We start from the raw sequence: 40,421 nt of genomic DNA, 5'->3' as shown, positions 1-40,421 counted from the left end.
GCCCTTCCGGAGTGTCTTTCGGACTGCTGATCTCCGGCGGGCGCCGCTTTCGCCCCGGGTGAACGCGGGCGGACAGCGGTGCCCGCGCGACCTACCGTGGTCGGCGCGCACGTTCCGGCGTGTCGCGCCACCGAGGATGTGGCGATCCGGGCCCTATCGGCGTGCTGAATAGGATTGCCAGCAAGATGCCGCATCGCTCGAACACCGCGAGCAGGAGGCGAGCGATGACCGTCCCCGACCCCGGCCACCCCGACGCACGGCCCGGCGGACGCCCGGCGAGCGGGCTCGACCCCATGCCGTCGTCGACGCCGCCCCCGCCCCTGGGCGACCGGCCCGAGCCCGGCGAGCCCCGCCGCCCGACCCCTGGCGACCCGTCCCCGGACGGCACGCTCGTGCTCGTCGCCGCGGGCCGTGACGACCGGCGCCGCCACATCGTCGACATCACCGCCGGCGAGCTCGGCGACCCGGCGGGCTTGCGGGCCCGGTGCGGCGCCGCCGTGGAGCAGGTCGTGCCCGGTCTGCGCGCGGAGCAGGCGGACTGCCCCGGATGCCGGATGTCCGTGCACCGCTGAGCCGGATTGTTCGTTAGCTTGCGCAACGATCTGGGCATCCGGTGGGCATGCGCACCGAGAACGACCAGTGGGGCATCACCGAGAGCGTGGGCGTCACCGCCCTGGGCGTCGCCGGCGGCCGGGCGATGGAGACCCATCGCCCCGACGGCCTCGTCCGCGACCCGTACGCGGAGGCGTTCGTCGACGCCGCCGCCGGCGAGATCCGGTTGCCGGCGCGGCCGTCGGACGTCGAGGACGAGACCGCCGCCGACTGGCGGGAGCAGTCGGCGTACATCGGCGTGCGCTCGCGCTTCTTCGACAGCGTGCTGACCGCGGCGGCCGCGGACGGGGTCCGGCAGGTCGTGCTCCTCGCGGCCGGGCTCGACACCCGCGCGCAGCGCCTCGACTGGCCCGCCCGCACGGCGGTCTACGAGGTCGACCAGACCGGGGTGCTCGACTTCAAGGACGACGTCCTCGCCGAGCACCGCGCGACGGCCGCGGGCGGCGGCGCCGAGCGCGTCGAGGTCCGCGTCGACCTGCGCGACGACTGGCCCGCCGCCCTGCGCGACGCCGGCTTCGACCCGTCCGCCCCGACCGCCTGGCTCGCGGAGGGCCTGCTGCCCTACCTGCCCGCGCAGGCCGAGGTGGACCTGTTCGACCGGGTCACCGAGCTCTCGGCGCCGGGCAGCCAGCTGGCCGTCGAGCACTTCGGCGACGTCGTGGACCCCGACGGCGACGCCCTCGCCTCCCTCTCCCGGCGCTTCGGGCTCGACGTGCGGGAGCTGTTCTTCGCCGACGACCGCCCGGACGCCGAGGAGCGGCTCGCGAGCCTGGGCTGGGCGGTCACGGGAGCGAGCGCGGCGGAGCTCGCCGCCTCCTACGGCCGCGAGCTCGACCCGGGCCTGGGCGGTCTGCACGGCGCCGTGCGCCTGCTCGACGCCCGCCGCTAGGGAAGCGACGGAGCGGCGCTACGGACCTCGACGTCAGCGGAGCCACTCCGCTGACACCGGCGAGCGCGTGGCGTTGCAGACGTTGAGTGTCTGCGACGCCACGTCGCTGACACCGCGAGCGTGTGGCATCGCGGACGTTCGGCGTCAGCGGGGGCCCACCGCTGACACCGGGAAGTCACTCGTCGTCGGGGCCGGCGCGGCGGACGCAGAGGAGGCGGTCGCCGCGTTCGAGCGCGTCGACCTCCGGGGCGTCGATGGCGTGCACGTGCCCGTCGCGCACGACGCCGAGGACGATGTCGCGCAGGTGGCGCGGGGAGCCGCCGACCTCCGCCTCGGTGACCGTGCGCTCCCCGATGCTCATGCCCGCCTCGGGCGAGATGAGGTCCTCGACGACCGAGACGACCGCCGGCGTCGTGGTCGCCATGCCGAGCAGGCGGCCCGCCGTCTCCGCGGACACGACGACGGAGTCGGCGCCCGACTGCCGCAGAAGGTGCACGTTCTCCGCCTCGCGCACGGCCGCCGTGATCCGGATCTTCGGCGCCATCTCGCGGGCGGTGAGCGTGACCATCACCGCGGTGTCGTCGCGGTTGGTCGCGACGACCAGCGCGGTCGCGTGCGGCAGGCCGGCGGTCCGCAGCACCGAGGACTGGGTGGCGTCGCCGCGCACGGTCACCAGCCCCAGCGCGGACGCGGCGTCGAGGCGCCCGCGGTCGGTGTCGACGACGACGATGTGGTCGACGTCGTGGCCGTCCCCGCGCAGCGTGGTCACCGCGGCCTGGCCCTTCGTCCCGTAGCCCACGACCACCACGTGGTTGCGCACGCGCGACCTCCACCGTCGGATGCGGAACGCCTGGCGCGAGCGTTCGGTGAGCAGCTCCACCGTGGTGCCGACCAGGACGATGAGGAACAGCAGGCGCAGCGGCGTGATGACGAGGATCGTCCACAGGCGCGCCGACTCGGTCACCGGCACGACGTCGCCGTAGCCGGTGGTCGAGAGCGAGACCGTCGCGTAGTAGAACGCGTCGATCAGGCCGATGCCGTCGTCGTTGTTGTTGTCGATGTACCCGTCGCGCTGGAAGTAGACGATCAGCGCGGCCGCGGTCAGCGCCCCGAGCGCCAGGAACAGCCGGCGCAGCAGCGCCACGACCGGGCCGACGCGGCCCTCCGGCATGAGGACCGAGGCCCCGGCCGCGGGCCCTCCGGGGGCGTCACGCGACACCCGGCTTCGCAGGACCATGCCCGGGCCCTCCCGACCGACGCGCACCCGACTCGGCGGGCCGCCTGCCGCGCCGGGAGGACACTACCCGGCAGGTCGCTCAGGTCGCGGGGTAGCGGTGGTACCCCGGGAAGTTGCCGAAGATGTTCTCCCCGGGCGGGCCCTCGGTGACGGCCTGCACGAGGTACTCGCCGCCGACGAACGCGCCCTTCCACGACTCGCCGCGCCCGCCGAACGCCTCGTCCTTGTCGCCGCGCGAGCGCAGCTTGTTGATCCCGACCTTGAACGCCTGCACCTGCTCGGCGAGCCGCTCGGCGTGGGTGGTGTCGTCGGACGCGATGCTCGCGACGAGCGCGCCGTTGGACGCGTTCATCTGGGCGAGCAGCTCGGCCTCGGTGTCGACGACGACGATCGAGTCGACGGGCCCGAACGGCTCCTCGTGCATGAGCCGCGACGCGCCCGGCGGCGCGAGCATCGACACCGGCGCGTGGTACGCCGAGGTGTCCTGACCGGCCAGGAAGCGGCCGTGCTCGAGGTTGCCGCGGTAGAGCGGCACGGCCCCGTGGCGCAGGGCCTCCTCGACGCTGTCGTCGAGCTCCTGGGCCTTGCCCGCCGAGATCAGCGGCCCGAAGTCGAGGGCGGGCAGGTCGTCGGTGGACCCGGACGAGCCCTGCTCCACCGCCAGCGGGTGCCCGAACCGCACCCCGTCGAGCACGGGCAGGTAGGTCGCGAGGAACTGGTCGACGAGCTTGCGCTGCACGACGAAGCGCGGGTACGCGGTGCAGCGCTGCTTGGCGTACTCGAAGCCCTTCTTGAGGATCTCGGAGAACGACTCCCAGTCGGTGAACTCCCAGATGCCCCAGGTGTTGAGGCCCTCCTGCTCGAGCATGTGCCGCTTGCCGGTGTCGGCGAGCTGCGCGGCGACCTTGCCGCCGTTGGAGCGCCCGCCGACGAACGCCAGCGCGCCGATCTCGGGCGAGCGGATCAGCGCGTCGGAGAGCTCGGAGCCGTCGCCGGAGAGCAGCGTGACCGGCAGGCCCTCGCGCGCCATGAGGGCGTGGGCGACGGTCAGCGTCATCCAGCCGCCCTGGGTGGGGGTCTTGGCGACGACGCCGTTGCCGGCGAGCAGCTGCACGAGCTCGGCGTGCACCTGCACGCTCATCGGGTAGTTCCAGCTCGCGATGTTCGAGACGGGGCCCTCGAGCGGCACCCGCTTGGCCGGCGCGCCCTCGACGTCGCGGGCGAGCATCCCCTCGATCTCGTCGACGTACCAGCGCACGCCGGAGATGGCGCGGTCCACGTCGGAGCACGCCGCCTTCCACGGCTTGCCGATCTCCCACGCCAGCAGCAGGGCGAGGTCGTCGCGCACGCCCTCGATGGCGTCGAGGGACGCCGACACCCGGCGACGGCGCTCGTCGAGCTCGGTGCCCGCCCACCCGCGGTGGGTCTGCGCCGCGCGCTGCACCGCGTCGGTGGCCGTGGCGGCGTCCAGCTTGAGCATGGTGCCCAGCGAGGACCCGTCGTTGGGGCTGGTCTGCTCGGACGGCGTGCCGACGGCCCGCCACTCGCCGTCGATGAGGTTCGCGGGCCCGTCGTCGGTGAAGGCCTCGCCGACCAGATCGCGCACCCGGCCGGTCACGGCGGACCAGGTGAGGCTCTCGGGGACGTGCAGGGTGGTGCTCGCGTCGGTGGGGTCGCTCATGGCCGTCCTTCCGTGGCGGTCGTGGGCGTCGAACGACACTAGGCACCGCGACGGCCCTCGGGAACCGCCGGACCGGACGGGTCCGGTCGCGGATCGGGCAGGGATCGGTACAGCCCGTGACGTGATCCGGACCAACCGGACGCCGGTCAGCGCTCCGCGGTGACGAACGACGACTGGCCGTTGAGGCGCGCGGTCAGCGGGTCGAACGCGCGACCCCAGCCCTCGGCGACCGCGGTGGCGTGGTCGCGGCGGACCCGCCAGCCGTGCCCGGCGAGGCGGTCGGCGGGGTCCTCGCGGTCGTCGGTGTGGATCAGTGCGGTCATGTCGACGCCGAGGCCGGCCGCGACCCGGCGGAACGCGGGGTCGGCGAGCTGGTCGCCGAGGTTCGTGAAGTCCTCGACCGCGATCCGCGAGCCGGGCGCCGAGCGCTCCTCGACGGCGTCGAGCAGGGCGTCCTGCGCGTCGGCGGGCAGGTAGGGCAGCAGGCCCTCGGCGAGCCAGGCCGTCGGTGCGGACGGGTCGAAGCCCGCGTCGTCGAGGGCGCCGGTCCAGTCGTCGCGCAGGTCGACGGCGACGGCCCGGCGGTCGCAGCGCGCCGGGTCGTGCTCGAGCACGTCGTCCTTGAACGTCAGCACCGCCGGCTGGTCGACCTCGAAGAGCGTGGTGCCGTCGGCCCAGGCGAGCCGCTGCGCCCGCGCGTCGAGCCCCGCCGCGAGGATCACCGCCTGGCGCACGCCGGCGTCGCCCGCGGCGTCGAAGAACTGGTCGAAGAAGCGGGTCCGCACGCCCATGTAGCCCGACATCATCTGCCAGAGCTCGTCCTCGGAGTCGTCCTTCGGCGGCACCGGACGGGTCGGCAGCGGCGTCGGGGGTGCCGCGGCGTCGACGAAGCGCTCGGCGTACGGGTCGGCGATGAGGGCGTCGTCGCGATGGGTGTCGACCGACCGCCCGGCCGCGACGACCAGGGCGGTCAGACCCACGCTCGACACGATGTCCCACTGTTCGTACCGGCTCACGGAAACCCCTCCGAAGACGTTAGTTCGCCTAACGATGTATCAGCGCGACGCCGGAGTGCAACGGGGAGTGAGCGGTCCGACACGGGTCGTGGCACTCGGCAGCGCGCCGTGATGTGGGTCGCCGAGCGGTCCACCCGCACGGGTGAATAGTTGAAATCTTGAGTCAGAGTTTGGGCATCCTCGCGTCACCACTCGTGACAGCGACACGCGACGACGCCCTACCGTCCCCCGACGGTGTCCGCCTCGGCGCGAGCGACCGGGACGGCGCGCGGTATCCCAGCGCCGAGCGTGGAGGAGGAACCGATGGACCCCGATCCCCGGTGCTGCGCCCGTATCGACCCCAGCGAGACCGACCCCACCGACACCGACCCGACCCGGGCCGACCCGCTGACCGACGCCCCCGGTGTGGCACCGACCGCGCTCCCGGGCGACATGGGCCTCACCGCCGAGGAGGCCGAGCGGATCGACTGGGTCGAGGCGCAGACCGAGCTCGACCGGTGCGACGGCTACGTCGTGCTCGCCGTCGACCCGCAGACCGGCGAGGTCGACGCGCACGGCCCGTTCCCCGGCATGGACGCGATCGAGATCGCCGACGACATGCGCGAGACGCTCGACCGCGAGGGCCTCGACGACGTCGCCGTCCGCGTCGTGCGCTGGCACCAGGACCGCACGGGCGACTCCGCCGCCTGAGCTCACCGCCCCAGCGTCGCCAGGACGCCGGCCGCGATCCCCTCGGCGTAGCGCTGCCGCCCGGCCGGGTCGGCGACGACGCTCGCCTCGTCCGGGTTCGCCATGTTCGCGCACTCCACCAGCGCCGACGGCACCCGCGCGAGGCTCAGCCCCGCGAGGTCGGCGCGCCGGTCCAGGCCCTCGCGGCCCCGGTACGTGGACGGCGTGAACCCCTGGCCCTCCAGCCCCGCGACCAGCGCCCGGCCCAGCACCGCCGACGGCTCGCCCTGCGACGCGGCGAGCGGCGGGTCGGAGAGCGCGACGTGGAACCCGCGCCCGTCCCGCGCGGCGCCGTCGGCGTGGATCGAGACGGTCAGCACTGTTCGACCCGCCGCGCCGGCCTCGTTCGCGATCGCCGCGCGCCGGTCCACGCACGGCCCCACGCCCGTGTCGTCGGGGCGCGTGGAGCGCACATCGACCCCCCGCGCCGCGAGCAGCCGCGTCACCCGCGCCGTGACGTCCCACGTGAACGCGTGCTCGGCGTAGCCGCCGGCGGTCGCGGTGCCGGTGGTGTTGCACGGCTTCGTCCCGCCCCGCCCGTCGGGGACCTCCCGCGCGATCTCGTCGGTCGCGTCGGCGTTGCCGCCGTTGTGGCCGGGGTCGAGGACGACGACGGGGGCGGGTGCCGGAGCGGGCGCGGGAGCAGGTGCCGGGGCGGCCGCGCGGGCGACGGGCACGGGGTCCGGTGGCGGGGGCGGCGGTGCCCCGCACCCGGCGAGCACGAGCAGCGTCCCGACGAGCAGCACGCGGTGGAGCACCGGATCAGTGTGCGCGCCACTGCCGCGCCGACGCCCCGCGGGCGACGAGCACCGGGTCGTAGCGTCCCGGCGTCACGGACATCGCGACCTGGTCGGTGACGCCCTGGTAGGCGCCGAGCGGGGTGTCCGCGGTGAACGTCGCGGGGTCGAGGTAGCGGTGCTCCTCGGTCGTGTCCGCCGTCGCGTGCGCCCACTCCCGGTCGAACAGCCCCAGCGACAGGATCCACAGCGCGACGCGGGTCAGCGACACGTGCACGTGGTACGAGCCGCCCTCGACCGCCCGGCGCCGCAGCGCCGCGACGACGCCGGCCTGCGCGAGCCACGGGACGATGTAGTCGTTGACGACGAGGATCGGGGGCAGGCGCGGGGTCTCCCCGCCGCCCTCGAGCAGCATCATCCCGCTCACCGAGCCGGCGGTCTGGTCGAAGCCCGGCCGCCCGGCCCACGGGCCCTCGAGGCCGTGCAGCGACACCGTCACCGACACGATCCCCGGGCGCTCGGCCGCGAGCTGCTCGGGGCGCATCCCGATCTCGTCGAGGAACGCCAGGCGCCGGTTGTGGAAGAACACGTCGGCGCCGGCGAGCAGGTGGGAGAGCTCGGCGCGGTCGCGGCGCGGGTCGAGCCACGACGAGCGCATGCCGACGTTCGCCGACGCGTAGGTCGTCTCGTGCTCGGTCTCGCCGAGGCGCCAGAGGTTGAGCACGTCGGCGCCGTGCAGCGCGAACGCCCGCCCGAACCCGGCGCCGGCGATCACGTGCCCCATCCCGAGCGCCCGCAGCCCGGAGAACGGCTGCTCGCCGGCCGGGGGCAGGGGCTCGGGGTCGCTGTCGCCGATCCTCGTGACCTCGACCAGCGGCAGGTCCGCGAGCGTCTCGGTGTACTGCGGCTCGGCGAGCATCTCCGGCAGCGAGCGCACCTTCGGCATCACCACGCCCGCGGCGGCCGACGCCTCCTCGAGCTCGTCGGCCTTCCAGGTCCCGATGGCCGCGGCGACCGCCTTCTTCGTCAGCGGCACCCCCAGCAGCTCCTGCGCCCGCTCGCGCAGGTTCGGGTACATGTTCTGCGGCATCACGAAGCGCCCGTCGGCGCAGCGGAAGAACGAGAAGCCCATCGCGTTGCCCTGCTCCACGCTCGACGCGACGGGGTAGCCGCCGAGGCGCTCCCAGGTCCGGTCGTAGAACGGGCAGAGCCGGTGCGGGGCGGCGCGCAGGTCGACGTGGACGTCCTGGCCGGGCCCGCCGCGGTCGCGGTGCAGGGCCGCCGCGGCCACCGACTTCGCCAGCAGCCCGATGCTCGCCGCCGCCCCGACCCGCACGGGGCTGGGCACGACGGGGTCGCGGCCGGTGAGCGTCACGGCACCCCCGGCGTCCGCCGCGGACAGGCCCAGCGGCGCGAGGACGTCGCCGAGCTCGACCAGGGGGTCGAAGGCGTCGTCGCCGGTGACCGGGCCACTGAACGGCGCCGCCCAGGCCTCCTCGAGCCGGCTGGTCAGATCAGACACTCGGGGACCTCCACATGACGCGCCCGCAGGAACTCGGCGACGGCCTTGCCGGCGATGTCGGGCCGCCCGTTGGACGACGCGCCCTTGCCGAGCACGTCGTGGACGACGAAGTGCACGGCGCGCAGGCCGGGGAACTCGTGACGCTCGATCACCACGTCGGCGGCGTCGGGGAACAGCGCGCGCAGCCGGTCGGTCGACAACGTGCCGCGCAGCCAGTCCCACGACTCCGCACGCGCCCAGAAACCGACGTTGGAGTTGCCGCCCTTGTCCCCGCAGCGCCCGTGCGCGACCAGCCCGAGCGGCGCGCGGCGGGTCAGGCCGAGGTCCGGCACCGGCGGCGCGTCGTCCGACGGCCGCTGGCCCGCCGCGGCGACCCGGACCGGGGTGTCCTTCACCGTGGTGCGCGTCCCGTCGGCGCCGACGACGACGTGGTCGAGCACGTCGACCGGGACGAGCGCGGGCCAGTACTCGACCACCGGCGCGCACACTTTGAGCGGGTTGACGTAGAGCCCGGGGTAGCCGGGCAGGAACAGGCCCGTCATCGGCGCGACGAACCGCCGGGCGTCCACCTGGTCCTTCGTGCGCGCCTGGGCCGTGACGAGGATCTGCTGGGCGGCGGCCCACTGGTCGGGCGGGTCCTCGACGGGCGTGCCGATGCGGTCGACGCGCAGCAGGCTCAGGTCGAGCCCGGCGGTGATCCGCTCGACGTGCGTGCGCAGCAGCGCGACCTTGGCCTCGAGGTCCAGCCCGGTGGCGTAGAAGGCGACGCTCGACTCGTAGCCGCCGGGGGCGGTCATGGCGAGCTTGGTGGTGGCCGGCGGCGGGGAGCCGGTGACACCGGTGATCTCGACGCGGTCCGGGCCCACCTCGGTGAGCACGACGTCGTCGAGGTGCACGGTGACGTCGGGGTTGAGGTAGGTCGGGCCCTGGATCTCGTAGAGCAGCTGGGCGGTGACCGTGTCGGTGGTGACGGTGCCGCCCGCGCTGACGTGCTTGGTGATGACGGCCGTGCCGTCGGCGGCGATCTCGGCGATCGGGTACCCGAGGTCGTCGACGCGCGGCACCGCGGTGAAGCCGGAGAAGTTGCCGCCGGTGGCCTGGGGCCCGCACTCGATGACGTGCGCGGCGGCGACGGCCCCGGCGAGAGGACCCCAGTCCTCGGTGCCCCAGCGGTGCCACCACGCCGCGGCCCCCACCGTCAGCGAGGCGTCGGTGACCCGCGGGCAGATGACGACGTCCGCGCCGTCCGCGAGCGCCGCGGCGATGCCCCAGCCGCCGAGGTAGGCGTTGGCGGTGGTCGGGGCGAGGCCCGCGTCGCCGAGCGGGACGCCGGTGTCGAGGTGCTCGAGCGCGCCGAGGGAGTCCAGGCGCGCGGACAGGTCGTCGCCCTCGACGTGCGCGACGACGAGGTCGAGCCCGGCGTCGGCGACCACCCGGCGCACCTCGGCGGCCAGCCCCGCGGGGTTCAGCCCACCCGCGTCCACGACGAGCCGCGCCCCGCGCTCGGCGAGCAGCCCGACGGCGTCGGTGAACTGGGCGAGGAAGCTCTGCGCGTAGCCGAGCGACGGGTCCTTCGCGCGCTCCAGGGCGAGCTGGCGCAGGGTCGGTTCGGCGAGGTAGTCGCCGGTGACGACGTCGACCGGCCCGGCGAGCGCGTCGCGGAGCCCGGAGAAGCGGTCCCACAACCAGCCGGCGCAGTTCGCGATGCGGACCGGGCGATCACTCATGGGACGGGGCCTCCCGGGCTCGGGGTCGGCGGGACGGTCAGGCCTGACCGTTAACGGAGTGTGCCTGTACGGCGGCGATCCCGGCGAGTGGCCTGGATCACAGATCTCTGAGAGCAACCTGAGCGCTCGTCACCCGTTCAGCTCAGTGTTTCCCATGATCATCCGTCTACCGTTCAGGAGCGCCGGCCACTGGTCGGTCCGGATGATCGACCTCGACTCCGGTCGGGGCAGGGGGGAATGGCATGAAGACGCTCGCGCTCGCCCTCGGCGGCCTCGCCGCGGCGTGGATGGCCGCGCCGACGGTGGCCATGGCCGCCCACGGCACGGTTGACGACCGCACCCGCGCCGGCTGGCGCACCGCGCCCGTACGGGAGCGTCTCGCCGTCGTCCCGACGCAGCGCCGGGCCCCCGTCTCGGAGCGCATCCCGGCCTGACGATGCCGTCACCGCCGTCCGGTATACCCACGGCATGCGCACCCTCGAGGTCACGAAGCTCCGGGACCTGACCGGGCCCGGGCACACCGACGACTACGGGATCGGCGGCACCGACCTGGGCGCCGCGGCGCTGGCGCCGGACGGGCGGCTCGTCGCCGTCTTCGGCGACACGTTCGAGAGCAAGGAGGCGGGCGGCCGGGGCTGGCGCTCGCCGGTGATCCTCTTCGGCGACCCGGCGACGGTGCGGGACGACGGCGGCGTGCGGTGGACGGGGTCGGCGGGCGGCAGCCGCGGCTACGCCGAGCAGGTCGTCTCCTACCGGCACAACGCCCGGATCGGCGGGCGCCTCGGCGGGCTGATCGGCGGCACGCGGATCACCACGCAGCTGCCGACGGACCTCATCACCGTCGGCGACCAGATGTACCTGCACGTCATGGCCTGCGAGGGCCTGGGCAACGTGCACTGGACGGAGATCCACCGCTCGCGCGACAACGGTGAGACCTGGGAGTCGACGGGCCTGAGCTGGCCCGGCGGGCACCTCGGCGGGCTCTTCCAGATGCTGACCTGGGAGCTCGGTCCCGACGGCCACGTCTACGCGCTGACCACCGGCTTCCAGCGCGACAAGGGCCTGCTGCTGCACCGCGTGCCCGCCGACCGGCTGCTCGACGCCGCGTCCTGGGAGGGCTGGGGCTTCGCCGACGGCGCGTGGGCCTGGGGGAACGCGCCGACGCCCGTGCTGCCCGGCGCGTTCGGCGAGCTCTCGCTGCGCCGCGTCGGCGAGGGGTGGTGGCTCTCGGCGTTCGACGCCGGGAACTACCGCATCGATCTCGTCCCGATGCCCGACGGGCCGACGACCGACCTGACCACCGCCGAGCGCCTCACCGTGGTCGGCGGCTGCGGCTGGGGCGACGAGGACCACGGCTGCGGCCGCGTGGCCCAGCTCTACGGCGGCTACATCCTGCCCGGCTCGACGCCCGACGAGATGCACCTCGTCGTCAGCCAGTGGCACACGAACGACAACTGGCCCTACCGCGCCATGCACTTCCGGGCGCGGATCGGCGCCTAGACCTCGCGGGCGAACACGACGGTGTTGTCGCGGTAGGAGCCCGCGCCGCGGTCGAAGCTGCCGCCGCAGGTGATCAGGCGCAGCTCCGGGCCCGCGGTCGGGCCGTAGACGCGGTCGGTCGGGAAGGCGTCCTTGGGGTAGACGGCGACCTCGGTGACCTCGAAGGTCACCGTCGCCCCGTCGGCGCGCACGACCTGCGCGCGGTCACCGGGCCGCAGCCGCCCGAGCTCGTAGAACACCGACGGCCCCGAGGCCGCCGAGTCGACGTGCCCGATGATCACCGACGGGCCCTGCCGGCCCGGCGTGACGGAGTAGCGGAACCAGGCGGCGTGGTCGTAGCCCGGCGATCCCTCGGCGGGGACCTCCATCGTGCGGTCGGGGTTGAGGCCGACCTGGCCGACCGGCGAGTCCACCCGGATCGCGGGGACGCGCAGCGTCGCCGGGGGTGACGACGTGCCGAGCGGGGCACCGGTCTCCAGCTCCCGGCCCGGCGGCCCGGCGACCAGCGACGACGGGGGCGGCGGGCCGGCCTGCGCCGGCGCGGCGGGCGCCGGCGGCGGGCCGGACTGGTGCGTCACCGCCCAGCCGAGGAGCGCCACACCGACCACCGCGAGGAGCACGGCGCCCGCGACCAGCACCTGGCGCGTGCGATCGGGGCGGGGCGGTGGTGGCGGTGGCGGCTGTGGCGGCTGCGGCGGCTGCGGCGGCGGCGGCGCCTCGGGTGGTGGAGCGAGGGACTCCTCCGCTGCGTCGGAGGCAGCCGGGGCGTCCCTCGCTCCGTCGGGCTCGCCGCTCACCCCGTGCTCCCTCCGGCTGTCGACGCCTCTCCGATCCCCGCCACTACAGCACCCGCACACACGACGACCCCGCACACCGGGCGGGTGTGCGGGGTCGCCGGGGACGATCAGCTGTCGGCGCGGCGACGGCGCGCGGCCGTTGCGCCCAGCGCGCCGGCACCGGCCAGCGCGAGTGCGCCGGCACCGATGAGGCCGGCGTGCTCGACACCCGAGGTCGAGCCGCCGCCGGTCTCCACGCCGCCCGACGGCGTCTGGCTCGCGCCGCCACCGGAGCCGGAGCCGGAGCCCGAACCGCTGCCCGAACCCGAACCGCTGCCCGTGCCGCCCTCGCTGCCCGAACCGTCGGCGTTGCCGCCGCCCGCGCCGGTGCCGCCGGCACCCCCGCCGCCGGGCTGGGTGCCGGCCTCGCCGCCGGGCGCCTGCTCGGCCGACGTGCCCGGCGCACCCGGAGCACCCGGAGCACCCGGAGCACCCGGAGCACCCGGAGCACCCGGCGCGCCCTGACCGGCCGCCGCGCTCGGCGCGCCGGCCGCGCCCGGAGGCGGCGCCGGGGCCTGGTTCTGGGCGCAGCCGCCCAGGACGCCGAGGCCGAGCGCGCCGGCCAGCATCGGCGCCGCGAGCAGACGTGCCCTGTTGGTCGAGATCACGATGGTTCCCCTCCCGATCGTCACGACGCGCGGCCCCCGTGGCGCGCGGCGCGGTCGCCGGAACCCTTCCCTCCTCACTCACCGCGCACACACCGGCACGAGGCGAGATTGCGACGAACGGCGGTGCACAACCGGACGAACGGCGGACGTGATCGACAGCGTTGATCACTACATTCCTGCCGGTGCTCGGCATCGTGCGGCCCTGCCGCCATCACCTCTCCCCCACGCTGCACCGACGGTGGATGGCGCACCTCTGCGGGACCTGCCTGACGCTGCGCGACGGGCACGGTCAGCTCGCCCGGACGGCGACCAACGTCGACGCGCTGCTGGTCTCGGTGCTCACCGCGGCCCAGTCGGGGGCTCGCGACGGCGACCGCCGCGCCGGGCCCTGCCCCGCGCGCGGCATGCGCACGGCGACGGTCGTCTCCGGCGAGGGCGCCCAGCTCGCCGCGCACGCGGCGCTGCTCCTGGCCGCCGGGCACCTCACCGACCACGTCGACGACGGCCAGGGCGTCCTGCGCCACCGCCCCGCGGCCGCGCTGACCAGGAGGGTCGCCGACCGCTGGAGCGCCCGGGCGCGCGCGACCGCCCCGCACGGCTTCGACCCGTCGGCCCTGCTCGCGGTGCCCGCGCGCCAGCACGCCGTCGAGCACGCGGCGGGCACGGTGACCCTGGAGGCGGCGACCGCCCCCACCGCCGACGCCGTGTCCGCGACGTTCGCGCACACCGCCGTCCTCGCCGGCCGTCCGGCCAACGCGGCCCCGCTCGCCACCGCCGGGGCCGCGTTCGGCCGGCTGGCCCACCTGCTCGACGCGCTCGACGACCTCGCCGACGACCGGCGCGCGAACCGGTGGAACCCGATCGACGCGACCGGGGCGGGCGTCGAGGCGACACAGGAGCTCGCGCGCCGGCAGGTCGCGGTCCTCGGCGCGACGCTGCCCGTCGTCGAGCTGCCGTCGCCGCACGCCCTCGACGCCCGGCTCGCCCACCGCCTGCTGGTGCACGAAACGGACCGCGCGGTCGCCCGCACGTGCGACCGATCGGAGCAGCCGTCCACCGACCAGCCGCCGCATCCTGGCGACGGCGGTCCGGGCCGCGACCCCCGCGGATTCTTCGCCGGGTGCGCCGCGGCGGCGGGCCTGTGCTGTACCGGTCAGCTCTGCTGCGCCGACCCGATCACCGGCCCGTGGAGCGGGCAGCCGCGGTCCAACCCCTGCGCGAGCTGCGTCGACTGCACGTCGTGCGGCTGCGACGGCTGCGACACCTGCTGCGGTGACGGGTGCTGTTGCGACGGGTGCTGCTGCGGCGACTGACCGCAACCGACCCGACGAACGGGCGAACTCGCGCGCCGAAACGGCGACCCGCCGTTGCCGACCCGCTCCCGCGCCGTTGGACCCGTCCGGGTGATGCTGGGCGATGCCGAATCGGGACCCGGGCGAGACCGAGCAGTGAGCGGAGGCACGAGGAGCGCATGTCGCAGGCGACGCTGGTGGCCGGGCGGTACCAGCTCGGCCCGAGCCTGGGCCGTGGCGGCATGGCCGACGTGCACGCCGGGCTCGACGTGCGCCTGGGCCGCGAGGTCGCGGTCAAGGTGCTGCGCTCCGACCTCGCCCGCGACCCCTCGTTCCGGCTGCGCTTCGAGCGCGAGGCCCAGAACGTCGCCGGGCTCAACCACCCCGGCATCGTCGCCGTCTACGACACCGGCGAGGTGGCCGCCGAGGGCGTCGGGCTGCCGTTCATCGTCATGGAGTACGTCAGCGGGTCGACGCTGCGCGACCTGCTGCGCGTCCACGGGCCGATGCCGCCGGAGCGCGCCTGCGCGGTGATGGCCGACGTCTGCGCGGCGCTGGGCTACAGCCACGAGAACGGCGTCGTGCACCGCGACGTCAAGCCGGCCAACATCATGATCACGCCGGGCGACGTCGTGAAGGTCATGGACTTCGGCATCGCCCGGGCCCTCACCGAGACCGGCCCGGCGCTGACCGGCGACATGGTCATCGGCACCGCCCAGTACCTCTCGCCCGAGCAGGGGCTCGGCCAGGAGGTCGACGCGCGCGCCGACGTCTACGCGGCGGGCTGCGTGCTCTTCGAGCTGCTCACCGGCGAGCCGCCGTTCACCGCGGACAGCCCGGTCGCGATCGTCTACCAGCACGTGCGGGAGGACCCGCCGCTGATCGCCACGCTCGCCCCGCCCGGCGTCGCGGTGTCCTCCGAGCTCGAGGCCGTCGTGCGCCGCGCGATGGCCAAGAACCCCGACAACCGCTACGAGACCGCCGGCGACATGCGCGCCGACCTGCTCCGCGTGCTCGCGGGCGAGCGGCCCGACGCGCCGGCGGTCCTCGGCGAGCACGAGCCGATCACCGAGCACGACCACGGCCGCGGCTGGGACACCGGGCGCTGGACCGACCCGGGCCGCCGGCGGCGCCGCGGGGACACCGGGGACGTCGGCGACACCGCCGAGACGCTCGTGACCCCGGAGCTCGCCCGGACCGGCCGGCGGGCCACCGTCGACGGCGGGCGCACCGGGGCGCACGCGGCCGCCCGGCCGACCCGGTCGCGGCGCAAGCTCGCGGTGGTCGCGGCCGCGCTCGCGATCCTGCTCGGCGGCGGGTGGTGGGCGCTGGGCCCGTCCGACAGCGAGGTGCCGCGCCTCGTGGGGCTCACCCGCGACGAGGCCGTCCGGGCGCTCGCCGACGCCGGCCTCGCGCCGATCGTGGTGCCGACCCCGTCCCCGCCCGACCAGGTCGACCGCGTCGTCGGCGCGTCGCCGGACGTCGGCCAGCGGGTCGACGAGGAGTCGGCGGTGACCCTGCGGATCGGGCGCGGGCCGGGGCTCGTGCAGGTCCCGCTGCTCGTCGGGCGCAGCCCCGAGGCGGCGCGCGTGGCGGCCGAGGGCGCGGGGCTGGTCCTCACCCCGGTGCCGCGCACCCGCGAGACGAGCGATCCGACCGAGGTCGGCCAGGTCATCGGGCAGGACCCGGTGCCCGGCTCGCTGCGCGCCCCCGGCGAGGCGATCGAGCTGGTCATCGGCCAGCGGCGGGCCACGCTGCAGGTGCCCGACGTCGTCGGCCGGACCCGCGCGTCCGCGGAGGCCACGCTCGAGGGCGTCGGCCTGGAGGTCTCGGTCCGCGAGGTGGACAGCGGTGGCGCGCCCGGCACCGTGGCCACGCTGCAGCCCGGCGTCGGCACCGCGGTGCCCCGCGGCAGCACCGTGACCCTGGACGTCGTGCGGGAGGGGTCGTCGCCCTCGTCGGGCGCGCCGTCCGGGGGCTCCGGCGACACCGGCTCCGGGTCGGGTGGCGACGCCGAGACCGGCGACGGGTCGACCCCCGTGCCGGGTGACGGCGGCGGCGACACCGGGGACACCAACGACGGCTCCGGGGACGACGGGTTCTTCGACGGCCTGTTCTGACACGTCCCCGCGAGGTGACGCGTCTCTTCGGCTGACGGGCGCCGGAACTGGAGTCCTCCGGACGGCCGATCAAGAACCGCCGCCTGCCGCTCGATGCAGAGGGTGACCGACCACCGGCCCGTCGCACCGAGGGACGTGATCCACGATGTTCCGCCGCCCGACCACCACCGCCCGCTCCGCCCGCTCCGCCGCCCTCCTCGCGGCGCCCCCCGCCGACGAGGCCCCCGACGGTGACGACGGCGCATCGGCCACCGCCGGTCCCCGGCACACCCGCCGCGCCCGGCAGCGCCAGGCCGACGACGCGGCCGCGCTGCGCGCCCGTCTCGACCGGGTGCACCGGCGCCTCGCGGAGGTCGGATCGGTGCAGGTCACCGGGCACGTGCACGCGATCGACAACGCCACCGCCCGCCGCGACCCGCTGACGCGCCCGTTCGCCGCCGCGTTCCCCGACGCGGTGGGCGAGCAGCGTCCGGCGCGCCGTTCGGTCACGGCCCCGCTCCCCCGACCGGCGTGAGCGGGACCACCCGCTCGGACGCCGTCGATCACCAGGAGTGACAGATCGGCGCGATTATCGCAAACCCTCTGGATGAGCACCCCCTCGTGAACACAGACTGTCACCGTCTCGGACGTGCGCTCCGAGGGAGGTGACGTCGCCGGGCCGCGGGGCCCGGCCGCGAGGGAGGAACCCGGTGCATCCCGTGGAGCCCGTGCCCCGGCCCGCCGCCGGCCGTCGTCCGGCGCGCGGACGGCCCCTGACGGCGCCGCAGCTCGAGCTGACCCACGGCGACCGCCGCCTCGTGGTGCCGCCCGGACAGCCGGTCACGATCGGGCGGGACGAGGCCGCCGGGTTCCAGATCATCCATCCCCTCGTGTCCCGCGTGCACGCCGAGCTGCGGCCGCTGCCCACCGGGTGGGAGCTGCTCGACCGCAGCCAGAACGGGGTGTTCGTCGCGGGCGAGCGGCTCCAGCAGCTGCGGCTGTCCCCGGGCGCCACGCCCCGGTTGACCCTCACGCTCGGTGTCGGCGGGCCCGAGGTGACGGTGTCCCTGCGGGCCGTCGGCGCCGACCCGGGCGCGCCGCCGGTGCCGATGGCCGCCCCGCTGGTCCCGCCCGCCGCCCGGCCCGCGCGCCCGTCGCGGCCGGCCCGGGAGGAGTCCACCCCGCCGTCCGGGTCCGAGTCGACCGGCCCGAGCCGGCAGGGTCGGCTCTCCGCGGTCCACCGGCTGCCCGCCGCGCAGGCCCCCGAGGCCCCCGAGGCCTCCGGGGCCCCCGGCCCGGCACGCCGCATCCGCATCGGCCGCGAGACCGACAACGACGTCGTCGTGCACGACCTGCTCGTCTCCCGTCACCACGCCGAGCTGGTCGCCGACGGCGCCGGCGGCTGGGAGCTGATCGACCTCGGCAGCCCCAACGGGACCTACGTCGACGGGCGACGCATCCGCCGCGTCCCGTTGCGGCCCGGGATGCTCGTCGGCATCGGGCACGCGCTGTTCCACCTCGACGGCGGCCAGGACGGGTCGATCCGGCTCGTCGAGCGCGAGGACGCCGGCGCGATCGCGTTCCGCGCGCAGGACCTGGTGGTGCGCGCGGCGAAGGACCGGGTGCTGCTCGACCGGGTCGGCTTCGCCCTCGAGGAGAACAGCCTGCTCGCCATGGTCGGGCCGTCGGGCGCCGGGAAGTCGACGCTGCTGCGTGCGCTCACCGGCTTCCGCCCCGCGGACGAGGGCACGGTCACCTACGCCGACCGCGACCTCTACGCCGACTACGACGAGCTGCGCCAGCGCATCGGGCTCGTCCCGCAGGACGACATCCTGCACCCGCAGCTCACCGTCCGGCGCGCGCTCGCGTACGCCGCCCGCCTGCGGTTCCCGTCGGACACCACCGAGGCCGAGCGCGACCGGCGGATCGCCGAGGTGATCGGCGAGCTCGGTCTGGACGGCCAAGCCGACCAGCGCATCGACTCGCTGTCCGGCGGCCAGCGCAAACGCACCTCGGTCGCCCTGGAACTGCTCACCCGCCCCTCGCTGCTCTTCCTCGACGAACCCACCTCCGGACTCGACCCCGGCCTCGACAAGAGCGTCATGCGCACCCTGCGCGGACTCGCCGACGACGGCCGCACCGTCGTCGTCGTCACCCACAACGTCGCCAACCTCGACGTCTGCGACCGCCTGCTGCTCCTCGCGCCCGGCGGGACCGTGGCCTACTTCGGGCCGCCCCGGGAGGCGCTGTCCTACTTCGGCGTCACCGATTTCGCCGACCTCTTCCTCCTGCTCGAGCGGCAGTCGGGCGCCGAGTGGGCGGAACGGTTCCGCCGCTCCCCGCTGGGCGAGCGCTACATCGGCACGCCGCCCCCGTCACGTCCCGCGGACCGCGCGCCCACCCCCGTCGCGACCACCCCGCCGCCGCGCCAGCAGTCCGCGCTCGCGCAGTTCGGCGTGCTGTGCCGGCGCTACCTCGCGGTGATCGCCGCGGACCGCCAGTACACGGTCTTCATGGTGGTGCTGCCGCTGCTGCTGGCGGCGCTGTCGCACGCGCTGCCGGTGGACACCGGCCTGTCGCTCGCCGAGCAGATGCGCGGGGTGCCCGGGGCGCCGCAGAGCCTGCTCATGGTGTTCGTGGTCGGCGCCGCGCTCATGGGGTCGGCGGCCTCGATCCGCGAGCTGGTCAAGGAACGCGAGATCTACCGCCGGGAACGCGCGATCGGCCTCTCCCGCACCGCCTACCTGCTCTCCAAGGTCGTCGTCCTCGGGGTGGTCACCGGGCTGCAGGGCGTCGTGCTCGGCGTCCTCGGCCAGCTCGGGCGGCCGGGACCCGACGCGGCCGTGGTGCTGGGCGACCCGCGCCTGGAGATCCTCGTCGCGATCGCGGGCGTCACGGTCGCGAGCATGGCGGTCGGCCTCGCGGTGTCGGCCTGGATCGACAACGCCGACCGCGGCATGCCGCTGCTCGTGCTGCTCGCGATGCTGCAGTTCATCCTGTCCAGCGCCCTGCTGCAGATCCAGGACAGCCCGGTGCTCGCGCAGCTGTCGTGGTTCGTGCCGGCGCGCTGGGGCTTCGCGATGGGCGCCTCGACGATCGGCGTGCGCAGCGGGCCCGGGGTGCCGCCGCCCTACACCGACGCCGAGCCGCTGTGGGAGCACACGGCCGGCACCTGGCTGTTCGACCTCGGCGCCCTCGCGGGCGTCACCGTCCTGTTCGTCGTCGCCACCGCGCTCCTGCTGCGGCGCCTCGACCCGCGAGCCGGGAGGACACGATGACCATCACCTCGACCGGCCGGCACCGCAGCGCCGACACCGGTCCGCGCACCGGGGGCGACACGGGCCCGACGCGCTACGTCCGGATCCCCGAGCGCGCCGGGCACGCCGTCGACCAGTCCTTCGTGCCCACCGCCGTCCCCTCCCAGCGACCGGCGGCGTCGCCGATCACGGCGCCGTGGGGCCCGGCGCGGTCCCGGCCCGCGACGGGCCCGCACACGGTCGCCCCGGCGCCGGCGCCCGCACCCGCACCCGCGCGCTCGTGGACCCTGACCCTGTGGGCCGCGGGCGGGCTCGTGGTCGGGCTGCTCGGCGTGCTCGCGATGCTCCTCGTCATCGGCTGGCCGTCCGGGCCCGCGTCGGACCAGCTGCCGGGACACTCCACCTCCGCCGTCGCCGCGGAGGGCTCCCGGCCGGCCGCGTCGCCGGGCACGCTCGCCGCCGCGTTCCCCGACGTCACCGCCCTCGGCGACCGCTGCACGCCGTACCGGGTCGGAGCCGCCGAGTACGTCACCTCCACCGGCGCGCACCCCGTCGCGGTGGTCCTGTGCGACTACGGCGCGGCGGTGCCGGGCGGGTTCGTCTACTACACGGAGTGGTCGACCGCCGCGGACGCCCAGCAGTGGCACGACGACCAGCGCAGCTGGGGCCCGAGCCTCGACGGCATGCCGGTGTGGGGCCACGGCGTCGACCAGCGGCAGGGCCCACTGCACCGCCGCGCGGCGCCCGACGGCACCGTCTACGCCACCGGCGCGTACTCCGGACGGCCGTACACGTTCGACATCGTCACCCGTTCGCTGGAGGACTCCAACCGGATGTTCCCGGCGATGAACCTCCAGCCCGGCGACCGGCTCCCCGCCGGCCGCTGACCGTCCGGACACCGACGAGCATTACGTGGAGTAAGGAAACTCTGCGAAATGTGTGAGGGCTATGGCCTGCCCTCCGGTGATCGCACATACTCTCGGTGACTTTCATCCGGGCCCCGTCACCCCCGGAGAGCCACGATCCAGGAGAGCGCCGCATGAGCACCGAGGCCCCGGGCCAGACGCCGCCGTCGTCGGGGGAGCCCGCGGAGACGTTCGGGCCGTACCGCCTCGAGGAGCGCATCGGGCGCGGCGGGATGGGCGAGGTCTTCCGCGCGTTCGACACCTCCCGGCAGCGCACCGTCGCGGTCAAGCGCCTCCACGGCGGCCTCGCCGACGACGGCGACTACCAGGAGCGCTTCCGCCGCGAGTCCCGCACCGCCGCGCGCCTCTCGTCGCCGCACGTCATCCCGATCCACGACTTCGGCACCATCGACGGCCGCCTCTACATCGACATGCGCCTGGTCTCGGGGGTCGACCTCGCCGAGGAGATCGAGCGCCACGGCCGGCTCGACCCGCGGCGCGCCGCCGAGATCGTGCGCCAGACCGCCGACGCGCTCGACGCCGCCCACGACGACGGGCTGATCCACCGCGACGTCAAGCCGTCCAACGTGCTGATCACCCAGCACCGCGGCCGCGACTTCGTCTACCTCGTCGACTTCGGCATCGTCCGCGCGATGGGCGGCGACACCAAGAGCTCGCTCACGGGCACCGGCTCCGCGATCGGCACGCTCGCCTACATGGCCCCCGAGCTGTTCGTGGGCCGCGAGATGGACCGCCGCGTCGACGTCTACGCGCTGGGCTGCCTGCTCTTCGAGGCCATCGCCGGGCGCCCGCCCTTCGTGTCCGAGGGCCCGGGCCTCATGTACGACCACCTCAACGAGACCCCGCCGCGCCTCTCGGAGGTCGCGCCGGGGTCGCCGCCCGCCCTCGACGCGGTGCTCGCCCGGGCGATGGCCAAGGACCCGGCGCAGCGCTACGCCACGGCGGGCGACTTCGCCGACGCGGCCGTGCGCGCGGTCGGCGGCGAGGCCTCCCCGTCCGGTGCGGCGCCGGTCGGCGGCCCGGACGACGCGACCGCCCGCAACACCGCCGCGGGCGCCGGCGCTCTCGGGGCCGGCGCGGTCGCGGGGGCGGCCGCCGGTGCCGCGACCGGCGCGTCCGGCCCGCAGAGCGCAACCCCGACCCAGGTCCCCGGCCCGCGCCAGACCTCCGGGCCGCAGGCGGCGCCGTGGACGCCGCAAGGCCCGCAGGCCCCGCAGGGCCCCTCGCCGTTCGGCGCGCCGCAGTCGTCCGGCCCGCAGCCCGCGCCGGCCGCGTGGGGGCCGACGCAGCCGGGCGGCACCCAGGGCTACGGCCAGCCGGGCTACCCGGCCGGCACGGCGCCGCAGGGCTACGGGCCCGGGCCCGGGTACGGCACCGGGCAGTACCCGCCGCCTCCGGGCGCCAGCGGCCCGCAGGGCTGGTACGGCCAGCCGCCGCAGCCGCCGAAGAGCAACAAGGGCAAGGTCATCGGGATCATCGCCGGTGTCGCCGCCCTGCTGCTGGTCGTCGTGGTCGGCGCCGTCGTGATCCTCAACCAGGGCTCCGCCCCGACGCCGACCCCGGGGCCGGTCACCACCAACGCGCAGCCGCCGGACACCGGCGGGGGCGGCGGCGGGGGCACCACCCCGGGCGGCAACGGCACCAGCGCCCCTCCCGGCCAGGCCACGATGGCGCAGGTCTTCCCGGACGTGACGGCCTCCACCTGCCGGCCGACCACGGCGCAGGACCGGCTCACCACCACCACCGGCGCCAACCCGACCGAGGCCTACATCTGCGACTTCTCCACCGTCGCCCCGGGCGCCCGCGTGATCTTCGCCCGCTGGCCCGACGCGGCCGGGGCGCGGTCGTTCTACGACGACACCAGCCGGCTCGGCCCGCGCATCGAGAACTTCGACGTGTGGCGCGCCAACCAGGTCCAGCAGGGTCCCCTGTACACCGCGCAGTCGGGCGGCACCGTCTACTCCACGGGCATCTACGAGGGGCTCAACTACAGCTGGGAGATCCGCACCAGCACGCTGGAGCAGTCCAACGCCGTGTTCGGCGCGGTCCAGTTCCGCGCCAGGTCCACGTTCGGCGGCTGATCCGGCCGCACGGACCGGGGACCGACCGTGACGGACGGGGAGCTGCTCTCGGGCGGCCACTACCGCCTCGGGGCCGCGATCACCGCGGCCGTCCGGGCGGCGCACGACGAGTGGGACGACCACGCCGTGGTCGCGGTGGCCCTCGACGGCGAGGGGCCGGGTGCGCTGACCCGGGTCGCCCGTGACGTCCGGCGCGGCGCCGGACACCCGCACCCCGGTCTCGCCCCGGCCCGGGACGTCGCGGCCGGCCGGGACCGCGCACTGTGGCTCGTCCACGACGTGCCGCCCGGCGCCCGGGGCCTCGCCGAGACGGGGCCCGTCCCGGCGGGCCGGCTGCGCGAGATCGCGCTGGTCCTGGGCGAGGCCCTCGCCGCCGCCCACGCGGCGCGGCTGGTCCACGGCCGGGTCGGCGCGGACGTCGTGCTCGTCGGGTCGGGTGGCGGGCCGGGTGGCGGGCCGGGGGTGTGGCTGCTCGGGGCGCCGTCGGGCCACCGCCCGGACGACCGGCCCACCGCCGAGGACGACGACGTCCGGGCGCTCGCCGCGACCCTGGCCGCGGTGCCCGTGGACGGCGAGCGCGGCGCGGTCGGCGCGCTCCTCGAGCGCGTGGCCGGCGACCGGGAGAGGACACCCGGCGGGCTCGGCGCCACCTTCCTGGCGGGTCTGCGGGCGCTGGACGACGGGCCGCGGCTCACCGAGGTGATCGCGACGCCGGTGCCGGCCGAGGCGTGGGCGCCGAGCCGGGCCACGACGGTCCCGGTGGCGACGTCCGCGGCTCCGGTGTCCGCGCCGGCTCCGCCACCGCCGCTCCCACCGCCGCTGCCCCCGCCACCCCCGCGCCGACCGGTGCCGCCGCCGCCCTCGTCGCGGCCGGCGGGCCCCCCGCGACCCGGTCCTCCGCCGCCGGGGTCCCCGCCACGACGGCGGCCGTGGGTCGTCGGCGCGCTGGTCGCCGCGGCCGTGGTGCTCGTGGGGCTGGTCGCCGGAGTCGCGCTGCTCCGCGAGCCGGCGGCACCGGCCGACCGGGTCGTGCCCGCGGTGATCGGCGACCCGGCGACCGTGGCGCCGTGCGGTCTCGTCGACCCGGCGGGGATGGCCCCGGCGCAGGCGCGGGTCGTCGCCGACCTCGGGAGCCCCGCCTCCTGCACCCTCGACGTCCGCGCCCCCGGCGGCGACGTCGTGGTCGTGGCGACCCTCGAGCCCGTCGCGACGGCGGTCACGGCCGGCCCGGAGGAACGGGTCGGCACGCTGCTCGTCCGCCGGCCCGCCCCGCAGCCGGGGGGCTGCACGCGCACCGTGGTGACCACCGAGGGCGTGCAGGTCGCGGTCGACGCCGTCCTGCCCCCGGGCTCCGGCGCCGACGCGTGTGCCACCGCCGACGCCGCCACCGACACGACCGTCCGCGCGCTGGGTCGCGGCACGCCGCTCCCTCGGCGCCCGGTCGCCGACCCGCCCGGGGCGCTCACCACCGTGGACACCTGCGCCGTGCTCGCCCCCGACGACCTGGCCGGCGTGCCCGGGCTCGACGCGGCCCGGGTCGTCCCCGGGGTCGGCGGGTGGGCGTGCCGCTGGGGCGTCGGTCCCGCCGTCGTGGACGTCGGGGTCGAGCGGCGCGGCACTCTCGCGGCGACCACGGAGATCGCCGGCCGGCCGGGCGCGGTCACCCCGCGGCAGGGTTCCTGCGACGCGGCCGTGCTCCAGCGCTCCTTCACCGCCCCCGGCGGCGGCGGGCGCGTCGAACTGCTCGAGGTCACCGTCCTCGGCGCGCGGCCGGTCGAGGACCTCTGCGCGGACGCCGAGCGTCTCGCGGCGGCGGCCGTGCCCCGTCTGCCCGCGCCGTGACCGCGCTGCGACGTCGCCGTGGGCACGGCCTCCCCCGTCCGGGGTGTACGAACACGACCGCGTGACGCAGACTGCCCGACCAGCGGTAACGCGCGCGCGAGATCGTCCCGATACTGCCGCCGGGACGGATCGAGGAGGCCAGCATGAGCAGCACCGGGATCGCCGAGCACGTCACGGCGCCGTGGCGGTGACCGCGCCGGCCGCGAGCGCGGGCGCCGGTCGCGGGCCCTGGATCGCGAGCGCCGCCCTCGGCGTCGCGATCCTCGTGGCCGCGGCGCTCGCCGTGCTCACCCTCGTCACCGCACCCGTCTCCCCCGCGAGCAGCACCGAGGCGGCGCCCGCCCCGGCCCAGCCCGCCCCGGCACCGAGCGCGGCCCCCGCGCCCGCGCCCGCACCCGCCGGGACGCCCGCCGTCGCCGACACCGCGGGGCGCAACCTGCCCGCGGCCGTGGCCACCGGGGTCCAGGGCCTGTACACCGCGCTCGGTACGGGCGACCTCCCGGCGGTCCAGCAGCGCTACCAGCCGTCGGCCGCGGTCGACGCCGCGCCGTGGTCGCAGGTCGCGCCGCTGCTCGCCCAGCCCGCCAACCGGGAGGCGCTGCTCGCCGCGCTGCGCGAGCCCCCGCAGCGCAGGACCGGCGTGTACCGCTACGCGGCCGGCGGCGCCGTCGCCGGCGTCGACACCCAGGGCCGGCTGGCGTACGTCTCGCTGCCCTGAACGATCAGCACCACCGTGCGCGCATCGCCGCCGCCCTGCGGCGGATCGAGCCGGTCCGGCGCTGACAGAGTTCTCTCAGGAACATCATCGGGCGCCCGGCACGTCAGAGGGTCGACACGGTCACCCTCGGCAAGGAGCACCGCGATGAGCGACCCGGGCACGTCCGACACCTACACCGCGAGCGACGGCAGCACCTACGGCGCCGACGGCGGGCTCCTGGCCTTCCCCGCCGGCACGCCGAGCGCGACCTCCTTCGACGGCGACCACGACGGCTACTACGAGTCGACCGCCACCGACGCGGACGGCGACGGCTACGCGGAGACCGCCTCCGCCGACCGGGACCAGGACGGGTACGACGAGTACGCGGTCTCCGACCACGACGGCGACGGCCGCGTCGACGAGGTCGTCCTCGACGCCGACGGCGACGGCTACGGCGACGCCGCGATCACCGACGGCGCGGCGTACGGCGAGCAGGGCCCCGTCGCGGTCGCCGACACCGACGGCGACACCTACGCCGACCTCGTCATCCCGGCGCTCTAGATCGGCGAGGGGAGCCCTTCGCCGGACGCCGGCGGACCCACCGCCGCGAACGGCACGTCCGGCACGGTCGACAACGCCCGCAGCGCGCCGGACGTGCCGGTCGCGGCAGGCTCGCCGGAACGATCTCTCGGGGATGTCACCACGGCTGTCGGCGACGACGACCCTGACGGCATCCTCGCGAGATCGACACGGCGAGCCCTCCGGAGGCCGCTCCCGCCACGAGCGGCGCGCTCGGGCGCCGCGCACACCCCGGAGATCGGGACGTCGTCCTACGATCCGGGCGTGAGCTCGCCGTGGGAACCGCAGCGCGACGGCCGGGAGGGGCAGGACACCCCGGCGAACTTCGCCACGCCCGGGGAGACCCCCGCCGCATCACCGACGCCGCCGCCCTCCGAGCCCTACTCCTCGAACCCGTACGGCCCGAGCCCCTACGCGCTGGAGCCCTACTCCGACCCGTACGCCGCCGACCGCGCGTACCAGCAGCAACAGAATCCTTACGCCCAGCAGCCCTACGCGCAGGACCCCTACACCGCCTACCCGTCGGCGCCCTACACGCCGTACCCGCAGGGCCCCTACACGCCGGCCTCGTACGGCTCCTACCCCAGCGGCCCGCAGGTGTCGGGGCTCGCGGTGGCGGCGCTGGTGTGCGGGATCCTCGGGTTCTTCACCGCCGGCGTCGCGTCGATCGCCGCCGTGATCTGCGGGCACCTCGCCTGGCGCGAGACCAGCAGCGGGCAGAACACCGGCCACGGCATGACGATCGCCGGCCTGGTGCTGGGCTACATCCCGATCGTCGGCTGGATCCTCTTCTGGCTCTTCTTCATCGTCGTCGGGGTCAGCTCGATCTGAGGTCCCCTTCACAGCGGCGCTTCAGCCGGTGCCGAGATGGTTACCGTAGCTATGTATTCAGCGACTGCAGAGTTGCGGTCGATGCAGCGAGCCACGGGGAGGTCCGGTGACGACGGGCGGGCTGCGTGAACGCAAGAAGGCCGCCACCCGGGCCGCACTGCGCGAGGCGGCGGTCCGCCTCGGGCGCGAGCACGGCCCGGACGCGGTGACGGTCGAGGCGATCTGCGCCGAGGTCGACGTCTCCCCGCGCACCTTCTTCAACCACTTCACCGGCAAGGACGACGCGTTCTTCGGCGCCGGGCCGGAGGGCACGACCGACGTCACCGAGGCCGTCGTCGCCCGCCCCGCCGGCGAGGACCCGCTCGCGGCCGCGGCCGGGGTGCTCGCCGACGTCCTCGACTCCGCCACCGGCTCGGGCGTCTGGCACCAGCAGCTCCTGCTGCTGCGCGAGCACCCCGAGCTGCTCGGCCGCATGCATGCCGCCACCCGGGCCACCGAGGCCGCGCTCGCCGAGGGCATCGCCCAGCGCACCGCACGCCCGGCCACCGACGCCTACGTCCTCACGACCGCCGCCATGGTGATGACCGCGGTGCGCGTGGCCGTCGGCCTCTGGCTCGACCACCCCGAGTCGCCCGACACCGCCGCGCGCGACCACCTCGACGGCGTGGTCGCCCTGCTCCGCGCGGGTCTCACCCCGCCGCGCTGAGCGACCCCGCCCGCACCCCGACTCGCAGGAACGGGAGACATGACGCAGTCCACGCTGTCCGCCGACAGCCCGGAGACCGAGCAGAAGCCCGCCGCCGCACCCGAGCTGTCGCCGGAGATGAAGCGCAGCAACGTGCGGTTCGCGCTCACGCTCCCCCTGTTCTTCATGATCATGTTCCCGCTCTGCTACATCACCGCGCTGCACCTCCCGGTGCCGCACGACCTGCCGGTCGCCGTGGTGGGCGCGGGGGCGGCGTCGTTCGTCGCGACGGCCGCGCCGGCGCTGGCGGGCAGGTTCACGCTGATCCCGGTCGACACCCCGCAGCAGGCGACCGACATGATCTTCCAGCAGACGGTGAAGGCGGCCTACGTGACGGCGCCGCCCGGCGAGCCCGCGCAGATGCTCGTCGCCGGCGCCGATGGACGGGTCATGACCCAGCTGGTGCCGACGGTGTTCCAGCCGTTCGCCGCGCAGGCCGGCAACACCATCCAGACCGTCGACGTCGCGCCGCTCGCCCCGGGCGACGGCAACGGCATCGGGCTGATGTTCTTCATGCTGATCGTCAGCATCGTCGGCTTCATGACGGCGAACATCCTGGGCAACGCCGCGTACTTCCTGCCGATGCGCACCCGCGTCGCGATCAGCGCCGGGGTCGCCGTGCTCACGCCGATCGTGCTGTTCCTGTTCATGGGCCCGTGGCTGCAGATCCTGCAGGGCACGGCCGGCGAGATCGTCGGCGTGATCGCCCTGGGTGCGGTCACGTCGTTCACGGTCGGGCTGACCACCACCGCGCTGGTCGCGTTCCTCGGCAAGTGGGCGCTCTTCCCCGGGATGCTGGTGTTCGTCTTCCTCAACATCCCGTCGTCGAACTCCGCCTACCCCGCCGAGATCGTCCCGCCGATCTTCGGCTGGCTCTCCGAGTGGCACCTCGGCGCCGCGTTCGTCGACTCGGTCCGCGCGATCCTCTACCTCGACGACGCCGGGCTGGGCGGTCACCTGCTGGTCATCGGGCTCTGGCTCCTCGCGGCCGTCGCACTGATCACCGTCGCGGCCCGGCGGACGCGCACGACGTCCACGACGGACGAGGACGAGGCGCACGACGAGCCCGGCCCCGCCGACGCCGCCGCCGCGGGCGCCGGCCCGGAGCGCGTGCTGCTCGGTCGCGTGCACGACCACCACGGCACCCCGCTGCCCGGTGCCGTCGTCACCCTCGTCGACCACCGCGGCGCGCAGACCGGGCGCACGAGCACCTCGGACGAGGGCAGCTTCCGGATCGACGACCTGCCGACCGGCGCCTACACGCTCATCGCCGCCGCCCCGGGCCACGAGCCGACGGCGCGGTCGACGACGGTGTCCGGCCGCGGCGACGAGGGCCGGCGGGCGACCGCCGACCTCGGTGACATCGAGCTCGTGGGCCACGACCAGCATCGCCACCGCACCGCGGTCGCGACCGCCGGCACCGTGCCGCCGTCGGCCGGCGCCTATGGGGGATCCTGACCCGGTGCTCTTCGCGCTGCGCTTCGCCGACCCCATCGCGCGGGGCGAGGTCGACCTGACCTTCCGCCGCTGGAAGCGGGCGCAGGTGAAGCCCGGGCGCCCCTACCGGACGGCGGTGGGGCGGCTGCAGGTCGACGAGGTCGACGTCGTGCGCCGCGAGGACCTCGGCCCCGACGACGCCCGGCGCGCCGGCTTCGACTCCGTGGACGCCCTGCTCGCCGAGGCGGACCGGCACGCCGCGGACGACGCCGAGCTCTTCCGCGTGCGCTTCCACCCGCTCGACGAGCCCGACCCGCGCGCCGAGCTCGCCGCGTCCGTCCCCGACGCCGACGGCCTCGCCGCCGTCGCCGCGCGTCTCGACGCCATGGACGCGCGCAGCGCGCACGGCCCGTGGGCGTGGGCGACGCTCGCGGCGATCGCCGACCGCCCGGGCGTGCGCGCCCCGGACCTCGCCGCGTCGTTCGGCCGCGAGACCGCCCCGTTCAAGACCGACGTGCGCAAGCTCAAGGCGCTCGGGCTGACGCACTCGCTGCCCGTCGGCTACGAGCTCTCGCCGCGCGGGCGCGCGGTGCTCGCGAGCCGGGGTTAGCGCACCCGGCCCGGGTGCACCGTCGACACCACGGCGACCCCGTCGATCTCGCTCGCCGGCACGCACGGCACGAACGCGCGGACCGGCGCCGCCGCGGACACCTCGTCGCCGACCGAGCGCCGCGTCGTCGGCGACCCCGCCCAGGCGGTGGCGGCCGCGGGCCGGTCGGTGCCCGTGAGGTCGAGCAGCGAGTCGCGCGGACACGCCGCGAGCACGGTGCCCTCCAGCGACGACGCGGGCGCGGCCGGGAAGCGGTGGGTCTTCGGGGTCCGCGTCGGGCCGACGAACCGCCGGCGCCGCAGCGCGCGCGTCGACCCCGAGCCCGCCGAGAGCAGCAGCGCCCGGTACCCGTCGCCGAGGCGCTCGCGCAGCCGCGCGCCGAGGGTCTCGGGGCGGACGACGACGTGGTCCGCGTGCGCCCAGAGCACGACGGGGCCGCCGCCCTCCTCGGCGGCGAGCACCGCGTCGGCCATGAGGCGGGTGGCGACGGTGTCGCGGCGGGCGTCCGGGGTCGCCGCGAGCTCCGCGGCCCGCAGCAGGAACCCGGCGTGCCGGACCGCCTCGGCGTGCTGGGTCGGCGAGGTGGCCGCGACCAGCGCGGGGACGTTCTCCTCGAGCCGCGCGCACACCCGCTCCACGGCCGCCCGCGTGGCGGCGTCGCCGTGCCCGAGCGCGAGGTCGGCGAGCGCGTCGGCCTCCCGGGCCAGCGTGTCCGGGGCGGCGGTGCGCAGGTAGGCGCCGACGACGCGGACGGCGTTCGCGGGGCGGCGCGGGTCGATCCCGACGACCGGGACGGGCGAGTCCTCGGCGAGCCTGCGCACGAGGTCGAGCACCTCGCGGCAGTTCCAGCTCCACGAGCCGAGGCGCTCGAGCGCGTCGCCCGGCGAGCCGGTGCCGTGCCGCACGTGGTCGTCGAGCGCCGTGGCGCCCGACTCGCTCGCCTGCAGCGCGAGCGTGCCGACCGCCCGGGCGGCGGCGTGGGCCTCGACCAGCCGGCAGGCCAGCTGCGTGAGCTCGTGCGTGCCGCCCACCGCCGGGCCGATCGCGACGACGCGCGCGCCCTCGGTCGCGCGCACCCAGGCGGCGACGCCGTCGCCGTCGGTGTCCTCGTCGTCGGGGACCGCGAGCGGGTGGGCCCGGCCCGCGAGCCAGCGCGTCAGGTCGGCCGAGTCGGACGCGGTCACGCGGAGCACCCTGGCAGGTCCCCGCGGCGCAGCCGGACGGGGGTCAGGCCGACAGCGGCACCTCGGCGGCCGGGCGGGCGACGGAGCCGTCGTAGACCCCGGTGATCGCGTCGCACCAGGTGGGCGCGGTGAAGCGGGCACGGAACGACGCCCCGGCGCGCCGGCGCAGCTCGGCGCCGCGGCCCACCATGCCGTCGATCGCCGCGCGGATCTCGGCGGCGCCCGCCGACGTCGGGACCACGACGCCGAGGTCGTGCGCGGCGACGTCGTCGGCGGCGCTGTTGCCGTCGACGGCGAGCACCGGCAGCCCGGCCGCGAGCGCCTCGAGGTACACCGTCGGCAGGCCCTCGAACCATCGCGACGGCACGACGAGCCCGGCGTAGCCGCCCATCGCGGCGCGCAGGGCGGCGTTGTCCATGCCGCCGAGCAGGCGCACGCCCTCCGGCGCCGCCGCCTCGATCGCGGGCCGCAGCTCGCCCTCCCCCACGATGTCGAGCCCCACCCCGGCCGGCCACGAGCGCACCAGCTCGAGCACGCCCTTCTCGGGGGTCAGGCGGGCGACGCAGAGCCAGCGCTCGCCCGGCGCGGTGGCCTCGTGCGGGGTCACCGTCACGAAGTTGGGCACGACGTGCAGGGCGTCCTCGGCGACCCCCGCGTCGCGGTAGGTCCGGCGGGCCCGCTCGGAGAGCACGACGAGGGCGTCGGCGCGCGCGAGCAGCGGGTCGGCCGGCGCGCCGTGGCGTCCGCGCCAGGCCAGGGGCAGCGAGGCCACCTTCGAGCCGTGGAAGCAGCCGTGGCGCACCGCGCCCCACCGGTCCCCGGACGGGCACGCGGTGCAGGGCGCGCCGTCGCGGAAGAGGTAGCCGTTGGCGCACATCGGGCGGAAGTTGTGCAGCGTCGCGACCACGCGGCCCGGCCAGTCGCGCAGCCACGCGGTCCCGAAGTTCGGGAACAGGTTGTGCACGTGGACGACGTCGGGCGCGAACGCGGCGAGCTCGGCGGTCGGGTCGGGCCCGACACCGGTCGCCGTGGTCAGCGCCGCCTCGACGGGGTACGACGCGCGGCGCAGGCGCTCGTCGGTGTACCGGGCGACGAGCGCGACCTCGTGCCCCGCGGCGCGCAGGGCGTCGACCTGCGCGAGCACGACCTGGTTCTCCCCGCTCGGGACGCGGCTGGAGTAGAAGCTGTGGACGACGGCGATGCGCATGGGTCGTCAGACCTTTCCGGGGCTCGGGAGGCGCAGGGACAGGGCTTTGAGGGCGTCGACGGCCCGGAGGGCGAGGAGCACGGCGGCGGAGTAGATGAGCATCCGCACGCCGGAGCGCAGGTTGTACTGGAGCATCAGGATCGTGAAGACCAGCGGCAGCGCGGTGAGCACCAGCGCGACGCCGCGGCGGCCGGCGTCGAGCAGCACGCCGATGCGGTGGTCGAGCGTCCCGAGGAACGCCCCGACCACGAACCAGAACCCGACGACGACGCCCCAGCCGTAGTTGGCGAGCTCGCCGGCCCCCGCGTACGGCGTGTACAGGTTGATCCGCAGGCTGTCGGAGATGTCGTACCAGCCGATCATCGAGCCGGGCAGCGGGTTGACCTGCAGGAAGAAGTAGTCCAGCGGCAGCGGCGCGACCTGGTAGGCCGTGGCGCCGACCAGCGGGAACGAGATGAGCAGGTTGTCCGCGGCACCGCCGAGGATGTCGTTCTGCTCGAGGATCCCGGGCAGCGCCGCGGTGTACGGGAGGAGGCCGTGCGCGCCGATCCCCCGCACGTACAGCGGGATGGGCAGCAGCACGAGTGCCGCGACGACCGCGGCGGCCAGGCCGATCCGGGTGGCGCGCGAGGGCCGGGCGACGTGCGCGCCGACCGCCATCAGCAGCGGCAGCAGCGCGAGGCGGCGGCTGCCGAGCGCGAAGAACAGCAGCAGGTAGCCGGCGGCCAGGCCGATCGGCAGCAGGAGCCGCACGCCCCGCTCGGAGCCGAGCACGAGCCCGCAGCCGACGGCCCCGGCGAGCCCGAGCATCGAGACGATGCCGCCCGCGGAGCCCGCCTCGCCGATGAGGTAGGTGCTGCGCCGCACGAGGTCCGGGCCCTGTACGAGCACCGTCGCCAGCAGGGGCAGCGCGGCGACCGCGAGCACGACCAGCCGCGTCGACGGGTCGCCGTGGAACGCCCCGGTGTCGGGCAGCAGCGTGCGGTAGGCCGTGGATGCGCTGCGCCGGTCCCGGGCGCCCAGCGCCGTCAGCGCCACCGCGCCGCCGACGAGCAGGGTGGTCGCGGACACCGCGAGCAGCAGCGCGGTCCGCAGCGTCTCGTCGCCGGACAGCGCGAGGGTCGCGCTGACCCCGCCGTCGGCACCGACGCTGCGCCCGAAGGCCGCGCCGAACCCCGCCGTCGCCAGCAGGGCGAGGGCGACCAGCAGCAGGGGCGACACCCAGCCGTCGAGGAACCGGCGGCGAACGACGACGGCGACGGCGAGCGGCACCCCGAGCAGCCCGAGCCAGACCAGCGCGCTGCCCGCGTGCACCGCCGCGAGGGTCAGCGCCGCCGTGAGCCCGACGCCGGCGGCGTAGAGCCAGGAGGCCGAGCGGCGCCTGGTCACGGGGTGTCCAGCGTGCGGGACGCGACGGGCGGGGTGATGACGGGCGGGGTGACCGAGGACAGGACGCCGGTGGCGCGCGTGCGCCACGTCCGCGGGCTCTCCTTGCGGTGGGCGCCGCCCGCGCGCCGCGCGCCCGGCTCGGCGAGCCCGACGGCGGGCGCGAGGACCCGCTCCTGCGGGGCAGGGGACGGGGCGGCGGACGGGGCAGGGGACGGCGCGGGCCGCGACGTCAGGGGCACGACGCGCGGCCCGGGCGCGGCGGGCACGGGAGCCGGCGCCGGACGCGAGCCCCCCGAGCCCCCGGAGCCCGGCGACCCGTAGGTGCCGTAGGTCCCGTAGCCGCCGTAGCCGGCCGCGCCCCCGCGGGGCACCTGGGTGATGACCGTGCCGGCGAGGGTCGCGCCCGCGGTCCGCAGCGTCTCCACCGCCTGGCGCACCGCGCCGCTGGAGGTCGCGCCGTGACGGCACAGCAGCACCACGCCGTCGCAGCGCCGGGAGAGCACCGCGCCGTCGGTGACCGGCAGCAGCGGCGCCGAGTCGACGATCACCCAGTCGTAGCGCTGCCGCAGCTCGTCGAGGGTGGCGGCCAGGCGGCGCGACTCGAGCAGCTCGCTCGGGTTGGGCGGGACGGGCCCGGCGACGACGACGTCGAGGCGGCCCGCCCGCTGCACGACCTGGCCGATCGGGGCGCCCGCGCCCAGCACGGTGGTCAGCCCGACTGCGGGCTCGAGCCCGAAGGTGCCGGCGAGCACCGGGCGGCGCAGGTCGGCCTCGAGCAGCACGACGCGGGCGCCGAGGTCGGCGAGGCTCAGGGCGACGTTCGCGGCCGTCGTGCTCTTGCCCTCGCCGGGGAGCGCACTGGTGATCATGACGATCGCGGCGCCGTCCTCGCGGTCGACGGTGACGAACCCGAGGTTGCTGCGCAGCTTGCGGTACGACTCCGAGGTCCCCGACGACGGGCGGTGCAGCACCGCCAGCGGGCTGTCCCCGGCGCGCGGGTCGTGGCCGACCTCGCCGATGTCCGACGTGCCCGCGAGGGCGGCCAGCGCCGCGGCGCTCGTGACCGTGGTGTCCATCGCCGCGCGGGCGATGGCGACGCCGGCGCCGACGAGCAGGCCGACGACGAGGCCGAGGACGACGTCCAGGACCGGCTGCGGCGAGACCGGGTTCGGGTCGGGCTGGGCGGCGAGCGCCGTGCGCACCGACACGACCGGCGCGGCGCTCGGGTCGGCGGTGTTCGCCGTGCGCTCCATGCCGGCCACGACGTCGGCGAGCACGTCGCCGTAGGTGGTGGCGATCAGCGCGGCACGCTCCGGCGAGCGGTCCGTGGCCGTGACCAGGAGCAGCGTCGTCTCGGGCTGGTTGGTGACGCTGACGGCGTCCTGCAGGGTGTCGGCGGTCGCACCCCCGCCGACGCGGGTGGCGACCTGCTCGGCGACCCGGTCGCTGGCGAGGATCTCGCGATAGGACTTCACGCGCTCCTGCGAGAGCAGGCTGCCGTTGTAGGCGTTGGTGGCGTTGTCGGCGCCGGCGCTGGCGACGTAGAGCGTCGACGTCGAGCGGTACTCGCGGGGGCTCAGCACGGCGACGGCGATCCCGATGAGGACCCCGATCAGCGCGAAGACCACCAGGGTCGACCAGCGGGAGCGGATCGCGGCGAGGTGGCTGACGATCACGGGAAGGTCCTCTCGGCAGTGGTGGTGCGGACGGCGGAGCCGGTCACGCGGCCCAGGTCTCGTACAGGCGGACCGCGGCGCCTCCCGGCGCGTGGCGGTAGGACTCCCAGCAGGCGACCGGCGCCGGCAGGGACGGGATGCGCGCGTCGCGCGCCGAGGTCGTGGTGCCGTCGGGCAGCGCGATCTCCGCGCGGTCACCGGTGAGCGTCACGTCCATGACCAGCGGGGTGCCGTCGGTCGGCAGCGGCCGGTCGAAGCGGCCGCTCGCGATCTCGGCGAGCTGCGAGCCCACCGCGAGCGACAGGATCCAGCGCTGCGGCGTGGCGACGAGGTGCACCGGCGCCTCGATGACACCGGGGTCGCTCGGCGGGAGCGCGCCCCGCCAGGCGGCGAGGCAGAGCGACCCGTCGTCGGAGGTGCCCGGGCCGGGGACGAACCCGAAGCGCGCCCCGACCCGGTGGACCGCGGTGCCGAGGTCCTGGTTGACGTAGGACGCGGCGCGCTCGTCACCGAGCCCCGCGTCCAGGGCGCCCCCGCGCACGACCGGTCCGGCGACCGGCCCGGACGCGCGCAGGACGAACGGCACCCCCTCGTCCCCGCGGGCCGGGATCGGCCCGTCGGGGTGGTCGCGCCACACCGTCCGCACCCGCGGGGCGGGCGGCGGCATGTGGGCCTCGTTCTCCGACCCCCGCCCGCAGGCGGCGAGCAGGACGAGCGCGGCGGTGCCGCCGAGGACGGCGCGACGCGAGAGGGCGGCGCTCACCGGGCCACCTCGAGCTCGGGCTCCGCGGCCGGGTCGGTCTCGGGGGTGGGCTGGGCTGCCGTCGGGCCGACCCGGTGGCCGTGGCCGGCGTGCCGCGGGTGGGGGGTGGCGAACAGCAGGACCAGGTCGACGAACAGCGCCGCGCCGGCGAGCCCCCAGGCCAGCGCGACGACGCCGCCGAGGCCCATGCCCGTGGTGGCGGCCCCGACGAGGACCGCCGAGCCCAGCACCTGCAGCCCGAACAGCGCCCGCGCCCGGTGGAAGCCGCGCAGCTGCGCGTGGAACGGCACCCCGAGCACGTAGAGCGCCGACTGCAGCACGATCGGCACGACCAGCGGGGCGAACGCGGTGTACTGCGGGAACAGCAGCCCCAGCAGCGTGTGCCGCAGCGGGATCACCGCCAGCACCGCGACCGCGAGCACCCCCGAGGCGAGGAAGGCGAAGCGCCGCGCGTGGCGGGCGGCCTCGACGTCCCGGCGCGACACGGCGCCGGCGACCAGCGGGGTGGCGAGCACCAGCAGCGCCGCCGCGACCGTGGCCGTGGGCTGGAAGACCAGCAGCTGCACGGCGCGCAGCCCCGCGGCGTCGGCCGGGGCGAGCAGGACGCCGGCCAGCACCAGCACCGCGTAGATCTCGCACTGGCCGAGCACCGAGGTGAGCACGAACCACCCGGACAGCGACCGGGTGCGCCGCGCCCACGCCTTGGGGCAGCAGGGGCGCAGCGAGCCGCCCCCGATCGCCGCGGCGACGACCAGCCCGGTCAGCGCCCCGATGCCCCAGGACGTCGCGAGCCCCGCGACGCTGAACCCGAGCCCGCCGACGGCCAGCAGGGCGAGCACGACGACCTGGGCGGCCGCCCAGGCCCCGTCCGCGGCGAGCGCATGGCCGGGGCGGCCCTGGCTGAGGAAGACGAACCGGCGCGCGTCCTGCATGAGGGCGATCGGCACCCACGGCGCGAGCCACAGCAGCCCGGCGAGCGTGCCGTGCCCGAGGAGTCCGCCGGCCACGCAGACCGCCGAGCCCGCCAGGCCGAGCACGAGCGCGGCGCCGGTGGACGACCGCACGATCGCCGGCCGGTCGGCGCGGTCCACCGTCGGCAGGTACGCCAACAGGACCTCGCCGATCACCGCCCGCCCGAGGGCGAGCACCACGGTGACCACGGCGTAGGAGACGACGAACGTGGCGAACCCGGCGGGCGCCAGCGCCCACGAGGCCACGAACGCGGTGAGGAAGTTCGTGCCCGAGCTGAGCAGCTGGTCGGCCACTCCGAGGACGGGACGACGACGACGTGCCGCGGAGCTCGGCGGAGCCGGCTCATCCGAAGCAGTGGCGGCGGTCCCCGACCCCGCGCTCACCGGATGTCCGCGACGTCGCGGTGGAAGAAGGCCAGGGACGGGTTGAGCGAGCGCTTGGCGGCGGCGGGCACGCCCTCGTAGAGCGTGTGCCCCTCGGGCAGCGGTCCCTTGACGACCGAGCCGGCCGAGACGATGGCGTTGTCCGGCACGACCGCGCCGGGCAGCAGCACCGAGCTCGTGGAGACCATGGAGTGGTCGCCGATGATCACCGGCTTGGTGATCTGCTTGACCCGCACGATGTCGACCGTGTGCGTCATGACCTGCGAGCCGAAGCCCGCGAGGCCCGAGTAGCGGCCGATCTCGACGAGGTCGCAGCAGTCGACCATGTGCAGGCAGCTGATCAGCGCCGCGCGCTTCAACCGCAGCACCGGGCGGCGCAGCGGCTGGTCGGCGAAGTAGTGCTTGTCGCGGCGGACGGCGTTGACCCACACCAGCGGCCCGATGACGGCCTCGGGGGCGAGGTCGACCTCCTCGCAGCCGCGGATCACCGAGGCGCTGGCGATCCGGGACGTCGGGCCCATGACCAGGCGGTCGACGTCGATGAGGCTGCGCCCCAGGCGCGCGGTCGGGTGGATCTCGGCGCCGAGCAGGCGGGTGTGCACCCACCGGCGGGCGCCGTGCGGCAGCAGCGTCGCGGCGGCGGCCGCGATCAGGCGTGGCTTGCGTCCCCGGAGTCTCATGCCGCCACGCCCGTCCCGGCGAGCATCCACGGCCGCGGGGACGCGAGGTCCTTGCGGATGGTGAAGCCGAAGATGTTGCCCTGGCGGCGGGCGACGCCGTTGAGGGCGAGGTTCACGGCGCCGACGAGGGCGGCACGACCGGAACCGCTGTCCCCGAGCAGCGAGCGCATGCTGCTGGTCAGGGCCCGGTCGGTGCCGATGAGCCAGCGCGCGTGGAACTCGAGCGGCACGTCGCGGCCCGGGTCGAACGACGCGATCGTCTTGGTGACCTCGCGGCGGGTCCAGCGGTAGACGTGGTTCGGCACGCCGGTGCCGTCGACGCCGCCGGTGACCCCGCCGCCGTCGGCGACGGCCTCGAGCTCGTAGGAGTTCGCGAGGCCCAGGCGCTGGGCGAGGCGCATCAGCCCCGAGTCCTGGTTCTCGACGGCCACGACGGTCTTGGCGGCGATCCGGTACATCTCGTGCAACGCCTCGTGCGGCCGGCTGCAGTGGTGCAGCCCGGCGTGCCCGATGACGTGGTCGTAGCCGCGGTCCGGGACGTCCATGTGGTGCGCGTCGGCCGTGCGGGCCTCGGGCAGCCGGCTCGACACCGAGGCCGGCGCGAGGTTGGTGAACGTGACGCGGGTGAGCCCGAGGCGGCGGGTGACGTCGCGGTCGAACTCCCCGGCGAACTGCACGAGGACGCGGTCGTGGCGGTGGATGACCTCGCGGTCCATGAGGTCGGCGAGGATCTGCTCGTAGGTGCCGGCGCCGTTCTCGGCCATGGCGGTGGTCCTTGTCTGGTCGGTGGGGTTGCGCCGGCTCTAGCCGGCGAGGACGGGCCGGTCGAAACCGAGCACCGGCAGCGGGGTGACGGTGGCCGTCGGGCCCTGGAGTGACGCGAGCTCGGCGTCGACCATCACGCGGGCGAGCTCCGGGGTGAACGTCCGCGGCGTCCAGCCGAGGGCGTCGCGGGCCTTCGACGCGTCGCCGATCAGCGCGTCGACCTCGCTGGGGCGCAGGTAGCGCTCGTCGAAGCGGACGTGGTCGGTCCACGCCAGGCCGACGTGGTCGAAGGAGAGCCGGACGAAGTCGCCGACGGTGTAGGCGGTGCCGGTGGCGAGCACGTAGTCGTCGGCGGTGTCGGCCTGCAGCATCCGCCACATGCCCTCGACGTACTCGGGCGCGAAGCCCCAGTCCCGCACGGCGTCGAGGTTGCCCAGGTGCAGCAGCCGCTCGTGGCCGAGCGCGATGCGGGCGGCGGCGCGGGCGATCTTGCGGGTCACGAAGGTCTCGCCGCGGCGCGGGGACTCGTGGTTGAACAGGATCCCGTTCACCGCGTACATGCCGTAGGCCTCGCGGTAGTTCCGCGCGGCCCAGTAGCCGTAGACCTTCGCCGCGCCGTACGGGCTGCGCGGGTGGAACGGCGTCGCCTCGTTCTGCGGCGGCGGCGTCGCGCCGAACATCTCCGAGCTCGACGCCTGGTAATAGCGCGTGTCGAGCCCGATCATGCGGATCGCCTCGAGCAGCCGGATCGTGCCCAGACCCGTGGTGTCGCCGGTGAACTCGGGCTCGTCGAAGCTGACGCGGACGTGGGACTGCGCGCCCAGGTGGTAGACCTCGTCGGGCCGGATGCGGGAGAGCAGCGTGACCAGTCGCGACGAGTCCGTCAGGTCCCCGTAGTGCAGGAACAGCCGGACGTCCTCCTCGTGCGGGTCGACGTAGAGGTGGTCGAGCCGGCCGGTGGAGAACGACGACGAGCGGCGCAGCAGGCCGTGCACCTCGTAGCCCTTCGCGAGCAGCAGCTCGGCGAGGTACGAGCCGTCCTGACCGGTGATGCCGGTGATGAAGGCGGTCTTGCGGGTCACGAGATCTCCTGGAGGGCGAGGACGTCGGTGGCGGGCGGGACGGGCAGGCGGCGCGCGGCGAGGTCGCGGACCCAGGCCCCGTAGCGAGCGTGGGCGGCGTCGGCGCCGTAGGAGCCGGTGGCGTAGCGGCGGGCCGAGGCCGCGTGGCGGGCGCCGGCGTCGGGGTCGGCGACCAGCGCCAGCGCGCCCTCGACGAGGGCGCCCGGGTCGCCGGGCGGCACGATCGGGCCCGCGCCGGCGGCGCGGACCTCGCGGGCGGCGGCGCTGCGCTCGCCGGTCGCGGCGAGCACGGGGCGGCCGGCGGCGAAGTAGCTGGTCAGCTTGCTCGGCGCGCACATCTCGGCGACCTCGGGACGCTCGTGCAGCAGCAGCACGTCCGCGGCGGCGAGGGCGGTGCGGAAGGCGTCGGCGGGCAGCGGGTCGACCACCGTGAAGCGCTCGACGCCCCGGGCGGCCTCGACCAGCCGGGCGCGCTGGTTGCCGTCGCCGAGCAGCACGAACCGCAGCGGCAGCCCGCGCGCGTCGGCCAGGCGCGCGGCCTCGACGACGCCGTCGAGGCCCTGCTTGGCGCCGATGTTGCCGGCGTGCAGCACCACGGCCTCGCCCTGCGGCCAGCCGAGCGCGCGGCGGGCGGAGGCGACATCCGGTGTCGCCTGCTCGTCGAGGTGCGTCCAGTTCCGGATCGTCGTGACGCGCTCGGTCGGCAGGCCGGTGCGCAGCAGCGCGTCGCGCAGGACGTCGTGCACGGCGACGACGCCGTCGGCGCCGGCGAGCAGGCGGTGCTCGAGGCGTGCGACCGCGCCGGCGCCCTTGCCGCCGAGCGCGCCGGC

36 protein-coding genes (1 of these 36 cut by a window edge) are annotated in these 40,421 nt (G+C 76.0%); 18 read left to right on the top strand and 18 right to left on the bottom strand.

The genetic code is table 11. From position 1 onward, the window contains the following. Positions 1–224 precede the first annotated feature (224 nt). Together WCD58_RS15265 and WCD58_RS15260 are read left to right on the top strand one after the other, a co-directional pair. Complete coding sequence (locus WCD58_RS15265) at positions 225–572, top strand: hypothetical protein (protein WP_337703904.1); 348 nt, start codon at positions 225–227, stop codon at positions 570–572. Between the two features lie 47 nt (positions 573–619). After that, the gene (locus tag WCD58_RS15260; RefSeq protein ID WP_337703903.1) at positions 620–1,501 is read left to right on the top strand and encodes an SAM-dependent methyltransferase; all 882 of its coding nucleotides are present in this window, start codon (positions 620–622) and stop codon (positions 1,499–1,501) included. Positions 1,502–1,676: 175 nt separating this feature from the next. Here WCD58_RS15260 and WCD58_RS15255 read toward each other — a convergent pair whose 3' ends face one another. From WCD58_RS15255 to WCD58_RS15245, 3 genes are all read right to left on the bottom strand, one after another. After that, complete coding sequence (locus WCD58_RS15255) at positions 1,677–2,738, bottom strand: potassium channel family protein (protein WP_373696227.1); 1,062 nt, start codon at positions 2,736–2,738, stop codon at positions 1,677–1,679. A gap of 79 nt (positions 2,739–2,817) precedes the next feature. Next, the gene (locus tag WCD58_RS15250; RefSeq protein ID WP_337703902.1) at positions 2,818–4,419 is read right to left on the bottom strand and encodes an aldehyde dehydrogenase family protein; all 1,602 of its coding nucleotides are present in this window, start codon (positions 4,417–4,419) and stop codon (positions 2,818–2,820) included. Positions 4,420–4,565: 146 nt separating this feature from the next. Further along, positions 4,566–5,399 (bottom strand): SAM-dependent methyltransferase, encoded by an 834-nt coding sequence (locus tag WCD58_RS15245; RefSeq protein WP_337703901.1) that lies wholly within the window; start codon positions 5,397–5,399, stop codon positions 4,566–4,568. A 339-nt stretch (positions 5,400–5,738) separates the two neighbouring features. Here WCD58_RS15245 and WCD58_RS15240 point away from each other — a divergent pair, with 339 nt between their 5' ends. After that, positions 5,739–6,125, top strand: a complete 387-nt coding sequence (locus WCD58_RS15240; RefSeq protein WP_337703900.1) for a hypothetical protein — start codon at positions 5,739–5,741, stop codon at positions 6,123–6,125. Between the two features lie 2 nt (positions 6,126–6,127). Here the strand turns inward: WCD58_RS15240 and WCD58_RS15235 are convergent, their stop codons facing one another. Genes WCD58_RS15235 through WCD58_RS15225 form a run of 3 tightly spaced genes read right to left on the bottom strand, consistent with a single transcriptional unit; the run spans position 6,128 to position 10,150 of the window. Beyond that, on the bottom strand, positions 6,128–6,922 hold the full coding sequence (locus tag WCD58_RS15235; protein ID WP_337703899.1) for an N-acetylmuramoyl-L-alanine amidase: 795 nt from the start codon (positions 6,920–6,922) through the stop codon (positions 6,128–6,130). A 4-nt stretch (positions 6,923–6,926) separates the two neighbouring features. Next, the gene (locus WCD58_RS15230; protein WP_337703898.1) at positions 6,927–8,423 is read right to left on the bottom strand and encodes a CoA transferase; all 1,497 of its coding nucleotides are present in this window, start codon (positions 8,421–8,423) and stop codon (positions 6,927–6,929) included. Beyond that, complete coding sequence (locus WCD58_RS15225) at positions 8,411–10,150, bottom strand: acyclic terpene utilization AtuA family protein (protein WP_337703897.1); 1,740 nt, start codon at positions 10,148–10,150, stop codon at positions 8,411–8,413. Before WCD58_RS15225 ends, WCD58_RS15230 begins: the two co-directional genes overlap by 13 nt. A gap of 242 nt (positions 10,151–10,392) precedes the next feature. Here WCD58_RS15225 and WCD58_RS15220 point away from each other — a divergent pair, with 242 nt between their 5' ends. After that, positions 10,393–10,584, top strand: a complete 192-nt coding sequence (locus WCD58_RS15220) for a hypothetical protein (protein WP_337703896.1) — start codon at positions 10,393–10,395, stop codon at positions 10,582–10,584. Positions 10,585–10,618: 34 nt separating this feature from the next. After that, complete coding sequence (locus tag WCD58_RS15215; protein WP_337703895.1) at positions 10,619–11,650, top strand: glycoside hydrolase family 183 protein; 1,032 nt, start codon at positions 10,619–10,621, stop codon at positions 11,648–11,650. Here the strand turns inward: WCD58_RS15215 and WCD58_RS15210 are convergent. Together WCD58_RS15210 and WCD58_RS15205 are read right to left on the bottom strand one after the other, a co-directional pair. Next, the gene (locus WCD58_RS15210; RefSeq protein ID WP_337703894.1) at positions 11,647–12,447 is read right to left on the bottom strand and encodes a class F sortase; all 801 of its coding nucleotides are present in this window, start codon (positions 12,445–12,447) and stop codon (positions 11,647–11,649) included. The two genes, WCD58_RS15215 and WCD58_RS15210, sit on opposite strands and share 4 nt — an antisense overlap. A gap of 107 nt (positions 12,448–12,554) precedes the next feature. Continuing rightward, a complete protein-coding gene (locus WCD58_RS15205; RefSeq protein WP_337703893.1) occupies positions 12,555–13,094 on the bottom strand; it encodes a hypothetical protein in 540 nt (179 codons plus the stop codon). 182 nt (positions 13,095–13,276) lie between these two features. On the opposite strand from WCD58_RS15205, the gene WCD58_RS15200 reads away from it, so the two are divergent. The 13 genes from WCD58_RS15200 to WCD58_RS15140 all read left to right on the top strand — a co-directional run bounded on the left by WCD58_RS15200 (position 13,277) and on the right by WCD58_RS15140 (position 29,490). Beyond that, a complete protein-coding gene (locus WCD58_RS15200) occupies positions 13,277–14,407 on the top strand; it encodes a DUF5685 family protein (RefSeq protein ID WP_337703892.1) in 1,131 nt (376 codons plus the stop codon). Between the two features lie 158 nt (positions 14,408–14,565). After that, on the top strand, positions 14,566–16,506 hold the full coding sequence (pknB, locus tag WCD58_RS15195) for a Stk1 family PASTA domain-containing Ser/Thr kinase (RefSeq protein ID WP_337703891.1): 1,941 nt from the start codon (positions 14,566–14,568) through the stop codon (positions 16,504–16,506). A 145-nt stretch (positions 16,507–16,651) separates the two neighbouring features. Next, complete coding sequence (locus tag WCD58_RS15190; protein ID WP_337703890.1) at positions 16,652–17,020, top strand: hypothetical protein; 369 nt, start codon at positions 16,652–16,654, stop codon at positions 17,018–17,020. Positions 17,021–17,195: 175 nt separating this feature from the next. Continuing rightward, a complete protein-coding gene (locus WCD58_RS15185) occupies positions 17,196–19,763 on the top strand; it encodes an ATP-binding cassette domain-containing protein (RefSeq protein WP_337703889.1) in 2,568 nt (855 codons plus the stop codon). Beyond that, positions 19,760–20,629, top strand: coding sequence for a hypothetical protein (locus tag WCD58_RS15180; protein ID WP_337703888.1), 870 nt, complete (start codon positions 19,760–19,762; stop codon positions 20,627–20,629). Before WCD58_RS15185 ends, WCD58_RS15180 begins: the two co-directional genes overlap by 4 nt. 152 nt (positions 20,630–20,781) lie before the next feature. Next, entirely contained in the window at positions 20,782–22,749 is a 1,968-nt protein-coding gene (locus WCD58_RS15175) for a serine/threonine-protein kinase (protein WP_337703887.1), read from the top strand. 27 nt (positions 22,750–22,776) lie between these two features. Next, the gene (locus WCD58_RS15170; RefSeq protein WP_337703886.1) at positions 22,777–24,591 is read left to right on the top strand and encodes a hypothetical protein; all 1,815 of its coding nucleotides are present in this window, start codon (positions 22,777–22,779) and stop codon (positions 24,589–24,591) included. A gap of 181 nt (positions 24,592–24,772) precedes the next feature. After that, the gene (locus tag WCD58_RS15165; RefSeq protein WP_337703885.1) at positions 24,773–25,309 is read left to right on the top strand and encodes a hypothetical protein; all 537 of its coding nucleotides are present in this window, start codon (positions 24,773–24,775) and stop codon (positions 25,307–25,309) included. Positions 25,310–25,453: 144 nt separating this feature from the next. Then, positions 25,454–25,849: a hypothetical protein gene (locus WCD58_RS15160; RefSeq protein ID WP_337703884.1), complete on the top strand. Its 396-nt coding sequence runs from the start codon at positions 25,454–25,456 to the stop codon at positions 25,847–25,849. 282 nt (positions 25,850–26,131) lie between these two features. Continuing rightward, on the top strand, positions 26,132–26,698 hold the full coding sequence (locus WCD58_RS15155; protein WP_337703883.1) for a DUF4190 domain-containing protein: 567 nt from the start codon (positions 26,132–26,134) through the stop codon (positions 26,696–26,698). A 106-nt stretch (positions 26,699–26,804) separates the two neighbouring features. Further along, positions 26,805–27,404 (top strand): TetR/AcrR family transcriptional regulator, encoded by a 600-nt coding sequence (locus WCD58_RS15150; RefSeq protein WP_337703882.1) that lies wholly within the window; start codon positions 26,805–26,807, stop codon positions 27,402–27,404. 39 nt (positions 27,405–27,443) lie between these two features. Further along, positions 27,444–28,901: a carboxypeptidase-like regulatory domain-containing protein gene (locus tag WCD58_RS15145; protein ID WP_337703881.1), complete on the top strand. Its 1,458-nt coding sequence runs from the start codon at positions 27,444–27,446 to the stop codon at positions 28,899–28,901. Between the two features lie 4 nt (positions 28,902–28,905). Then, positions 28,906–29,490 (top strand): ASCH domain-containing protein, encoded by a 585-nt coding sequence (locus WCD58_RS15140; protein WP_337703880.1) that lies wholly within the window; start codon positions 28,906–28,908, stop codon positions 29,488–29,490. Here WCD58_RS15140 and WCD58_RS15135 read toward each other — a convergent pair. The 10 genes from WCD58_RS15135 to WCD58_RS15090 form a co-directional block, all read right to left on the bottom strand. Next, the gene (locus WCD58_RS15135) at positions 29,487–30,674 is read right to left on the bottom strand and encodes an erythromycin esterase family protein (protein WP_337703879.1); all 1,188 of its coding nucleotides are present in this window, start codon (positions 30,672–30,674) and stop codon (positions 29,487–29,489) included. The two genes, WCD58_RS15140 and WCD58_RS15135, sit on opposite strands and share 4 nt — an antisense overlap. Before the next feature lie 43 nt (positions 30,675–30,717). Continuing rightward, positions 30,718–31,881, bottom strand: coding sequence for a glycosyltransferase family 4 protein (locus WCD58_RS15130; protein ID WP_337703878.1), 1,164 nt, complete (start codon positions 31,879–31,881; stop codon positions 30,718–30,720). 6 nt (positions 31,882–31,887) lie between these two features. Beyond that, the gene (locus WCD58_RS15125) at positions 31,888–33,270 is read right to left on the bottom strand and encodes a hypothetical protein (RefSeq protein WP_337703877.1); all 1,383 of its coding nucleotides are present in this window, start codon (positions 33,268–33,270) and stop codon (positions 31,888–31,890) included. Then, positions 33,267–34,946, bottom strand: a complete 1,680-nt coding sequence (locus WCD58_RS15120) for a tyrosine-protein kinase domain-containing protein (protein WP_337703876.1) — start codon at positions 34,944–34,946, stop codon at positions 33,267–33,269. The genes WCD58_RS15125 and WCD58_RS15120 overlap by 4 nt, the downstream gene beginning before the upstream one ends. 43 nt (positions 34,947–34,989) lie before the next feature. After that, positions 34,990–35,709, bottom strand: a complete 720-nt coding sequence (locus WCD58_RS15115; protein ID WP_337703875.1) for a hypothetical protein — start codon at positions 35,707–35,709, stop codon at positions 34,990–34,992. Beyond that, on the bottom strand, positions 35,706–36,974 hold the full coding sequence (locus tag WCD58_RS15110) for an MATE family efflux transporter (RefSeq protein ID WP_337703874.1): 1,269 nt from the start codon (positions 36,972–36,974) through the stop codon (positions 35,706–35,708). Before WCD58_RS15110 ends, WCD58_RS15115 begins: the two co-directional genes overlap by 4 nt. Positions 36,975–37,060: 86 nt before the next feature. Continuing rightward, the gene (locus WCD58_RS15105) at positions 37,061–37,744 is read right to left on the bottom strand and encodes a hypothetical protein (protein ID WP_337703873.1); all 684 of its coding nucleotides are present in this window, start codon (positions 37,742–37,744) and stop codon (positions 37,061–37,063) included. Then, positions 37,741–38,508, bottom strand: a complete 768-nt coding sequence (locus WCD58_RS15100; protein WP_337703872.1) for a class I SAM-dependent methyltransferase — start codon at positions 38,506–38,508, stop codon at positions 37,741–37,743. Before WCD58_RS15100 ends, WCD58_RS15105 begins: the two co-directional genes overlap by 4 nt. Before the next feature lie 39 nt (positions 38,509–38,547). Next, positions 38,548–39,591, bottom strand: coding sequence for a GDP-mannose 4,6-dehydratase (gene gmd / locus WCD58_RS15095; RefSeq protein ID WP_337703871.1), 1,044 nt, complete (start codon positions 39,589–39,591; stop codon positions 38,548–38,550). Next, a protein-coding gene (locus WCD58_RS15090) for a glycosyltransferase family 4 protein (protein WP_337703870.1) crosses the window boundary here: on the bottom strand, positions 39,588–40,421 show its 3' portion. The gene runs 441 nt beyond the window's last position; 834 of the gene's 1,275 nt are visible here — the last part of the coding sequence; its start codon lies beyond the right edge, outside the window; its stop codon occupies positions 39,588–39,590. The genes gmd and WCD58_RS15090 overlap by 4 nt, the downstream gene beginning before the upstream one ends.

The sequence above is a fragment of the Actinomycetospora flava genome (assembly GCF_037400335.1).
Classification (GTDB): Bacteria; Actinomycetota; Actinomycetes; order Mycobacteriales; family Pseudonocardiaceae; genus Actinomycetospora; species Actinomycetospora flava.
This window is presented reverse-complemented; position numbering and strand designations above follow the sequence as displayed.

Excerpts from the sequence above, each read along its gene's own strand:
- WCD58_RS15100 (WP_337703872.1), bottom strand. The coding sequence starts at position 38,508 with ATGGCCGAGAACGGCGCCGGCACCTACGAGCAGATCCTCGCCGACCTC.
- WCD58_RS15255 (WP_373696227.1), bottom strand. The coding sequence starts at position 2,738 with ATGGTCCTGCGAAGCCGGGTGTCGCGTGACGCCCCCGGAGGGCCCGCG.
- WCD58_RS15215 (WP_337703895.1), top strand. The coding sequence starts at position 10,619 with ATGCGCACCCTCGAGGTCACGAAGCTCCGGGACCTGACCGGGCCCGGG.
- WCD58_RS15220 (WP_337703896.1), top strand. The coding sequence starts at position 10,393 with ATGAAGACGCTCGCGCTCGCCCTCGGCGGCCTCGCCGCGGCGTGGATG.
- WCD58_RS15250 (WP_337703902.1), bottom strand. The coding sequence starts at position 4,419 with ATGAGCGACCCCACCGACGCGAGCACCACCCTGCACGTCCCCGAGAGC.
- WCD58_RS15145 (WP_337703881.1), top strand. The coding sequence starts at position 27,444 with ATGACGCAGTCCACGCTGTCCGCCGACAGCCCGGAGACCGAGCAGAAG.
- WCD58_RS15260 (WP_337703903.1), top strand. The coding sequence starts at position 620 with ATGCGCACCGAGAACGACCAGTGGGGCATCACCGAGAGCGTGGGCGTC.
- pknB (WP_337703891.1), top strand. The coding sequence starts at position 14,566 with ATGTCGCAGGCGACGCTGGTGGCCGGGCGGTACCAGCTCGGCCCGAGC.
- WCD58_RS15160 (WP_337703884.1), top strand. The coding sequence starts at position 25,454 with ATGAGCGACCCGGGCACGTCCGACACCTACACCGCGAGCGACGGCAGC.
- WCD58_RS15180 (WP_337703888.1), top strand. The coding sequence starts at position 19,760 with ATGACCATCACCTCGACCGGCCGGCACCGCAGCGCCGACACCGGTCCG.
- WCD58_RS15225 (WP_337703897.1), bottom strand. The coding sequence starts at position 10,150 with ATGAGTGATCGCCCGGTCCGCATCGCGAACTGCGCCGGCTGGTTGTGG.
- WCD58_RS15105 (WP_337703873.1), bottom strand. The coding sequence starts at position 37,744 with ATGAGACTCCGGGGACGCAAGCCACGCCTGATCGCGGCCGCCGCCGCG.
- WCD58_RS15240 (WP_337703900.1), top strand. The coding sequence starts at position 5,739 with ATGGACCCCGATCCCCGGTGCTGCGCCCGTATCGACCCCAGCGAGACC.
- WCD58_RS15130 (WP_337703878.1), bottom strand. The coding sequence starts at position 31,881 with ATGCGCATCGCCGTCGTCCACAGCTTCTACTCCAGCCGCGTCCCGAGC.
- WCD58_RS15265 (WP_337703904.1), top strand. The coding sequence starts at position 225 with ATGACCGTCCCCGACCCCGGCCACCCCGACGCACGGCCCGGCGGACGC.
- WCD58_RS15190 (WP_337703890.1), top strand. The coding sequence starts at position 16,652 with ATGTTCCGCCGCCCGACCACCACCGCCCGCTCCGCCCGCTCCGCCGCC.
- WCD58_RS15175 (WP_337703887.1), top strand. The coding sequence starts at position 20,782 with ATGAGCACCGAGGCCCCGGGCCAGACGCCGCCGTCGTCGGGGGAGCCC.